This window comes from Saccharothrix sp. DSM 118769 (assembly GCF_052936295.1).
On record NZ_CP193627.1, the window covers coordinates 7214042 to 7271712 of the forward strand.

Annotated in this window: 50 protein-coding genes (1 of these 50 cut by a window edge); 15 read left to right on the forward strand and 35 right to left on the reverse strand. The window is 74.9% G+C overall.

Translation table 11 applies throughout. The features are described from left to right. From ACRAKJ_RS30005 to ACRAKJ_RS30015, 3 genes are all read left to right on the forward strand, one after another. Positions 1–441 carry the 3' portion of an 8-oxoguanine deaminase gene (locus ACRAKJ_RS30005; protein ID WP_438920905.1) on the forward strand. Its footprint begins 915 nt before the window's first position, so the window shows 441 of its 1356 coding nt (coding positions 916–1356); its start codon lies beyond the left edge, outside the window; it ends in the stop codon at positions 439–441. After that, on the forward strand, positions 438–2663 hold the full coding sequence (locus tag ACRAKJ_RS30010) for a molybdopterin cofactor-binding domain-containing protein (RefSeq protein ID WP_438920904.1): 2226 nt from the start codon (positions 438–440) through the stop codon (positions 2661–2663). Before ACRAKJ_RS30005 ends, ACRAKJ_RS30010 begins: the two co-directional genes overlap by 4 nt. A gap of 96 nt (positions 2664–2759) precedes the next feature. Then, on the forward strand, positions 2760–3242 hold the full coding sequence (locus tag ACRAKJ_RS30015; RefSeq protein WP_438920903.1) for a deaminase: 483 nt from the start codon (positions 2760–2762) through the stop codon (positions 3240–3242). 302 nt (positions 3243–3544) lie between these two features. Here the strand turns inward: ACRAKJ_RS30015 and ACRAKJ_RS30020 are convergent, their stop codons facing one another. From ACRAKJ_RS30020 to ACRAKJ_RS30045, 6 genes are all read right to left on the reverse strand, one after another. Continuing rightward, positions 3545–4162 (reverse strand): response regulator, encoded by a 618-nt coding sequence (locus tag ACRAKJ_RS30020; RefSeq protein ID WP_438920902.1) that lies wholly within the window; start codon positions 4160–4162, stop codon positions 3545–3547. After that, positions 4159–5358, reverse strand: a complete 1200-nt coding sequence (locus tag ACRAKJ_RS30025) for a histidine kinase (protein WP_438920901.1) — start codon at positions 5356–5358, stop codon at positions 4159–4161. Before ACRAKJ_RS30025 ends, ACRAKJ_RS30020 begins: the two co-directional genes overlap by 4 nt. A 2-nt stretch (positions 5359–5360) precedes the next feature. After that, complete coding sequence (locus ACRAKJ_RS30030) at positions 5361–6086, reverse strand: ABC transporter permease (RefSeq protein WP_438920900.1); 726 nt, start codon at positions 6084–6086, stop codon at positions 5361–5363. A 6-nt stretch (positions 6087–6092) separates the two neighbouring features. Further along, complete coding sequence (locus tag ACRAKJ_RS30035; RefSeq protein WP_438920899.1) at positions 6093–7001, reverse strand: ATP-binding cassette domain-containing protein; 909 nt, start codon at positions 6999–7001, stop codon at positions 6093–6095. A 135-nt stretch (positions 7002–7136) separates the two neighbouring features. After that, the gene (locus ACRAKJ_RS30040; protein WP_438920898.1) at positions 7137–7499 is read right to left on the reverse strand and encodes a S4 domain-containing protein; all 363 of its coding nucleotides are present in this window, start codon (positions 7497–7499) and stop codon (positions 7137–7139) included. Continuing rightward, positions 7499–8080, reverse strand: coding sequence for a TetR family transcriptional regulator (locus ACRAKJ_RS30045; protein WP_438920897.1), 582 nt, complete (start codon positions 8078–8080; stop codon positions 7499–7501). Before ACRAKJ_RS30045 ends, ACRAKJ_RS30040 begins: the two co-directional genes overlap by 1 nt. A gap of 72 nt (positions 8081–8152) precedes the next feature. Here ACRAKJ_RS30045 and ACRAKJ_RS30050 point away from each other — a divergent pair, with 72 nt between their 5' ends. Beyond that, positions 8153–8476, forward strand: coding sequence for an antibiotic biosynthesis monooxygenase (locus ACRAKJ_RS30050; RefSeq protein ID WP_438920896.1), 324 nt, complete (start codon positions 8153–8155; stop codon positions 8474–8476). Here the strand turns inward: ACRAKJ_RS30050 and ACRAKJ_RS30055 are convergent. Next, the gene (locus ACRAKJ_RS30055) at positions 8463–9086 is read right to left on the reverse strand and encodes a DUF305 domain-containing protein (protein ID WP_438920895.1); all 624 of its coding nucleotides are present in this window, start codon (positions 9084–9086) and stop codon (positions 8463–8465) included. The two genes, ACRAKJ_RS30050 and ACRAKJ_RS30055, sit on opposite strands and share 14 nt — an antisense overlap. Positions 9087–9326: 240 nt before the next feature. On the opposite strand from ACRAKJ_RS30055, the gene ACRAKJ_RS30060 reads away from it, so the two are divergent. Next, entirely contained in the window at positions 9327–10745 is a 1419-nt protein-coding gene (locus tag ACRAKJ_RS30060) for an LVIVD repeat-containing protein (protein ID WP_438920928.1), read from the forward strand. A gap of 193 nt (positions 10746–10938) precedes the next feature. Further along, the gene (locus ACRAKJ_RS30065) at positions 10939–11535 is read left to right on the forward strand and encodes a hypothetical protein (RefSeq protein ID WP_438920894.1); all 597 of its coding nucleotides are present in this window, start codon (positions 10939–10941) and stop codon (positions 11533–11535) included. Between the two features lie 6 nt (positions 11536–11541). On the opposite strand, the gene ACRAKJ_RS30070 is transcribed toward ACRAKJ_RS30065, so the two are convergent. Genes ACRAKJ_RS30070 through ACRAKJ_RS30085 form a run of 4 tightly spaced genes read right to left on the reverse strand, consistent with a single transcriptional unit; the run spans position 11542 to position 15426 of the window. Then, positions 11542–12594, reverse strand: a complete 1053-nt coding sequence (locus tag ACRAKJ_RS30070; protein WP_438920893.1) for an ATP-binding cassette domain-containing protein — start codon at positions 12592–12594, stop codon at positions 11542–11544. Between the two features lies 1 nt (position 12595). Next, positions 12596–13390 (reverse strand): ABC transporter permease subunit, encoded by a 795-nt coding sequence (locus ACRAKJ_RS30075; protein ID WP_438920892.1) that lies wholly within the window; start codon positions 13388–13390, stop codon positions 12596–12598. Continuing rightward, the gene (locus ACRAKJ_RS30080) at positions 13381–14280 is read right to left on the reverse strand and encodes an ABC transporter permease (RefSeq protein WP_438920891.1); all 900 of its coding nucleotides are present in this window, start codon (positions 14278–14280) and stop codon (positions 13381–13383) included. Before ACRAKJ_RS30080 ends, ACRAKJ_RS30075 begins: the two co-directional genes overlap by 10 nt. 15 nt (positions 14281–14295) lie before the next feature. Then, on the reverse strand, positions 14296–15426 hold the full coding sequence (locus tag ACRAKJ_RS30085; RefSeq protein WP_438920890.1) for an ABC transporter substrate-binding protein: 1131 nt from the start codon (positions 15424–15426) through the stop codon (positions 14296–14298). A gap of 481 nt (positions 15427–15907) precedes the next feature. On the opposite strand from ACRAKJ_RS30085, the gene ACRAKJ_RS30090 reads away from it, so the two are divergent. From ACRAKJ_RS30090 to ACRAKJ_RS30100, 3 genes are read left to right on the forward strand one after another with little or no spacing between them, the layout of a single operon-like run. Next, positions 15908–18130, forward strand: coding sequence for a hypothetical protein (locus ACRAKJ_RS30090; RefSeq protein WP_438920889.1), 2223 nt, complete (start codon positions 15908–15910; stop codon positions 18128–18130). Positions 18131–18190: 60 nt separating this feature from the next. Further along, positions 18191–18844, forward strand: a complete 654-nt coding sequence (locus ACRAKJ_RS30095) for a hypothetical protein (protein WP_438920888.1) — start codon at positions 18191–18193, stop codon at positions 18842–18844. Beyond that, a complete protein-coding gene (locus ACRAKJ_RS30100; RefSeq protein WP_438920887.1) occupies positions 18841–19404 on the forward strand; it encodes a superoxide dismutase in 564 nt (187 codons plus the stop codon). The genes ACRAKJ_RS30095 and ACRAKJ_RS30100 overlap by 4 nt, the downstream gene beginning before the upstream one ends. 34 nt (positions 19405–19438) lie before the next feature. Here the strand turns inward: ACRAKJ_RS30100 and ACRAKJ_RS30105 are convergent, their stop codons facing one another. The 13 genes from ACRAKJ_RS30105 to ACRAKJ_RS30165 all read right to left on the reverse strand — a co-directional run bounded on the left by ACRAKJ_RS30105 (position 19439) and on the right by ACRAKJ_RS30165 (position 41600). Further along, on the reverse strand, positions 19439–20446 hold the full coding sequence (locus tag ACRAKJ_RS30105) for a 3-deoxy-7-phosphoheptulonate synthase (protein ID WP_438920886.1): 1008 nt from the start codon (positions 20444–20446) through the stop codon (positions 19439–19441). Next, on the reverse strand, positions 20439–21845 hold the full coding sequence (locus tag ACRAKJ_RS30110) for a DHA2 family efflux MFS transporter permease subunit (protein ID WP_438920885.1): 1407 nt from the start codon (positions 21843–21845) through the stop codon (positions 20439–20441). The genes ACRAKJ_RS30105 and ACRAKJ_RS30110 overlap by 8 nt, the downstream gene beginning before the upstream one ends. Then, positions 21842–32191, reverse strand: a complete 10350-nt coding sequence (locus ACRAKJ_RS30115) for an amino acid adenylation domain-containing protein (protein WP_438920884.1) — start codon at positions 32189–32191, stop codon at positions 21842–21844. The genes ACRAKJ_RS30110 and ACRAKJ_RS30115 overlap by 4 nt, the downstream gene beginning before the upstream one ends. 32 nt (positions 32192–32223) lie before the next feature. Beyond that, positions 32224–33000, reverse strand: coding sequence for an ATP-binding cassette domain-containing protein (locus ACRAKJ_RS30120; protein ID WP_438920883.1), 777 nt, complete (start codon positions 32998–33000; stop codon positions 32224–32226). Beyond that, entirely contained in the window at positions 32997–34019 is a 1023-nt protein-coding gene (locus ACRAKJ_RS30125) for an iron chelate uptake ABC transporter family permease subunit (protein ID WP_438920882.1), read from the reverse strand. The genes ACRAKJ_RS30120 and ACRAKJ_RS30125 overlap by 4 nt, the downstream gene beginning before the upstream one ends. Continuing rightward, a complete protein-coding gene (locus ACRAKJ_RS30130) occupies positions 34016–35014 on the reverse strand; it encodes an iron chelate uptake ABC transporter family permease subunit (protein ID WP_438920881.1) in 999 nt (332 codons plus the stop codon). The genes ACRAKJ_RS30125 and ACRAKJ_RS30130 overlap by 4 nt, the downstream gene beginning before the upstream one ends. Then, positions 35011–36018: an ABC transporter substrate-binding protein gene (locus tag ACRAKJ_RS30135; protein ID WP_438920880.1), complete on the reverse strand. Its 1008-nt coding sequence runs from the start codon at positions 36016–36018 to the stop codon at positions 35011–35013. Before ACRAKJ_RS30135 ends, ACRAKJ_RS30130 begins: the two co-directional genes overlap by 4 nt. Positions 36019–36065: 47 nt before the next feature. Further along, on the reverse strand, positions 36066–36932 hold the full coding sequence (locus ACRAKJ_RS30140; protein ID WP_438920879.1) for an SIP domain-containing protein: 867 nt from the start codon (positions 36930–36932) through the stop codon (positions 36066–36068). Next, the gene (locus ACRAKJ_RS30145; RefSeq protein ID WP_438920878.1) at positions 36929–37171 is read right to left on the reverse strand and encodes a phosphopantetheine-binding protein; all 243 of its coding nucleotides are present in this window, start codon (positions 37169–37171) and stop codon (positions 36929–36931) included. Before ACRAKJ_RS30145 ends, ACRAKJ_RS30140 begins: the two co-directional genes overlap by 4 nt. Continuing rightward, positions 37168–37842: an isochorismatase family protein gene (locus tag ACRAKJ_RS30150; protein ID WP_438920877.1), complete on the reverse strand. Its 675-nt coding sequence runs from the start codon at positions 37840–37842 to the stop codon at positions 37168–37170. The genes ACRAKJ_RS30145 and ACRAKJ_RS30150 overlap by 4 nt, the downstream gene beginning before the upstream one ends. Positions 37843–37847: 5 nt before the next feature. After that, a complete protein-coding gene (locus ACRAKJ_RS30155) occupies positions 37848–39491 on the reverse strand; it encodes an AMP-binding protein (protein ID WP_438920876.1) in 1644 nt (547 codons plus the stop codon). Continuing rightward, the gene (locus tag ACRAKJ_RS30160; protein WP_438920875.1) at positions 39488–40687 is read right to left on the reverse strand and encodes an isochorismate synthase; all 1200 of its coding nucleotides are present in this window, start codon (positions 40685–40687) and stop codon (positions 39488–39490) included. The genes ACRAKJ_RS30155 and ACRAKJ_RS30160 overlap by 4 nt, the downstream gene beginning before the upstream one ends. Before the next feature lie 139 nt (positions 40688–40826). Next, on the reverse strand, positions 40827–41600 hold the full coding sequence (locus ACRAKJ_RS30165) for a 2,3-dihydro-2,3-dihydroxybenzoate dehydrogenase (protein WP_438920874.1): 774 nt from the start codon (positions 41598–41600) through the stop codon (positions 40827–40829). 232 nt (positions 41601–41832) lie between these two features. Here ACRAKJ_RS30165 and ACRAKJ_RS30170 point away from each other — a divergent pair, with 232 nt between their 5' ends. From ACRAKJ_RS30170 to bla, 4 genes are read left to right on the forward strand one after another with little or no spacing between them, the layout of a single operon-like run. Further along, on the forward strand, positions 41833–42480 hold the full coding sequence (locus ACRAKJ_RS30170) for a PAS domain-containing protein (RefSeq protein ID WP_438920873.1): 648 nt from the start codon (positions 41833–41835) through the stop codon (positions 42478–42480). Positions 42481–42509: 29 nt separating this feature from the next. Further along, positions 42510–43649, forward strand: coding sequence for an alanine racemase (locus ACRAKJ_RS30175; protein ID WP_438920872.1), 1140 nt, complete (start codon positions 42510–42512; stop codon positions 43647–43649). A gap of 3 nt (positions 43650–43652) precedes the next feature. Continuing rightward, positions 43653–44573 (forward strand): ornithine cyclodeaminase family protein, encoded by a 921-nt coding sequence (locus ACRAKJ_RS30180; protein ID WP_438920871.1) that lies wholly within the window; start codon positions 43653–43655, stop codon positions 44571–44573. Continuing rightward, a complete protein-coding gene (gene bla, locus ACRAKJ_RS30185; protein WP_438920870.1) occupies positions 44570–45505 on the forward strand; it encodes a class A beta-lactamase in 936 nt (311 codons plus the stop codon). Before ACRAKJ_RS30180 ends, bla begins: the two co-directional genes overlap by 4 nt. 7 nt (positions 45506–45512) lie before the next feature. On the opposite strand, the gene ACRAKJ_RS30190 is transcribed toward bla, so the two are convergent. From ACRAKJ_RS30190 to ACRAKJ_RS30205, 4 genes are all read right to left on the reverse strand, one after another. After that, the gene (locus ACRAKJ_RS30190; protein ID WP_438920869.1) at positions 45513–46295 is read right to left on the reverse strand and encodes a DUF899 family protein; all 783 of its coding nucleotides are present in this window, start codon (positions 46293–46295) and stop codon (positions 45513–45515) included. An 81-nt stretch (positions 46296–46376) separates the two neighbouring features. Then, complete coding sequence (locus tag ACRAKJ_RS30195; RefSeq protein WP_438920868.1) at positions 46377–47816, reverse strand: amidohydrolase family protein; 1440 nt, start codon at positions 47814–47816, stop codon at positions 46377–46379. Between the two features lie 328 nt (positions 47817–48144). Beyond that, complete coding sequence (locus tag ACRAKJ_RS30200) at positions 48145–48540, reverse strand: bacteriophage spanin2 family protein (RefSeq protein ID WP_438920867.1); 396 nt, start codon at positions 48538–48540, stop codon at positions 48145–48147. A gap of 264 nt (positions 48541–48804) precedes the next feature. Next, positions 48805–50253, reverse strand: coding sequence for a DHA2 family efflux MFS transporter permease subunit (locus ACRAKJ_RS30205; RefSeq protein ID WP_438920866.1), 1449 nt, complete (start codon positions 50251–50253; stop codon positions 48805–48807). Positions 50254–50441: 188 nt separating this feature from the next. Here ACRAKJ_RS30205 and ACRAKJ_RS30210 point away from each other — a divergent pair, with 188 nt between their 5' ends. Continuing rightward, positions 50442–50999, forward strand: a complete 558-nt coding sequence (locus ACRAKJ_RS30210) for a GNAT family N-acetyltransferase (RefSeq protein ID WP_438920865.1) — start codon at positions 50442–50444, stop codon at positions 50997–50999. A 251-nt stretch (positions 51000–51250) separates the two neighbouring features. Here ACRAKJ_RS30210 and ACRAKJ_RS30215 read toward each other — a convergent pair whose 3' ends face one another. Next, entirely contained in the window at positions 51251–52876 is a 1626-nt protein-coding gene (locus tag ACRAKJ_RS30215) for a glucuronyl esterase domain-containing protein (RefSeq protein WP_438926434.1), read from the reverse strand. A gap of 218 nt (positions 52877–53094) precedes the next feature. Beyond that, positions 53095–53388: a hypothetical protein gene (locus ACRAKJ_RS30220; RefSeq protein ID WP_438926435.1), complete on the reverse strand. Its 294-nt coding sequence runs from the start codon at positions 53386–53388 to the stop codon at positions 53095–53097. Between the two features lie 80 nt (positions 53389–53468). On the opposite strand from ACRAKJ_RS30220, the gene ACRAKJ_RS30225 reads away from it, so the two are divergent. Next, the gene (locus ACRAKJ_RS30225; RefSeq protein ID WP_438926436.1) at positions 53469–53975 is read left to right on the forward strand and encodes an RDD family protein; all 507 of its coding nucleotides are present in this window, start codon (positions 53469–53471) and stop codon (positions 53973–53975) included. On the opposite strand, the gene ACRAKJ_RS30230 is transcribed toward ACRAKJ_RS30225, so the two are convergent. The 5 genes from ACRAKJ_RS30230 to ACRAKJ_RS30250 form a co-directional block, all read right to left on the reverse strand. Next, entirely contained in the window at positions 53968–54612 is a 645-nt protein-coding gene (locus ACRAKJ_RS30230) for a response regulator (RefSeq protein ID WP_438926437.1), read from the reverse strand. The genes ACRAKJ_RS30225 and ACRAKJ_RS30230 overlap by 8 nt on opposite strands. Then, positions 54612–55799, reverse strand: a complete 1188-nt coding sequence (locus ACRAKJ_RS30235; protein WP_438926438.1) for a histidine kinase — start codon at positions 55797–55799, stop codon at positions 54612–54614. The genes ACRAKJ_RS30230 and ACRAKJ_RS30235 overlap by 1 nt, the downstream gene beginning before the upstream one ends. Before the next feature lie 32 nt (positions 55800–55831). Beyond that, positions 55832–56278 carry a hypothetical protein gene (locus tag ACRAKJ_RS30240; protein WP_438926439.1) on the reverse strand — a complete coding sequence of 149 codons (447 nt, stop codon included), beginning with the start codon at positions 56276–56278 and terminating at the stop codon, positions 55832–55834. A gap of 258 nt (positions 56279–56536) precedes the next feature. After that, positions 56537–56857 (reverse strand): hypothetical protein, encoded by a 321-nt coding sequence (locus ACRAKJ_RS30245; protein ID WP_438926440.1) that lies wholly within the window; start codon positions 56855–56857, stop codon positions 56537–56539. Between the two features lie 99 nt (positions 56858–56956). Then, complete coding sequence (locus tag ACRAKJ_RS30250; RefSeq protein WP_438926441.1) at positions 56957–57490, reverse strand: hypothetical protein; 534 nt, start codon at positions 57488–57490, stop codon at positions 56957–56959. Positions 57491–57671 lie beyond the last annotated feature (181 nt).

Consider the following 57671-nt stretch of genomic DNA (forward strand, 5'->3'; position numbering starts at 1 on the left):
CGCGACCTGCTCGACGCGGGCGCCCCGGTCGGCCTCGGCGTGGACGGCGCGGCGTCCAACGAGTCCTGCGGCATGGTCGAGGAGCTGCACCAGGCCGTGCTCCAGGCCCGCCAGCGCGGCGGCCCCAAGGCGCTCGACGCCCGCCAGGCGCTGTGGCTGGGCACGATGGGCGGCGCGCGCTGCCTCGGCCGCGACGCCGAGATCGGCTCGGTCGAGCCCGGCAAGCTCGCCGACCTCGCCGTGTGGCGGCTCGACGGCCTCGACCACGCCGGCATCGACGACCCGGTCGCCGCGCTCGTCCTCGGCCCCCTGCCGAGGGTGCGGCTGCTGCTGGTCGGCGGCCGGACCGTCGTCGAGGACGGCGAGCTGCGCACCGCCTCGGAGACCGACCTCGCGCGCGAGCTGCGCGCCGCCGCCACGCGACTGAAGGGGACGCGATGAGCCTGACCCCCACTGGACTGACCTCCTCGGTGACGGGCGGGATCGGCTCCAGCCCGCAGCGGCCCGACGGCAACCTCAAGGTGCGCGGCGAGTTCGCCTACGCCTCGGACCTGTGGCACGAGGACATGATCTGGGGCGCGACGCTGCGCAGCCCGCACCCGTACGCGCGGATCGTGTCGGTCGACCTCACCGAGGCGCTGAAGGTGCCCGGGGTGTACGCCGTGCTCACCCACCGGGACGTCACGGGGCTCAACCGCTACGGCCTGGAGCACAAGGACCAGCCGGTGCTCGCCGAGGACGTCGTGCGCTACCAGGGCGAGCCCGTCGCCCTGGTCGGCGCGGACCACCCCGAGACGGCCACCCGCGCCATGAAGCGCATCAAGGTCGAGTACGAGGTGCTCACCCCGGTCGTGGACATGGAGACCGCGGCCGACGACACCCCGCTGCACCCCGGCGGGAACCTCGTGCGGCACGTGCCGGTCCGGCACGGCGACCAGGACGCCACCGCCGAGGTCGTCGTCACCGGTCGGTACGAGGTCGGCATGCAGGACCAGGCGTTCCTGGGCCCCGAGTCCGGGCTGGCCGTGCCGGCCGAGGACGGCGGCGTCGACCTCTACGTCGCCACCCAGTGGCTGCACGTCGACCAGGCCCAGGTGGCCTCGGCGCTGGGCCTGCCGCTCGACCGGGTGCGGCTGACCCTCTCCGGGGTCGGCGGGGCGTTCGGCGGGCGCGAGGACCTGTCGATGCAGGTGCACGCCTGCCTGCTCGCGCTGCACACCGGCAAGCCCACGAAGATGGTCTACAACCGCGAGGAGTCGTTCTACGGGCACGTGCACCGCCACCCCGCGGTGCTGCACTACGAGCACGGCGCGGACCGCGCGGGCAGGCTCGTCTACGTCAAGGCGCGGATCTACCTCGACGGGGGCGCGTACGCCTCCAGCACGGGCGCGGTGGTGGCGAACGCGGCCACCCTCGGCATCGGCCCCTACGACGTGCCCAACGCGACCGTCGACTGCTGGGGCGTCTACACCAACAACCCGCCGTGCGGCGCGATGCGCGGGTTCGGCGCGGTGCAGGCCGCGTTCGCCTACGAGTCGCAGATGGACAAGCTCGCCGCCGCCCTGGGCGTGGACCCGGTGGACGTGCGGATCACCAACGCCATGGCCGAGGGCTCGGTGATGCCGACCGGCCAGGTCGTCGACTCGGCCGCGCCCGTCGCGCGGCTGCTGGAGCTGGTCAGGGACAAGCCGATGCCGCCGGTGCCCACCGAGGTGGACCTGCGGGACATGCCCGGCGGCGTCTCCAACACCACCCGCGGCGAGGGCGTCGTGCGCGGCGTCGGCTACGCGGTGGGCATCAAGAACATCTGCTTCTCCGAGGGCTATGACGACTACTCCACCGCCCGCGTGCGGTTGCAGGTCGTCAACGGCGAGGCGGTCGCGCTGGCGCACACCGCCGCGGCGGAGGTCGGCCAGGGCCTGGTGACGATCATGCAGCAGATCGTGCGCACCGAGCTGGGCGTGCGGCAGGTGACGGTCCTGCCGATGGACACCAGCATCGGCAACGGCGGCTCCACCTCGGCGTCCCGGCAGACCTACGTCACCGGCGGCGCGGTCAAGGCGGCGTGCGCGGCGGTGCGGGAGCGGCTGACCCGGCTCGCGGGCGGCCGGGACCCGGCCGGGCTCGACCTCGCCGACCTGCTCGGCGAGGAGGTCGTCGACGAGACCGCCGAGTGGCGGCACCGGGCCACCGAGCCGCTCGACCCCCGGACCGGGCAGGGCAACGCCCACGTGCAGTACGGGTTCGCCGCGCACCGGGCCGTGGTCGACGTGGACACCGAGCTGGGCCTGGTGAAGGTCGTCGAGCTGGACTGCGCGCAGGACGTCGGCAGGGCGCTCAACCCCCAGGCGGTGATCGGCCAGATCCAGGGCGGGTCGGCGCAGGGGCTGGGTCTCGCGGTGATGGAGGAGATCCAGGTCGAGGGCGGGGTGGTGCGCAACCCGTCGTTCACCGACTACCTGATCCCGACCGTGCTGGACATGCCGCCCATGAGCATCGACGTGCTGGAGCTGGCCGACCCGAACGCGCCCTACGGCGTGCGCGGCGTGGGCGAGCCGCCCACCATCTCCTCGACGCCCGCCATCGTGGCGGCCATCCGCGACGCGACGGGGCGCGCGCTGACCCGCGTGCCCGTCAGGCCCGAGCACATCACCGGCACCTGACCCGGACGGCCCTCGTCCTCGCCGCGGCCGACGCGGCGCGGACGAGCACGCCCGGAGGAGCTTCCCGACGACCCACCACCCGAAGGAGAACACCCCGTGACCACTTCCGCCCTGCCCGAGCACGCGTGGCTGCGCGAGTCCGTCGAGCTGGCCACGCGCAACGTCGCCGAGGGCGGCGGGCCGTTCGGGGCGGTGGTCGTCCGGGGCGGGGAGGTCGTGGCCACCGGCACCAACCAGGTCACCTCCTCGCTCGACCCGACCGCGCACGCCGAGGTCGTGGCGATCCGCGCGGCCTGCCGGGCGCTGGGCGACTTCCGGCTCGCCGGGTGCGTGCTCGTGTCGTCGTGCGAGCCGTGCCCGCTGTGCCTCGCGGCGGCGCTGTGGGCGCGGGTGGACCGGGTCGTCTACGCGGCCGACCGGCACGACGCCGCCGCCGCGGGGTTCGACGACCGCGAGTTCCACGAGCTGTTCGGCCGGCCGCGCGACACGTGGGGCCTGCCGGTGCACCGGGTCTCGACCGGCCACGACGACGCGCCGTTCACCGCCTGGCTGTCGCGGGTGGACCGCGTCGACTACTGAGCCCGCGCGGGCCCGGTGGACGCCGGGTCGGCGGGGTTGCCCGCCCCGGGCCGCGGGATCGCCCCGGCCCTGCGCCGGACGGGGTTGCGCGCCCGGGTCGGCGGAGGTGGGGAGGAGGCACGGGGTGGCGGTGCTGTCGTCGCTCATGGGACCAGGGTGCGCGCACTCCCCCGGACGGCGCGCCACCTCACCCGCCGCCTGTGGACAACTCCCCGGCACCACACTGAAAAGCACCGGAGCGCGGCCGGCGACCAGGGCGATCGCCCGCGCCACTGTGGACAACTCCCCCGGACGGCGCGGGGTTAAGCGCCCAGCAGCCCGCGTTCGTAGGCCACGGCGACGGCCGCGGCGCGGTCCTTCACGCCCAGCTTGGCGTAGACGTGCACCAGGTGCGTCTTCACCGTCGCCTCGCTGATGAACAGCTTCGCCGCCGCCTCGCGGTTCGTGCAGCCGCGGGCGATGAGCCCCAGGACCTCCACCTCGCGGTCGCTCAGCGGCTCGGTCGCGGGGTGCCGGACCTGGCCCACCAGCCGGGTCGCCACCGACGGCGACAGCACCGCCTCGCCCCTGGCCGCCGAGCGCACCGCGCGGAACAGCTCGTCGCGCGGCGTGTCCTTGAGCAGGTAGCCGGTGGCGCCCGCCTTGATCGCGGGCAGCACGTCGCTGTCGGTGTCGTAGGTGGTCAGGACGAGGACGCGGGTCGGCAGGTCGCGCAGCCTCCCGATGGCGGTGACGCCGTCGACGCCGGGCATCCGCAGGTCCATGAGCACCACGTCGGGCGACACGGCCCGCACCACGGCCTCCGCCTCGGCCCCGTCGGCGGCCTCCCCCACGACCTCCACGTCACCGGCGGAGGAGAGCATGCCGCGCAGGCCGTCGCGGACCACCGGGTGGTCGTCCACGATCACCACCCGGATCACCGCGCCACCTCCGCCGGGATCGCGGGCACCGAGGCGGACACGGCCGTGCCGCCGCCCGGCTCGGACTCCACGACCAGGGCGCCCGCCAGGCGCGACACCCGCTGGCGCATCGCGACCAGGCCGAACCCGCCGGTCGCCGCGCACGGGTCGAACCCCGCGCCGTCGTCGCGCACGTCCAGCGTCACCACGTCCTCCATGTACGACAGGGTCAGGCCCACCCGGGACGCCGCCGCGTGCTTGGCCACGTTGGACAGCGCCTCCTGCGCGGCCCGCAGCAGCGCCACCTCCACCTCGGGGTGCAGGGCCCGCGCCGCGCCGGTGGTGGCGACCGACGCGGGCACGCCCGTGTGGTCGGTCCACCCGGCGGCCACCTCGGACAGCGCGTCCGGCAGGTTCGCGCCGTCCAGCGCCGGCGGGCGCAGGGCGTGCACGGAGCGGCGCGCCTCGGCCAGGTTCTCCCGGGCCAGCCGCAACGCGGTCTCGACGTGCCGGGGCGGGTCGTCGTCGACCTGGAGCTGGGTGATGATGCCGGTGAACCCCTGGGCGAGGGTGTCGTGGATCTCGCGCGCCATCCGCTGGCGCTCGTCCAGCACGCCCGCCTCGCGGGCCTGGATGAGCAGCTGGGCGTGCAGGCCCGCGTTCTCCTCGATCATCGCGGCCATCTCGGTCACCATCTCCTTGCGGCGCAGGGACTGCTCGCGGGTGTAGTGCCCGAGGAAGGTGAACGTGGAGGCCACCACCACGACGATGAACACCATGGCCGCGTACAGGCCGATCGCCGCCGGTTCGGGCGCGGGCAGGCCGCCGTGCATCGAGGTGGCGGCCAGCACGGCGGTGGCGGCCACACCCGCGAACTTCCAGCGCCCCGGCAGGTACTCGGTCGCGTAGATGTACCCGGCGAACGAGTAGAACCCGAACATGGGGTGCCGCAGCCCCAGCACGCCGTACACCACCAGCACGCCGACGAAGAACACCGCCATCAGGCCGGTCCGGTCGTGCCACCGGGGGTGCAGGGTGACCCACCAGAGCATCCACAGCCCCGCGGCGACCGCGATGCCGAGGTTGACCCACCTCACCGGCCACGGTTCCTCGGTGATGAGGAGGTAGACCGCGGTGGGCACGACGAGCACCAGGTACGGGATGGCGTGCCCCGCCACGTTCAGCCGGTGCTCCCAGACGTCGAACCTGTCGGTCATGCCTACTCCCAGCGGAAGGATTTCGCCGCGACGGTACCCGCCACCACCGTGACGACGGCGAGGACGCCCAGGTGCACCGGGTCGGGAGCGGCGCCGAGCCACGACTCCTGGAGGGCGCCGACGCCCGGCGGCAGGTGGTCGCCGATGGTGTTGAGGACGTCCGGCAGCAGCACCCGCGGCAGGTAGGCCCCGCCGAAGAACATGATGAGCATGAACACCACCGTCGCCCAGCCGCCGGCGGCACGCGCGTTCGGCGCCCACGCCGCCACCAGCAGTCCCAGCGCGGACAGCGACAGCATGCCGAGCAGGCAGGTCAGCAGGAACCCGAACGGGTGGTGGGGCAGGTCGATGCCGAACGCGAGCCGGCACACGACCAGGAGCAGCACGACCGAGATCGCGCCCGCGACCAGGTTGACCACGACCTGCGCGACGAGCAGCCGGGCCGGGTGCACCGGCGTGGTGGAGAACCGGCGCAGCACGCCCTTCTCGCGGTAGGTGGCGACGGTCTGGGGCAGCTTGTTCAACCCGAGGAACGCGAACGCGATCACCACGAGCGTGCCCACGTAGTGGTCGATGAACCGCAGGTCGCCGAACTTGGGGTCGGGGGTGCGCAGCGCCGGGATCGCGCCGAGCACCAGGAGCAGGACGGTCGGGAACAGGACGCCGAACGCGACCATGACGGGCTCGCGCAGGAACAGCTTCCACTCGATGCGGATGATCTTCAACATGTCAGGTCACTCCGAGAGCGCGCGGCCGGTGAGGTGGATGAAGGCGTCGTCCAGGCCGGCCTGCTCGATGCGCAGGTCGGCGGCGACCACGTGGTTGCGGGCGAGGAGCGCGGTGACGGCGTGCAGCAGGTTGCCCTTGCCGGTCACGACGACCTGCGGCCCGTGCCGCTCGACGGACGCGACCTCCGGCAGGTCCGCCAGCAGGGCGAGGTCGAGCGGCGCGGTGGGCCGGAACCGGACCCGCTGCTCACCGTCCAACCGGGAGACCAGGCCGGCCGGGCTGTCGAGGGCGACCAGCTTCCCGGCGTCGATCAGGGCGAGCCGGTCGCACAGCCGCTCGGCCTCCTCCATGAAGTGGGTGACCAGCACGACCGTGACGCCGGAGTCGCGGACCTGCTCGACCAGCGCCCACGTGTCGCGGCGCGCCTGCGGGTCCAGGCCGGTCGTCAGCTCGTCCAGCACCGCGATCCTGGGCTTGCCGACGAGGGCCAGCGCGACGGACACGCGCTGCTTCTGGCCGCCGGACAGCTTGCGGTACGGGGTCTTGACCCGGTCGCCCAGGCCGAGCCGGTCGAGCAGCTCCCGCCAGTCTGCCGGGTCGCGGTAGAACGACGCGTACAGGTCCAGGGCCTCGCCGACGCGGATGTGGTCGGGCAGTTCGCTCTGCTGGAGCTGCGCTCCCAGCCGGGAGCGCAGCGCGACGCGGTCGCGGCGCGGGTCGAGCCCGTCCACCCGGATCGTGCCGCCGTCCGCCGCGCGCAACCCCTCGACGCACTCGACGGTCGTGGTCTTCCCGGCCCCGTTGGGGCCGAGGATGCCGAAGATCTCCCCCTCGTCGACGGTGAACGAGACCCCGTCCACCGCGACCTTCCCGTCGTACCTCTTCACGAGGTCGACCACTTCGATGATCGCCATGCCCCAAGACTCGTCGGCGGCGCGGCGGAAGTGATCACCCGCGCGGCCACACCCGCGGTCAACCGATCGGTTGACTCCCCCTGGACCGCCTCCGGGTGGTCCCCGAGGCGCGGTCGGGTGGGACCCGGGGGTCGCTCAGAGCTGCCCGGTGCGGAACTTGTCGAGCACGCGGCGCTCGCGCTTGGTGGGACGGCCGGCGCCGCGCTCGCGGCGGGCGACGGGGACGGCCTCCAGCGGGGGCGGCGGCGGGGTGCGGTCGATGAGGCACGTGGCGGCGTCGGCCGCGCCCACCCGCTTCTGGATCACCCGGACGACCTCGACGACCCGCACCACGTCGCCCACGCGGGCGCGCACCTCGTCACCGGGGACGATGACGGTCGAGGGCTTGGCCGGCTTGTCGTTGACCCGCACGTGCCCGGCGCGGCACGCCGCCGCGGCGTCGGGCCTGGTCTTGGTCAGCCGCACGGCCCACAGCCAGCTGTCGATCCGGTTGGCCATCAGCGCGCCAGCCCGTGCAGGACCTGGGCCACGAGGGCGCTCAGCACCGACTCGTTGTGCTCGGCGTCGCCGGGGCGCAGGGTGCGCGCGGCGGCCTCGACGGCGCCGTGGACGAGCAGCGCGCGCAGGCCGGGCTTGGGCACGCCGGCCTCCAGCAGCACGCCGACCAGCGGCGCGAGCAGCTTCTCGTGCTCGGCGCGGATGCGGGTGCGGGCGGCCTCGGGCAGGGCGTGGGCGGACAGCGCGACGACCGCGCCGTGGCTGCCGTCGGCGATGATGCCCAGCTCGGTGCGCAGGTACGCCTCGACCTTCGCGGGCACGCCCTCGGCCGAGTGGACCGCGTCGGCGAGCCGGCGAGCCCAGTCGGGCAGCTCGTCGGACACGATCGCGGCGACCAGCTCCTCGCGGGACCGGAAGTACTCGTACAGGCTCGGGCGGGACAGCCCGACGCGGCGTGCCAGGGACGCGAGGGTCAGCGCGTCGGCGCCCTCCTCGGCGACGATGTCGCGCCCCGCGTCGAGCAGGGCGCGGAGCCGGTTCGCGCGGTGCTGCGCGAGGGTGTCGGCGCTGATCCTGGGCACGCGACGATCCTAGACCTTGCTTTCCCGACGCGCCGTTGGAATAGTTCCCTACACCCCGTCGGGAACCCGGAGGTGCACGTGTTCGTCGCCACCAACCGCCTGTTCGTGCCCGAGGACCGGGCGGAGGAGTTCGAGGCGCGCTTCAGGGAGAACATGCGCGCCCACCTGCCCGGGGTGCCCGGCCTGCGCCGCAGCACGCTGCTGCGGCCCACCCGCCCGGATCAGCCGTACGTGTCGGTCAACGAGTTCGACAGCGAGGACGACTTCCGCGCGTGGGTCGCCTCCGACTCGTTCAGAGAGGCCCACCGGCGCGGCGCGGGCGTCGCCCGCCACGTGACGGGCAACGCCGTGGAGACCTTCCAGCCCTCGGAGGACCTGGTGCTCACGGAATCGTGATCGCCTTCATCCGGGCGATCTCGTCGCTCTGCGAGGCGACCACGTCGTTGGCCATCTCCTCGACCCGCACGTCGGACCCGGTGGACAGCAGGTCGACGGCCATCTGGAGCGCGCCCTCGTGGTGGGCGATCATGAGCTGGAGGAAGAGGCGGTCGAAGTCCGCGCCGGTGGCCGCCGCCAGGGCCGCCAGCTGCGCGTCGGTGGCCATGCCGGGCATCGACGCGTGGTCGACCTCGGGCAGCGAGCCGCCGTGGCCGTGCGCGGGCGCGTTCTCGGCGTACTGGTCCCGCCACTGCTCCATGGCGCCGATCTCGGGGCCCTGGGTGTCGTGGATGCGCGAGGCCAGGCCCTTGACGGTCTCGTCCCGCGCGCGTCCCGGGGCGAGCGCCGCCATGTCCAGCGCCTGGCGGTGGTGCACGATCATCTTCGCCACGTAGGCCAGGTCGGCCTCACCGGGCGCGACCCAGCGGTCGGTGCCGACCTCGTCGGGCGCGAGGGTCTCGGCCTGCTCACCCGGCCCCTTGGGCGCGAGGATCGGCGCCTCGTCCTGTGGCTGCGACGTGCAGCCGACCAGGACGGCCAGCAGCACCGCGACGAACCCGACTCGCATCCGAACCCCCTCATACACCAGGTCGGCGCCAACGTACCCGGCGATCCCGGTAACCGGAAAGTCATCGTTTCCCGACGAACGGGTCTGGTACTTAGCCTTGCGAACGGGCGATACTGCGATCCCTGCACTGTAGGGTTGGAAGGGGAACCTGAAGTGGAAGCACGCGTTTCTACCCGAGGTCGGCGCAGAGCGCCGATCGCGGTCCTGGGGGCGTTCGCGCTGAGCCTGTCGGCCGTGGTCATGGGCCCGCAGGCGATCGCGGCTCCGGACGACGCCGATCTGGCCGGCCTGTCCGAGACCCAGCTGTCCAGCCAGGAACAGCCGGCCACCGGCATTCCCGGCGTGGACGAGATCCGCAACTCGCGCAACGTCAAGCACGTGGCGAACCTGCCGAAGCCGGCGCCGTTCACCTCGTCGTCGACCTGGTCCGACCTGGCCTTCCAGGGCGGCTACGCGTTCAACGGCAACTACGACGGCTTCGTGATCTACGACGTGCGGAACCCGCACAAGCCGAAGATCGTGAGCTCCGTGCTGTGCCCGGGGTCGCAGAACGACATCTCGGTCAAGGGCGACCTGCTCTTCCTGTCGACCGACTCGTCGCGCAGCGACAACTCGTGCGCCAGCACCCCGCTCCCCGCGACCAACAAGGACGCGTGGGAGGGCATCAAGATCTTCGACATCAGCGACAAGAAGAACCCGAAGTACATCAAGTCGGTCGAGACCAAGTGCGGCTCGCACACGCACACCCTGGTCCCGGACAAGCGCGGCAAGGACGTCTACCTGTACGTCTCGTCGTACAGCCCGAACGCGGCCTTCCCGGACTGCCAGCCGCCGCACGACCTGATCTCGATCGTCAAGGTCCCGCTGAAGGACCCGACGTCGGCGTCGCTGCTCTCGGAGACCGTCCTGTTCCCGGACGGCGGCAACGTCGGCCGGCCGGGCACCGTCCCGACCGGCTACGTGACGGCCACCTCCGGCTGCCACGACATCACCGTGTACCCGTCGAAGGACCTCGCGGCCGGCGCCTGCATGGGTGACGGCGTGCTGTGGGACATCTCCGACCGCGAGAAGCCCCGCGAGATCAGCCGCGTGCAGGACGACGTGAACTTCGCGTTCTGGCACTCGGCCACCTTCAACAACGCCGGCACCAAGGTGGTCTTCACCGACGAGCTCGGCGGCGGCGGCGCGGCGACGTGCAACGAGACCATCGGCAAGACCCGCGGCGCGGACGGCATCTACGACATCACCGGGCGCGGTGACGGTCGGGAGCTGGAGTTCCGCTCCTACTACAAGATCTCCCGCACCCAGGCCGACACCGAGAACTGCGTGGCCCACAACGGCTCGCTGATCCCGGTGCAGGGTCGGGACATCATGGTCCAGTCCTGGTACCAGGGCGGCATCTCGATCTGGGACTTCACCGACTCCGGCAACCCCAAGGAGATCGGCTGGTTCGAGCGCGGCCCGCTGCCCAACGGCGCCGGCGGCGGCACGTGGTCGGCGTACTACTACAACGGCTACATCTACTCGTCCGACATGGCCAAGGGCTTCGACGTGCTGGACATCCGCGACCCGCGGACCGTCACCGGCAAGCTCGTGCGCGTGGACGAGCTGAACGTGCAGTCGCAGGGCTCCTACCGGGACCTGTTCCCGCGTCGGTGACCCCATCGATGTGAGCACGGCCCGGGGAAGGGCCCGTCGCACCCGCGGCGGGCCCTTCCCCCTTTTGTGACCGCATTTTCGCGGTGCGGTACTCCTTCGCGGTGACAACACCGGCGAAAGGGCCGGCCACGAGTAGGCTACCCACTGGTATCTCCCTCCCGAATTCCTCGCGAGGAGTATTCCGGTGCCCGACATGACCCTTTACCGCGGCGAGCGGCACACCGCCTGGCCGGCCCCCGCAGTGCGGCTCATCTGGGGCGGCCTGACCATCAGCGACCCCTGGCCGGGCGCGCGGCTGCCCAACCGGGCGGCCACCGCGGCGTGGTGCGCGCTGTCCCGGGCGATCAGCGCGGCGGGCGGCCCGGCGGCGTTCTCCCCGGTCGTGCGCGGTGCGAACGGCTCGTGCGGCCTCACGTTCGCCCGCACGTGCACCGGCGGGGACGCCGACCACAACTACGTGGTGACCATCCACCGCGCCCGCACCTTCCTGCTCCGCTACGCCGGCCTCGGCGGCTGGGCGCCGGGCGACGAGGTGCCCTGGGCGACCGATCCGGAACTGCCCACCGAGGATTACGTGGTGCTGAACGGACCCACCGTCGCCCGGTCGACGGTATTGGGTTTCGGGCATTTCACCGGAACACCGGAGGTGACGTTGTTCACCGATGTGCCGACCGGGTGGGTGACGTCCGTGAACGGTCAGCCGATCGGCGGGAACGGCGTGCGGGTGCTCACGGATTCGGAGTTGTCGGACGACGAACGGGCGCGGTTGGCGAAACTGCGGCGGCCGTGACCGCCCTCACGCCTCGACGACCATCAGCCGCGCCGCGTCGAAGTCCAGCGCGACGGCGGTGCCGGGCGGGAAGTCGCCCGCGCGGCCGGAGGGCTGGTCGACCCGCACGACCTGGTCGCCGCCGCCGAGGCGCACCGACAGGCGCGTCACGGGACCGAGGAAGCTCTGCGCCAGCACGTCGCCCACCAGCACGTCCGCCGTCGGGGCGCCGTCCTCGCGGTGCCGGGTGACGGTGATGTCCTCCGGCCGGACGATCACCTTCACCTCGCCGTGCAGCCCGTCGGCCGCGTCCGTCGCCAACCGGAACGCCCCCAGCCGCACCCCGCCGGGCTCGGCCGTGCCGAACACGGCGTTGGTGACGCCGACGAACTGCGCCACGAACGCCGACGCGGGCTCCCGGTACACGCGGGCCGGGGTGTCCAGCTGCTCCAGCCGGCCGTTCGACATCACGCCCACCCGGTCGGAGACGGCCAGCGCCTCCTCCTGGTCGTGCGTGACGAACAGCGTGGTCGTGCCCAGCTCGGTCTGGATGCGCCGGATCTCGTCGCGCAGGGCCACGCGCACCTTGGCGTCCAGCGCGGACAGCGGCTCGTCGAGCAGCAGCACGCGCGGCCGGATCGCCAGCGCCCGCGCCAGGGCCACCCGCTGCTGCTGACCGCCGGACAGCTGGTGCGGGTAGCGCCCGGCCAGGTGGGAGAGGCCCACCAGCTCCAGCAGCTCGCCGACCCGCGCGCCGCGGTCGGGCGCCTTGCGCAGCCTCAGGCCGAACGCGATGTTCTCCGCCGCGGTCATGTTCGGGAACAGGCTGTACGCCTGGAACACCATGCCCATGTCCCGCTTGTTGGCGGGCACGCCCGTGACGTCCTTGCCGGCCACGGTGACGCGGCCGGAGTCGGCGGTCTCGAAGCCGGCCACGATCCGCAGCGCGGTGGTCTTGCCGCAGCCGCTGGGCCCGAGCAGGCTGACCAGCTCGCCCTCGGCCAGCTCCAGGTCGAGGCCGGCGAGCGCCGGCCGGCCGCCGAACGACTTGCGCAGCCCGTCGAGACGCAGGTGACCCATCTCAGCCTTCCTCCGGGGGGTTCTCCGCCGGGGCGGTGTCCCGCCTCCTGCCGACGAACGAGAGCAGGAACAGCAGCGCGAACGCGAACAGCAGGCTCAGCAGCGACACGGCGATGGACACGCCCGCGTTGCGCTTGCCCAGCAGGTTGACCTGCACCTGCACCGTGTCGAAGTTCAGCAGCGAGGCGATGGTGAACTCGCCGAGCACCAGCGCCACCGACAGCAGCGACGCGCCGATCAGGGCGGTGCGGATGTTCGGCACCACGACCCGCAGCAGCACCGTGCCCCAGGACGCGCCGAGGCCGCGGGCCGCCTCGGCGAGCGTCTTCAGGTCGATCGAGGACAGCCCCGCGTCGATGGCCCGGTAGGCGAAGGGCAGGACCAGCACCGCGTAGGCGAACGTGAGCGTCAACGGCGAGTCGCCGAGGAAGTAGTCCACCCACGCGTAGAGCGGGGCCATGCCGACGACCAGCACGATCGCCGGGATCGCCACCGGCAGCAGGCACAGGAACTCCACCGGCCGCCGCAGCGCCGGCAGCCGCAGCCTGATCCACGCCATGGTCGGCACGAGCAGCGCCAGCACGAGCAGCGAGCTGGTCGCGGCCAGCTGCACGGACACCAGGATCGCCTCGACCAGGTCGGGGTCGTCGACGATGCCCGACCACGACTCCAGGCTGCGCGTGCCGTTCGCGCCGCGCGTGGAGAACTCGGCCATGGCGACCAGCGGCAGCAGGAAGTACGCGCCGAGCACCAGCAGGACCGCGACCCGCGCGGCACCCCGTCCCCTCACCGCCACCGGTCGGCCCTCCGCTGGAGCAGGGCGTAGAGGCCCATCGCGACGGCGACGACCACGACCATGCCGAGGCCGAGCGCCTTGCCCAGGTTCTCCTGCCCCAGCAGCACCTCGCCGGTCAGCGCGCCCCTGATCCGGAGCGGCACGATGGGGCTGCCCTGCGACACCAGCGCCGCGGCGGTGGCGTAGGCGGAGAACGCGTTGGCGAACAGCAGCAGCAGCGAGCCGAGGAACGCGGGCAGCAGGACCGGCCCGCCGACGTGCCGCCAGTAGCTCCACGACGAGCCGCCGAGGCTGTCCACCGCCTCCCGCCACTGCGGGCGCAGGCCGTCGAGGGCGGGCAGGAACACGATGACCATCAACGGGACCTGGAAGAACGTGTAGACCAGGGTGAGGCCGGGCAGCTCGAACAGCCACGCGCCGGTGGCGAAGAGGTCCACGCCGAACGCGTCGCGCAGGAACCGCGTGACGAAGCCCTGGAAGCCGACCGTGGCGAGGAACGCGAACGCCAGCGGCACGCCGCCGAACTGGGCCAGCACGCCCGCCGCGGCGACCACGACGCGGCGCAGCGGCCCTTCGGGGCGGCCGGTGGCGACGGCCCAGGACAGCAGCGCGCCGAACACCGCGCCCAGCAGGGCGGTGAGCGCGGACAGCTCGATGCTGAGCAGGAACGCCCGCAGGTGCGCGCCCCCGGTCAGCTCGGCCAGGTTGGCCAGGGTGAACGCGCCGTGCTCGTCCTGGAACGCCCCCGCCAGCACGAGGACGGTCGGGTAGAGCAGGAACGTGCCCACGTAGGCCAGGAACGGCACGACGACCAGCCACGCCGCCCAGGACCCGCGCGCCGGGCCGCGGCCGGGTGACGGCGCGGGACCGTCCCCGACCGCGGTCGTCACGGGTGCGACCACCGGTCAGCCCACCGCCTGGGCCCACGTCGAGGACAGCACCCGCTTGGCCTCGTCCGACTGCTGCTGGGTGAGGAACACCTGCTCGCCGCCGGTCTCGGGCAGCTTGGCCGCCGCGGCGGCGTCGAGGGTGCCCGCCTTCTCCATCGCGTCCATGCGCACCGGCCGCGACAGGCCCTTCAGGAACAGGTTCTGGCCCTCGTCGGAGTACAGGAACTCCTGCCACAGGCGGGCGGCGGCCGGGTGCGGCGCGTCCTTGTTGACGGCCTGGTTGTAGTACGCGCCGACCTGGGCGTCCCGCGGGACGACGACCCGCCAGTCGGCCTTGCCCGCGAGCTTCGCGGTCTGCGCGGCGTTGGTGTAGTCCCAGTCGACGACGACCGGCGTCTGGCCGGACTCGATGGTCGCGGGCGACGGGTCGACCGGCAGGAAGTTGCCCGCGGCCTTGAGCTGCTTGAAGAACTCGACGCCGGGCGCGATGTCGTCGGCCGAGCCGCCGTTGCCGAGCGAGGCCATGACGACGCCGGAGAACGCGGCGCCGGCCTGCGTCGGGTCGCCGTTGAGCGCGACCTTGCCCTGGTACTCGGGCTTGAGCAGGTCCTTCACCGAGGTCGGCGCGGGCACCTTCGAGGCGTCGTAGCCGATCGACATGAAGCCGCCGTAGTCGCCGTAGTACAGGCCCGAGGGCTCCTTGAGCTCGTCGGGGATGTCCGCCCAGGTCTCCACCCGGTAGGGCGCGAACACGCCGGTGTTGGCGAGGGCGACGTTCAGGCCGAGGTCGAACACGTCGGGGGCGCGGTCACCGCCCTTGAGCTGCTCGGCCGCGTTGATCTCGTCCTGGCTGGAGGCGTCGGGCTGCGCGGAGTCGACCTCGATGCCGTACTCCGCCTCGAACGCGGAGATGATCTCGCCGTAGTTGGCCCAGTCCGGGGGCAGCGCGATGACGTTGAGCCTGCCCTCCGCCTTCGCCGCCTCGACGAGCTTGTCGAGCCCGCCGAACTCGGCGGCGGACTGCGCGGTGGCCGCGGGCGCGCCGTCCGCCGCGCCGTCCTTCGGCGGGGGCGTGCCGCAGGCCGCGACGAGCGCCAGCGCCGCGGCGCCGGTGCCGACCAGCCGCAGGACTCGGGTGTGGGTCACGGGTCGAACCTCCCTGGAGGTGGCAAAGGGCCTGTCAGCGTGATCGCGTCCGGGACGTGCGGAGGATTCGCGAATTGCGCGCGTCTTGTCAAGCAGGGTGTTGTGCCAGGTCTCGATTCAGCCCGTCGGACGAATTCCCCGGAGCGTTCCGGTGGACGGCGGGTTAACCGAGCGTCTTCCGGTCACACGGTCGTGACCAGGGCGAAATCCCCGGATCGGCCCAGCGCTGTGGGCTGGACGTCGTCGTCGCCGAACCCGCGCGGTCACCCGCTGGAATGCGCGTTGGGCCACCGGAACGATCCACCGCCGGCAAAGGGGTGACCTGTGCGCCCCATTTCTGCCGAAAGCCCACCGACCTTTCCCGGGCGCGGTAACGCGCTTCGCGGGGGGCTCGACTCCGTGGTGTCACGTGACGGGAATGCCCGGTTCTCCCCCCTCCCAGAAGGGCAGATCCATGCGTCATCCACGAAGATCAGTCGCCGTGGCGGCCGTCGGGGCGCTGCTGCTCCCGGTCGGCCTGCCCGCGACGGCGTCGGCGGCCCCGGTCGCCGGCGAGGACGTGCTCTACACGCTCGACGCCGACTTCGACCAGGGCGTGCTCCAGGACGTCAACCACGACGCGCCGAACGGCGACCAGCTCCAGCTCGACCGGCGCACCACGTTCTTCCCCTACGTCAACGTCGCCGCCTCCGCGCGCGGCACCATGGTGCGCATCGACGTGGACACCGGCGAGATCCTCGGCGAGTGGCTGTCCGCGCCGGACGGCCAGGGCCGCAACCCCTCCCGCACCACCGTCGACAAGCTCGGCAACACCTGGCTGTCCAACCGGAACGAGGCGGGCGGCGGCCAGGGCTCGGTGACCCGCGTCGGCGTCATCCGGGGCGGCACGCGCGTGGACGGCGACGGCACGCCGAACCCGACCGGCGACCACCTGGTCGGCCCGTTCTCGTACAACACCTGCGAGGACCGCGACCAGGACGGCCTGTTCGCCACCTCGCGGGGCCTGGGCGACATCAGGCCGTGGACCAACGCGGGCGGGGTCGACAGCGACGGCGGGGTCCAGACCGCCGCCGACGAGTGCCTGATCACCTACAGCCGGGTCGCGGGCACCAACACCCGCACGGTCGCCGTGGACGCCGACAACAACCTGTGGACCGGCGGGTCCAACACGCAGCACCAGCTGATCTCCGGCGCGGACGGCAGCCCGCTGACCGCGCCGGTCAGCCTGGGCTGCGGCGGGTACGGCGGCCTGGTGGACCAGGCGGGCACCCTGTGGTCGGCCCGCTTCGGGGCCAACCTGCTGCGCTACGAGCCCGGCACCGGGACCGGCGCGTGCCTGGACACCACGCACGGCGACTACGGCCTGGGCATGGACCCGAACACCGGCGAGATCTGGCACACCGGTGTCAGCACCGGCCGCACGGTCAAGATGGACGCGGCGGGCACCGTCCTCGGCTCGTTCCCGCACGGCCACCCGCGCGCCCAGGGCGTCGCGGTCGACGTGGACGGCAACGTGTGGGTCGCCCACGCGCTGGACAACGGCACGAACACGGTCGGGCACCTGCGCACCGACGGCACGTTCGTCGGCAACGTCGTGCTGCCCGGCGGCAACGGGCCCACCGGCGTCGCGGTGGACAGCAACGGCAAGGTGTGGGTCACCAACATCAACTCCAACAACGCGCAGCGCATCGACCCGGACGCCGGTCCGGTGGGCGGCGGCGGGTTCCCGGTGGGCGCGGTGGACCTGACGGTGGACCTCGGCGCGGGCGCCGGGCCGTACAACTACAGCGACATGACCGGCTCGGTGCTGGGCGAGATCACCGCGCCGATCGGCACGTGGTCGGTGGTGCAGGACGGCGGGGTCGCTGGCCAGACCTGGGGCACGGTCACCTGGAACACCGAGGCGCAGGGCAGCGTGCCGCCGGGCACCTCGATCACGGTGGAGGCGCGCGCGTCCGACACCGAGGCCGGGTTGGCGGGCGAGGCGTTCGCGCCGGTGGCCAACGGGGTGGAGTTCGCCCTGGTCGGGCGGTACGTCGAGGTGCGGGCGACGTTGACCGCGTCCCCGTCGGGCGCGAGCCCGGTGCTGTCGGACCTGCGGATCACCACGTCCGAGCGGACCGGCGTGTTCTCCTGCCAGGCCACCGCGCTGAACCTCGCCGGGGTGGTCGTGGCGCGGGCGAACCCGCCGGACGTGCCGTGCGCGGACGACGCCGTGACGGTGGCGAACGTGAACCTGCCCGCGGGTGTCCTGAACGTCCGGGCGACCGCGTTGAGCGCGCGCACCGACCAGACGCCGGACGACCTGCTCGCGCTGCCGCCGGCACCCGGTGACGGCGCGGTGTCCTCGGCGCGGGTGGAGACCACCCGGATCACGAGCCTGCTGGTGACCATCGAGGTGGGCGTGATCCGGGCGGACGCCTCGGTGACGTGCGACGCGGGGCTGAACCCGGTGTTCACCGGTTCCTCGCAGGTCGCGAGCCTGCGGATCAACGGGGTGTCGGTCGCGGTGGGCAGCGCGCCGCTGACGATCCCGCTGGTCATCGGCTCGCTGCGGCTCAACGGCACGACGACGACCTCGTCGAGCCTGGTGCAGCAGGCGTTCGCGCTCGACACCGCGCTGACCGACGTGGTGCTCGGCGAGGCGCGGGTGAACCTGGAGGCGTTGCCGGGCGAGCCGGGCGGCAGCCCCTGCCGGGTCTGACGCACCCACCCCACTAGTAGCCGTACTATATGTAGGACGGCTACTAGTGGGGGTTCGCCGATGAGTCGGAAACTGCTGGTCTGGGCGCACGTCGTGGCGTCCACCGGCTGGATGTTCATGGCGCTGGCGTTGTTCGTGGTGGTCGACTACGCCCTGTCCGGGCCCGGTCGGCTCGCGGCGTTCGACGCGGCGCTGCTGCTCGACGTCGAGGTGCTCCAGTTCATGGCCACCACGTCGGCGTTCACCGGGCTGATGCTGTCCGGCCTCACCCCGTGGGGCTACTCCCGGCACTGGTGGGTGCTGCTGAAGACGGTCGTCACGTTCACGCAGCTCTACGTCGGGATCTTCGTGCTCAGCCCGAACCTGCACCCCGGCGGGTCGCCGCTGATGATGCGGGTCGGGTCGCTGCTGATGGCCTCGGCGCTGGCGTGCCAGGTGTGGCTGTCGGTGGCCAAGCCGTTCGGGCGCACGCCGTGGGTCGCGCCGGTCAAGCCCAGGACGGCGTCCGGCCGGGCGTTCGCGCTGTGCCTGGCCGTGCCGGCGGCGGACTACGCGCTCGGCGAGTTCGTGCTGGGGCGGTCGACCCCGGTGCTCGCCCTGGCGGTCGTGGTGGTCTTCCCGGTCGTGCGCGCCGTGCGCCGACCGGCGCGTAGTCGAGTGGTAACTTCGGGTGACCACCGACGGCCGCCAAGACCCGGAAGGCACGAGACGTGAACCGTCCTGTCGCCCTGCTCGTCGCCGCCCTCGCGGCACCCCTCGCGACCACCCCCGCGGCCGACGCCGCGCCCGTCGCCGGCGGGGTCGCCGTGACCGTGGCCCGCTTCGCCGCACCCGCGACCGCCACCCGCGCCTACACCTACGACCCGGCCCTGGTCGCGCCCGGCGCGGCCGTCATGGTCGTCGCCACCCCGACGCGGCACGGCACGCGGACGCTGCTCAGCGTCTACGGCCTGGCGCCGGACCGCACCTACGGCGCGCACGCGCACCAGCGGCCGTGCGGCGCGCTGCCGACCGACGCGGGAGCCCACCACCAGCACGAGGTGGACCCCGTCCAACCGTCGGTCGACCCGGCCTACGCCAACCCGGCCAACGAGATCTGGCTGGACCTCACCACCGACCACCGGGGTCGCGCGACCGTCACCACGACCGTCGACTGGCGCTTCGCGGACCGCCGCGCGGGGTCGGTCGTGCTGCACGCCCAGCGCACCGCCACCGAACCCGGCAAGGCCGGCACGGCGGGTGCGCGCCTGGCGTGCGCGACGGTGGACTTCTAGGTCGGCACGCCGTCGCCGGGCGGCGGGACGGCGCCTACCTCCGGGCGCGGGACGCGCGGGCCAGGGCGTGCAGCAGGGGCAGGGTGTTGTCCCAGCCCAGGCAGGAGTCGGTGACGCTCAGGTCCGGGCGCAGCCGGTTCGACGCCGGGTCCTGCCTGCCGTCCGACAGGTAGGACTCGATCATCACGCCCACCAGCCCCCGGTTGCCGTCCTCGACCTGCGCGGCCAGGTCGGCGACCACGGCCGGTTGGCGGCGGTGGTCCTTGCCGCTGTTGCCGTGCGAGGCGTCGACCACCACGCGGGGCGGCACGCCTGCTGCGGACAGGGCGGCCAGGGCCCCGGCCACGTGCGCGGCGCCGTAGTTGGGCGTCGGGCCGCCCCGCAGGACCAGGTGGGCGTCGGGGTTGCCGGTGCTGCGCAGGGTGGTGAGCCTGCCGTCGGCGGCCACGCCGGGGAACGCGTGGGGCAGGCCGGCGGCGCGGATCGCGTCCACGGCGGTGTCCAGGCGGCCGGAGACGCAGTTCTTCATGCCGATCGGCAGGGGCAGCCACGACGCCAGGTGCCGGTGCGGCTGGCTGGCGACGGTGCGCGCGCCCACCGCGCCCCACGTGACGACGTCGGCCACGTAGTGGGCCAGCACCGGGTCGACGAACTCGTAGGCCAGGGGCAGCCCGGTGGCCGCCGCCTCGGCCAGGAACGCCCGGCCCAGCCGGACGCCGGCCGCGATGTCGCCCTTGCCGTCGAGCGTCGGGTCGGGCAGCAGGCCGGTCCACCCGGAGACGGTGCGCGGCTTCTCCAGGTAGGCGCGCATGACCACGACGAGGTCGTCGGCGAAGCGGTCGGCGGCGCCCTTCAGCAGGTGCGCGTAGTCCAGCGCCGCGACCGGGTCGTGCACGGAGCAGGGGCCGACCACGACGAGCAGCCTGGGGTCGCGCCCGGCGAGCACGTCGGTGACGGTCTCCCGGTGCCGGGCCACCGCCCCGGCCACCGAGTGGGCCGAGGCGACCTCGCCGGGTGTGGGCAGGGTGTCCTGGTCAGGCATCTGAGTGGCCCTTCTCGTGAACGGGGCGGGGCAACCTCGTCGCCCCGAGTGCTGCCACCAGGGCGAAGCCGAGCACCCACCAGAAGGTGTCGGCGAACGCCGCGGGCGTGTCCGGTCCGCGCGCCGCCAGCCGGCTGCCGAGGACGACGGCGAGGACGGCGGTGCCGACGGAGCCACCGACCGTGTTGAGCAGGTTGAGCGCCCCGGCGGCCCGGGGCAGCCGGGCCGGTTCGATCCGGCTGTAGACGATGTTCATCACCGGTGCGCCGATCATGGCCGCGCCGGCGCCGCGGACGAGCAGCGACAGCACGATGACGGCGTCCGGCAGGGCGTGGTGGAGCTGCGTGAACGGGGCGGTGCCCGCGGCCACGAGCGCGATGCCGGTCAGCACGAGGGTGCGCGGGGCGACGGTGTCGACCGCGCGGGTGACGAGGACCGACCCGACCGCCGCGCCCAGGCCCTGCGGCGCGAGCAGCAGCCCGGTCTCCCAGGCGGACAGTCCGCCGCCGGTCTGGAGGTACAGCGGCAGCAGGAACATGGTGCCGAAGACGGAGGCGCCGAGGACGGCCAGCGCGAGCGCCGCCACGCCGAACGGCGGCCGGGTGAACAGGCGCGGGTCGATCAGCGGCGTGCCCCGGGTGCGCAGGCCGTGCACGACGAACCCGACGAGCATCGCCGCGCCCACCGCGACGGCGGAGGCGGACACCGCGGCCGGGACGGCCTGGTCGACGGAGGTGAGGCCGAAGACCAGCACGGCCAGGCCGGGCGACAGCAGCAGCGCGCCGCGCACGTCGAAGGGCGTGCGCCCCTCGGCGGGCGGCACGGCGGGCACGGTGCGGCGGGCGAGCAGGATCGCCGCCGCGCCGATCGGCAGGTTGACGTAGAACAGCCACGGCCAGTCCGCGACGGCCAGGACCGACCCGCCGGCCAGCGGCCCGAGGACCGGGGACAGCAGCGGCACCACGGAGACGACGCCGAGCACGCGGCCGATCCGCTCGCGGCCGGCGGCGCGCGCGAGCAGGGCCTGGCCGGTCGGCGGGAGCAGCCCGCCGGCCAGGCCCTGGAGCACCCGGAACGCCACCAGGCTCGGCAGCGACCAGGCCAGCGCGCACAGCAGCGAGGCCAGCAGGAACACCGCCACCGCGGTGATCCACACCCGTCGGCCGCCGAACCGGTCCGCGAGCCACCCCGAGGCGGGCACGGCGGTGACCACCGCGAGCAGGTAGGCCGTGGTGACCCACTGGATGTCGGTGACCCGCGCGCCGAACCGGTCGGCCAGCGCGTCGATGCCGACGGAGACGATCGTGCTGTCCAACGTGGCCATGAACGTGCCGAGGACCAGGGTGAACGCCGTGCGCCACAGCGCCGCGTCCACCTTGGCCGCCGTCGGCCCGCTCACGGCGTCGGCTCCCCGACGAGGGCGGACAGGTCCGCGTCCAGGTGGGCGGGCAGGTCGTGCAGCACGCGCAGCAGCTCGGCCGCCAGCGCCTCGACCTCGGTGCGCCCGAACAGCCCGGCCTGGTGGCCGAGGACGCCCGTCCAGGCGCCCCCCTCCGGCACGACGGTCAGCGTCACGGGGTGGTGCGTGCGCTCGCGGAACCGGGTGCCGGTGACGGTCAGGCCGGGGGCGGGTTCGCGCAGCCGCGCCGGGTCCACCGGGTAGTTCTCGAACACCACCAGGCTGTCGAACAGGCGGTCGCGGCCGGTCAGCCGCTCCAGCTCGGGCAGCCCGACGTGGTCGTGCTCCGCCATGGCCCGCCGGCGCGCCTGGGCGTCCGCCAGCGCGTCGGACACGGTGCCGGTGAACCGGACGCGCACCGGCACCGTGCCCGCGACCAAGCCGATGATCTCCTCGACGCCCTCGACGTCGGCGGTCCGGTTGGCCACCATCGCGCCGAAGCACACGTCCCGCCGCCCGGAGCGGGCCGCGAGCACCGCCGCCCACGCCCCCTGGAGGAGCGCGTTCGGGGTCAGGCCGCGCCGCGCCGCCTCCCGCGTCAACTCCGCCACCAGGGGCGCGTCGACCCGGAACAGCACGGGGTCGGCCGCGCCCACGACCACGTCGCGGCCCCGGGTCAGGTAGTCGCCCTCGGGCAGGTCCGCCAGTTCCGCCCGCCACGCCCGCAGGTGCTCCGCCCGGTCCAGCGTGGACAGGTGGCGCAGGTAGCGGCTGAACGGCACGGGCTCGGGCAGCGCGCCACCGGCGTAGAGCGCGAACAGCTCGGTGAGGATGCGCGGGGCCGACCACCCGTCGGACAGCACGTGGTGGCTGGTCAGCACGAGCACCTGCCGCCCCGGGCCGGACCGCAGCACGGTCAGCCGGAGGGGCGGGCCGACGGCCAGGTCGAACGGCTCGGCCAGGTCGGCGTCCAGCGCGCGGTCCACGTCGTCCACGTCGAGCACGCGGAACGCCGGGCGCGGGTCGCGCGGGACCACCTGCACCGCGGGCGACGGCGGGAACACCGCGCCGAGGTTCGGGTGCCGCCGCAGCAGGGCGTCGCCCGCCGCGCGCAGGGCCTCGACGTCGAGCGCGCCGGACAGCGTGAACGCCGCCTGCACGGTGTACGGGTCGTCGGCGTGCGCCCGCGCGTGGCGCAGCACGACCTGCTGCAACGGGGTCAGCGGCAGCACGTCGGCCACCGGGTACCCGGCCTCCAGCGCGTCGATCGTGGCCTGGTCGAACGGGACCAGGGGCAGGTCGGACGGCGTGAGGCCGGCGCCCGCCACGGCCGCCGGGTCCTCGGCGATCCGGGTCAGCGCGGCGGTCAGGGACCGGGCCAGCGCCCCGATCCCCGCCTCGGTGAACAGCGCGGCGGGCCAGGTGAACCGGATGCCGAGCGCCTCGCCGGCGCCGTCGTCGCGGGCCAGGGCGTTGATCATCAGCGAGTGCGGCAGCGGCAGGTCGTCACCGCCGCCCGAGCCGAGCGGGTCGGCGTCCGCCGGGGCCTGCCACGGGACGTCCCCGGCGGGGCGGGCGGGGAAGCGGCCGAGGTAGTTCCAGCTGATCTCCGGGGCGCAGGCGGGCGCCTCGTCGCCGAGGACGCCGTAGCCGAGGCCGTCGCCCGCGGCGTGCAGCTGCTCCTTGACCGCCTTCAGCGCCGCGGCGACGCCCCCGTCCGGCACCTCCACCCGGGCGGGGTGCACGGCGGTGAACCAGCCGACGGTCTGGGACAGCTCGACCGGGCCGGAGCGGTCGGGCGCGTGCGGCGGGCGGCCGTGGCTCTCCAGGGCCACCAGCAGGTCCGGGGCGGTGCCGCGCCACTCCGCCACGGCCAGCGCGAGCGCGGTGAGCAGCACGGTGTCCGGGGTGGTGCGGTAGGCGGCGGGCAGGGTGGTCAGCACGGTCCGCGTCGTGGCGGGGTCCAGGTGGACCACGTGGTGGACGGCGGTGGCCGCGGTGTCCCTGGTCGGGTCCGGGGTCGTCGCGGCCGGCGGCGCGGCGGCGACGTGCCGCCAGTGCGGCAGCTCCGCGCGGCGGTGCGGCCGGGCGTCGCGCAGCGCCGTCGCCCAGCCCAGGAAGGACTGGCCGTGCCGGGTCAGCGGCCGGCCGGTCCCGTGGACGTGGGCGATGTCGTCGAGCAGCACGCGCCAGGACACCGCGTCCACCGCGGCGTGGTGCGCGACCAGGACGAGCCTGCCGGGGCGCTGCCCGGCGTCGACCCAGGCGGCGCGCAGCAGCGGGCCGGTGCGCAGGTCCATCCGGGCGCGGGCGTCGGCGACGTGCGCGTCGGCGGCCGCGCGCGGGTCGTCGCCGGCGGCCACCCGGGTGAGCACGTCGGCCCCGGTCACCGCGCCGACGGCGGGGATGCGCAGCACGTCGCCGGCCAGGTGGGCGCGCAGCACGTCGTGCCTGGCCAGCACGGCGTCGAACACCGCGTGCCAGGTGGCGAGGTCGCCGCCCGCCGGGACGACCACCTCGACCCACTGGCAGAACCGGTCGGCGGACGCGCCGGAGCGCCGCAGCAGGTCCCGCAGGACCGGCGTCAGCGGGGCGTCGCCGGTCGCGGGGGCCTCCTCGGTCTGCTCCGCGCCGCCGCAGCGGGCGGCGATGCCGGCCACCGTGCGGCCCTCGAAGACGTCCCGCGCGGTCAGGGACAGGCCCTCGCGCCGGGCCCGGGAGACCACGCGCAGCGACACGATGCTGTCGCCGCCGACGTCGAGGAACGCGTCGTCCAGGTTGACCTCGTCGGTGCCCAGCACCTCGCGGAACACGGCCAGCAGCACGGTCTCGGCGTGCGTGGCCGGTTCCCGGGCCGCCGCGGAGGCGCCCGTGCCCGGCGCGGGCAGCGCGGCCCGGTCGAGCTTGCCGCTCGGCCCGAGCGGCAGCCGGTCGAGCAGCACGAACGCGGACGGCACCATGTGGTCGGGCAGCTCGGCCGACAGGTGCTCGCGCAGCGCGTCCGCGCCGGGTTCGGCGCCGTCGGCGGGGATCACGTAGCCGACGAGCCTGCGGTCGCCGGGCCGGTCCTCGCGGACGACCACCGCGCACGCCCGCACGTCGGGGTGCCGGGTCAGCACGGTCTCGATCTCGGACAGCTCGATGCGGAACCCGCGCACCTTGACCTGGTGGTCGGCGCGGCCGAGGAACACCAGCTGCCCGTCCGGCCGCCAGTGCACCAGGTCGCCGGTGCGGTACATGCGCTCGCCGGGCGGGCCGAACGGGTCGGCGACGAACCGCTCGGCGGTCAGTCCGGGGCGGTTGAGGTAGCCGCGGGCCAGCTTCGGCCCGGCCAGGTACAGCTCGCCGGTCACGCCGACGCCGACCGGCAGCAGGCCGCCGTCGAGCACGTAGGCGCGCACCTCCGGGTCGGGTCGCCCGATGGGCAGCGGCCCCTCGTCGTCCGGGTCGTAGTGCCAGGTCACCGAGTTGATCGTGACCTCGGTCGGGCCGTAGGCGTTGAACAGCGCGCGGCGCCCCGCGCCCCAGCGGCGGGCGAGCTCGGGGTCGAGGCGTTCCGCGCCGACGACGAAGAACACGTCCGGGTCGACCGTGCGGTCGTCGGGCACGGCGGCCAGGAACGACGGCAGCAGGTTCACGCCCGTGCAGCGCTGCTCGGCGATGTAGTCCACCAGCTCGTCACCGGGCACGCGCACCTCCTCCGGCGCGATGACCGACGTGCCGCCGGACAGCAGCGGCAGCATGAACTGCCAGAAGGCCACGTCGAAGCTCGTCGAGGCGAAGTGCAGGTACCGCTCCCCCTCGCCGATGCCGACCACGTCCTCCTGGAGGGAGATCAGGCTGGGCACGCCCCGGTGCGGCACGGCGACGCCCTTGGGCTTCCCGGTCGTGCCGGAGGTGTAGATGACGTAGGCCAGCGAGTCCTCGGTGAGGTCGCGGCGGGCGTCGACCGGGTCGGCGTCCCACTCCGCCGGACCGTCCAACGTGGACGGTCGGGCGAGGTCGAGCACGGGCAGCCCGGACAGCACGACCGGCGCGTCCCCCGCGGTCACGGCGGCGGTCGGCGCGGCGTCGCCCAGCATGTGCGCCAGCCGGTCCTTCGGGTAGTCCGGGTCCATCGGCACGTACACCGCGCCCGCCTTGAGCACGCCGAACAGCGCGACGACCATCTCCACGTCGCGGCCGAGCAGCACGGCCACGGCGTCCTGCGGTCGCACGCCCCGGTCGAGCAGGGCGTGCGCGAGCCGGTTGGCCCGCCGGTCCAGCTCCGCGTAGGTCAGCGACCGGTCGCGGCACACCACGGCCTCCGCGCCCGGCGTGCGGTCCACCCACGTGGCGAACTCGGCGAGGCAGCCGCCGCGCTCGCGGGTCGGCTCGGGGCCGCGGCCCATGGCCAGCACGCGGTCGCGCTCCTCCGCGTCGAGCGCGGCGAGCCGGGCCACCGGCCGGTCCGGGTCGTCGACGATCCCGTGCAGCAGGGTGCGCAGCCAGCGGCCGTAGCCGCGCACGGTCCCCTCGTCGAACGCGTGCGGCTGGTAGCCGAGGCCGACGACGATCTCGTCCTCGGGGATGACGATGACGGTGAGCGGGTAGTGCGTGGCGTCGGTGATGTCCACGCCCACCAGGTCCAGGCCGGGCGCGAGGGGCGTGCGCCGCCTGCTGGAGAGGGGGAAGTTCTCCATCACCAGCATCGTGTCGAACAGCTCGCCCACCCCGACGGCCCGCTGCACGTCCGGCAGGCCGACGTGGTGGTGCTCGCTGAGCGCCACGCTCTCCTCGTGCACGCGGTCCAGCAGCCGGGCGACGGTGTCGCCGGGCTCGTACCGGACGCGCACCGGGATGGTGCCGCCGAGCTGGCCGATCATCGCCTCGACGCCGTCGACCTCGGCGGGCCGGCCGGAGACCGGGCAGCCGAACACGACGTCGCGCCGGCCCGTGAGCCGGCCCAGCAGCACGCCCCACGCGACCTGGAGCACGGTGGTCGGCGTGATCCCCCGGTCGCGGGCGAACGCGCGCAGGCGGTCGCTGAACCCCTCGCCCAGGCCCACGGTCACCCGCTCGGGCCGGTCCACTGCGGACGCCGCGCCGGCGGGGGCGAGCCGGGTGCCCTCGTCGACACCGGCCAGCGCCCCCTTCCACGCGTCCAGGGCGGCGTCGTGGTCGCGGTCGGCGAGCCAGCGGTGGTACTCGGCGGGCGACGGCGCGACGGGCGCGGCCGGGCCGCCGCCCAGCTCGGCGTAGACCGCCAGCAGCGTGCGGCCGACCAGCGGCATGGACCAGCCGTCGAGCAGGGCGTGGTGGTTGGTGATGACCAGCCGGTGCTCGTCCGCGCCCAGCGAGCACAGCAGGAAGCGGATCAGCGGCGGCCTCGTCGTCGTGAACGGGCGCTCCAGCTCGGCGCGGCAGTGCTCGGTCAGCAGGTCGTCGCGCCGGGGCTCGGCGCGCAGGTCCACCTGCCGCCAGTCGAGCGTGACGTCCGCCGGGACCACCTGCACGACGTCGCCGGCGGCCGTGGTGTGCAGGTGGACGCGCAGCGCGGGGTGGCGGCGCAGCAGCTCGGCGGTCGCGGCCCGCATCCGGTCGGCGTCCAGCTCGCCGCGCAACAGGGTCATCGCCTGCACGACGTAGACGTCGGCGTCCTCGTCGCCGCGCACCAGGCTGTGGAAGGACAGCCCGACCTGCAACGGGGTCGCGGGTAGCACGTCCTCGACCCGGCCGTCGCGTTCGAGGGCGTCGATCGCGGCCTGGTCGAGCGGGACCAGCGGCAGGTCCGAGGGGGTGAGGCCGCCGCCGCCGGTGCCGATGCGCCCGGCGTGCGCGGCCAGCGCGCCCAGGGCGGTCGCCCACGCCTCCTGGAGCCCGGCCACGGCGGCGGGCGGCAGCACCAGGCCGGCGGCGGTCCACTCGACCGCGATGCGCGGCGCCCCGTCCCCGTGCGAGCCGTCCCCGCGGCCCCCGTCCCCGCGCGCCCCGGCCTCGTGCACGAAGCAGTTGAGCGCCAGCACCTGCTCCAGGGCCTTGCCCGCGGGCTCGACCACGGCGAACGGGTCGTGCTCGGGCAGCCGCCACCCGGTGCCGGGCAGCGGGGCGAACCGGCCGAGGTAGTTCAGCAGCAGGTCGGGCGGCGGGACGGCGGCGAACCCGTCCCGCGTCTCCGGGTCCAGGTGCCGCAGCACGCCGTACCCGACACCGCCGTCTGGCGCGGCGCGCTTGGCCTCCTTGGCCGCCCGCAGCAGCCGCCCGGCGGCGTCACCGCCCGCGAGCGCGTCGGCCAGGTCCGCGTCGGCGCGCACGGCGTCGGCGGGCACCCGCACCGGGTGCTCGGAGGTGAACCAGCCGACCGCGCGGGACAGGTCGGCACCGGGCGCGAGCTGCTCGCGGCCGTGGCCCTCGACGGTGACGGTCACCGCGTCGCGGGCCTCGCGCACCCACAGCCGCACGGCCAGCACGAGCGCGGCCAGCAGCACCTCGTCCACGCCGGCGCGGTAGGCGGCGGGCAGGGCGTCCAGCACGGCGGCGGTCACCTCGGGCGACGCCGTCGTGGTGCTCCGGTCCGCGGTGGCCACCACGTCGACGGCCTGGTCCAGTGGGCGGGCGCCGATGCCCTCGTACCCGGCGGCGCGCCGCCAGTGGTCCAGCTCGCCGCGCCGGGCGCCGGTCTCCCCCTGCTCGGCGAGCAGCAGCGCGTGGCCGCGCCACGACGTGCCGGCGGGCGCGAGCGGGCCGCCCGCGCAGGCCGTGCGCAGGTCCGGCAGCAGCACGCGCCAGGACACGCCGTCCACGACGAGGTGGTGCACGACCACGACGAGCCGGTCCGGCGCGTCGGCGGGGGTGCGCACGAGGGCCACCCGCACCAGGTCGCCCGTGCGCGGGTCGAGGGACGCGGCCAGCCGTTCGGCGAGCGCGGTCACCTCGTCCTCCCCGGCGGTGACCTCGTCCACCGCGGCGGTCACCGCGCCGCGCGGGCGCACCACCAGGCCGTCGCCGGTGACCAGCAGGCGCAGGGCGTCGTGCCGGTCGAGCACGGCGGCCACGCCCGCCACCAGGTCGTCCAGGGCGAGGGGGTCGTCCACCCGCACGGCGGTCCACTGCGCGTACCCGGCGACGTCGGCCACGTCGGGGTTCGCGTCGAGCAGGGCGCGCACGATCGGCGGCGCGGGCACGGGGCCCGTCGGGTCGTCGACCACCGGGGCGGGTCCGCCGTCGACCTCGCGGCCCGCCGCGGCGAGCGAGGCGAGGGAGCGGCGGGCCAGCAGGTCGCGCGGGCGCAGCTCCAGGCCGCGCGCCCGCAGCCGGCTGCTGACGCTGATCGCGGTGATGCTGTCGCCGCCCAGGGCGAAGAAGTCGTCGTCCACGCCGACCCGCTCGGCGCCCATCACCTCGGCGACGACCGCGCACAGCAGGCGTTCGCGCTCGGTGGACGGCGCGCGACCGCCGCCCGCGGCCCTCGGCGCGGGGAGCGCGGCGCGGTCCAGCTTGCCGTTGGCGGTGACCGGCAGCTCGTCCAGCACCACGACCGCGGCGGGCACGAGGTGGTCGGGCACCCGCTCGGCGAGGGCCTCCCGCACCGACTCGGGCGTCACGGTCGCCCCGGCGCCGGGCACGACGTAGCCGACCAGCCGGGCCGGGCCGCCGTCCGCGCGGACGGTCGCCGCGGCGGCGCTCACACCGGGCACCGCGCCGAGCGCGGCCTCGACCTCGCCGACCTCCACCCGGTGCCCGCGGACCTTGACCTGGCCGTCGCGCCGGCCCAGGTACTCCACGCCCCGGCCGGGCACCCAGCGGGCCAGGTCGCCGGTGCGGTACATCCGGTCGCCCGGCCCGCCGAACGGGTCGGCGACGAACCGCCCGGCGGTGAGGCCGGGGTCGCCCAGGTAGCCGCGGGCCAGGTGCGGCCCGGCCAGGTACAGCTCGCCGCGCTCGCCGTGCGGCACCGGCTGGAGCGCGTTGTCCAGCAGGTAGGCGCGGGTGCCGGACAGCGGGAAGCCGATGGTCGGCACGTCGCCGTCGAGGCGGGCGCTGGTGCTGTCCACCGCGGCCTCGGTGGGGCCGTACATGTTGCGCGCGGCGACGCCGGAGCGGACGACCCGCCGCCACAGCGCGGGCGGGGTGGCCTCGCCGCCGAGCACGAGCAGCGCGGGGCGGTGCTCGTGCTCGGCGAGCAGCAGGCCCGCGTCCACGAGGGGCGCGGCCATCGACGGCGTGGTGTCCACGACGTCGATCCGGTCGCGCCGGTAGGCGTCGAGCAGCGCGTCGGCGTCGCGGGCCGTCTCGGCGTCGTAGAGGTGCAGCTCGTGCCCGCACAGCAGCCACGACAGCTGGTCCAGCGCCGAGTCGAAGGCGAACGAGTAGGTGTGCGCGACGCGCAGCCGCCTGCCCGCGGCGCGCTCCGCCTCGGCGACGGTGGTCGACCGGTGGTGGTGCAGCAGCGCCAGCAGGCCGCCGACCCGGCCGAGCACGCCCTTGGGGCGGCCGGTCGAGCCGGAGGTGTGGATGACGTACGCCAGGTGCTCCGGGTCGCGGTCCACCGGGGACGGCCCGGAGACCGCTCCCCCGTCGTCGTCCGGGGACATCCGCGCCACGCCGTCCGGGACGGCGCCGGCCGTCGCCGGGGTGCACAGCACGAGCACCGCGCCGGTGTCGGCGACCAGGCCGCGCAGCCGCTCCACCGGGTGCTCGACATCCAGCGGCTGGAAGGCGGCCCCGGCGTCCAGCACCGCCAGCAGGGACACGACGAGGTCGACCGAGCGCGGCAGCGCGAGCGCCACCACGTCGTCCGGCCCGACGCCCCTCGCCCGCAGCGCGCACGCCAGGCGGCGCACCCGGGCCACGAGGTCGCGCCCGGTCAGCCGCTCCCCGCCGTGCACCAGCGCGGTCGCGTCGGTGTCCAGGTCGTCGAGCAGCGCGGTCACGTCGCGCGGCGCGCCCGGCAGCGGCGGCGTCGCCCACTCGCCCAGCAGCGCGGCCCGCTCCTCGTCGCCGACCAGCGGGACCCGGCCGATGGCGGGCGCGTCGGCGGAGGTGCAGGCGGTGAGCAGGGTGCGGAACGCGGTCAGCTTGCGCTCCACGGCCGCCTGGTCGTGGGTGCGCGCGTCGACCTCGAAGCCGAGCAGCAGGCCGCCGTCCCGGGTGGGCAGCACGCTGAGGCCCATGTCCTCCGGCGGGCCGCCCGCGACGTTGCGCATCACGCCGGTGGCGCCCGCGAAGTCGAGGGTCAGGTCGAACGCCTTGAGGTTGATGCCCCGGCCGTGCAGCAGCGCGCCCGCGCCGGGCACGGCCAGGTCGCGCGGCAGGTCCTCGCCGCGGTAGCGCTGGTGGGCGCGCATCCCGCGCATCACCCCGGCCACCCGCCTGCTCAGCTCGCCCAGGTCGTCGTCGCCGCGCGCCTCCACGCGCAGCGGCAGCACGTTGACCGCCATCGCCGGGGTGCGCAGGCCGACGCCGGTGCGGCACATCAGCGGCAGCGCGAACACGACGTCCGCGCGGCCCTGCACGCGGTGCAGGAACGCGGCGTAGCAGGCGATCAGCGCCTCGCCCCAGGTGACGCCCGCGCCGTCGGCGAACTCCCGCAGCCGGGCCACCTCGTCGGCGGGCACGACGGCGCGGGCGGTGACGGTGCGGTCGGGCGGACCCGAGGCCGCCGCGTCGTCCACGTCGAACTCGGGCAGCGGCGTGAGCCGGTCCAGCCAGTAGGCCCGGTCGCGCTCGAACTGCTCGCCCTCCCGGTAGGCGCGGTCGGCGGCGACCAGGTCGGCGAACCGGCCGAACGCCGGCTTCGGCGCGGGGGCGCCGGCGGCCAGCGCGGTGTGGTGCGCGGCCGTGCGGCGGGCGAGCATGGCCGCGGTGTAGCCGTCGAACACGAGGTGGTGGCCCAGCTGCGTGTACCAGACCTCGCGGTCGGACAGCCTGATGACGGTGCACGAGAACAGCGCCCGGTCGACCATGCCCCGGCACGCCTCGGCGACGCGCGCCCGTTCGGCGACCACGAACGCCTCGGCGGCGGCCCTCGGGTCGGCCTCGCCGCCCAGGTCCACGACCGCGGGCAGCGGCACCGGCTCGTCGGACACGACCTGGCGCGGCCCGGCCGGGGTGTCGAACACCCGCAGCCGCAGGCTCTCCGCCTCCTCGAACGCGGCCCGCACGGCGCGGGCGACCAGCCCGGGGTCCACCCGCTCCCCGCCGGGCGCGGCGGTGATCTCCACGACGTCGCCGACGACGTAGTAGGGCGAGTCCGGCTCCAGCCGCTGCGCGTTCCAGATGCCCAGTTGGGCGCCGGTGAGGTCGAGGACCGCGTCGACCGGTGTCACGTCCGCGGTCGTCGGGCGCTGGGCGTGGGCAGTGCTCAACTCGTGCTCCTGGGATCGGGGGTGCGCCGCGCTCAGAGCGACGGCACGACCATGGGTGTGCCGGTCACCGGGTCGGGCACGACGATGCTGGGCAGGTCGAAGACCTCCTTGACCAGCTCGGCGTCGACGATGTCGGCGGCGGCGCCCTGGGCGACGACCCGGCCGCCCTTCACGGCGACCAGGTGGTCGGCGTACCGGCACGCCTGGTTGATGTCGTGCAGCACCGCGATGACGGTGCGGCCCTCGTCGCGCAGCCGGGCCAGCAGGGCCAGCAGCTGGTACTGGTGGGCGATGTCGAGGAACGACGTGGGTTCGTCCAGCAGCAGGTAGGGCGTCCGCTGGGCCAGCACGACGGCGACCCACACGCGTTGCCGCTGCCCGCCGGACAGCTCCTGCACGGGCCGGTCGGCGAGCGCCGTGACGTCGGCGGCGGCCATCGCCTCGACGACGGCGGCCTCGTCCTCCTCGGACCACGTGGACAGCAGCGACTGGTGCGGGAACCGGCCCCGGGCGACGAGCTGCCGGACCCGGATGTCGTCGGGCGCCACCGGGTCCTGGGGCAGGAAGCCCAGTTCCCGGGCCAGCGCCTTGCTCGGGTACGAGCCCACCTCGCGGTCGTCGAAGAGCACGTGCCCGTCGGCCGGGCGCAGCAGCCGCACGAAGGCGCGCAGCAGGGTCGACTTGCCGCAGGCGTTGGGCCCGACGATCGCGGTGAACGCGCCGTCGGGCACGTCGAGGTCGAGCCGCGTGGAGACCACGCGGTCGCCGTAGCGCAGCGTCAGGTCCCTGGCGGTCAGGCGCGTGGTCACGCTCTCCGCACCTCCTTGGTGAGCAGCCAGATCAGGTAGCAGCCGCCGATGGCCGTGCTGACCACGCCGACGGGCAGGGCGACGGGCGCGAGCAGCACCTGGGCGACCAGGTCCGCGCCCTGGAGGAGCACCGCGCCGGTCAGCGCGGCGGGCAGCAGCGGCACGCCGGGCGCGCGGGCCAGCCGCCTGCCGATCTGCGGCGCGGCCAGCGCGATGAACGCGATGGGCCCCGCGACGGCGGTGACGGTGGCCGTGCAGCCGACGCCGATGAGCACGAGCAGCAGCCGCAGCCGGTCCACGCCGACACCGGTGGTGACGGCCATCTCCTTGCCCAGCGCGTCCTGGTGCACCGCGTGGGAGCGCAGCACCAGCACGGCCAGCAGCACGGCGATGACGGCGAACGGGATGCGCACGTCCTCCCAGTCGACGCCGTTGAGGGAGCCCGCGCTCCACCCCACGGCGGCGATGGCGACCTCCAGCTCCGCCCGCAGCACGATCCACGAGTTGACCGCGGTCAGGACCGCGTTGACCGCGATGCCGATGACGACGAGCCGCAGCCCGGACAGCCCGCCGCCCGAGGACAGCAGGTAGACGGCCGCCGCGGCGAGCACGCCGCCCACCACCGAGGCGGTGGTCAGCTGCGCGGACGTGCCGGACAGCACGGTGATCGCGACCAGCGCGCCGGTGTAGGCGCCCGCGTCCAGGCCGATGACGTCCGGGCTGCCCATGGGGTTGCGGGTGATGTTCTGGAAGATCGCCCCGGCCACGCCGAGCGCCGCGCCGAACACCAGGCAGGCGAGCACGCGCGGCAGCCGCCACTCGCGGATCACCACGCTCGACCCGCCGCTCGACCCGGTGAGCGCGGCGAACACCTTCGCCGGGTTCGCCCACGTGGCGCCGTAGGACAGGCCGAGGAACCCGAGGCCCAGGACGACCACGGTCATCGCCGCGACCAGCACCAGCGTCCGCCGCTCGACCCGGACCGAGACCGGGCCGCGGCGCAGCACGACCGCGCTCACAGCGCCGCCGCCCCGTACCGCCGGACCGCCCAGATCAGCACCGGGCCGCCGAGGAACGCGGTCACGACCGCGACCGGCACCTCGCCGGTCGGCAGCAGCACCCGCGACCCGATGTCGGCCAGCAGCAGCAGGACGGGGCCGAGGACGGTCGCGTAGACCACCAGCCACGGCACCGAGCTGCCCGCCATCCGCCGCGCCAGGTGCGGCACGATCAGGCCGACGAACAGGATCGGGCCAGCCACCGCGGTCGCCGCGCCGGCCAGCACGGTGGTCAGCACCAGCGTGGTGACCCGGACGCGGGCGACGTTCGCGCCCAGCGTGTGCGCCACGGTGTCGCCGAGCGCGACCGCGTTGAGCTGCCTGCTCAGCAGCAGCGCGCCCGCCACCGCGACGGCGATGGCGAGCAGCGGCAGCGTCGTCGGGGCCTGCTCGCGGCCCGCGAGGGACCCGACCGACCAGAAGCGGTACTCGTCGAACACGTCCGGCAGCACCAACCTCAACCCCAGGGACACGCCCGCCAGCACGGAGCTGAGGGCGACGCCGGTGAGCACCAGCCGCAGCGGCGACCGGCGGCCCACCGAGTACACGAGCACGGCGGCGACCACCGCGCCGAGCACGGCGAGGACCAGTTCCCCCGCCGCCGACGCGGTGGCGCCCAGCGCCGAGCCCACGGTGATCGCGAACCCGGCCCCCGCCGTGACGCCGAGGACGCCGGGCTCCGCCAGCGGGTTCCTCGACAGGACCTGCACGAGCACGCCCGCGACGGCGAGCGCGGCGCCCGCGCCGACGGCCAGGACGGCGCGGGGCAGCCGGATGTCGCGGACCACGACGTGGTCGCTCGACCCGTCGTGGTCCAGCAGTGCCCGCACGACCTCGGCCGGGGCGACGGCGTGGGCGCCGATGCCGACGCTGATCACCGCCACCCCGATCAGCACGGCCAGTGCGGCGACCAGCAGCACGACCCGTGCGCCCGGCAGCCGGCGCGTGGCGGTCACTTGGTCAGCAGCGGCGCGAACGCCTCGTCGACCGCGTCCAGCGTCTTCATCGCGGAGCGGTAGGTGGCCGCCTCGGTGTAGCGGAACGGGAACGTCTTGCCGGCCTTGACGGCGGGCAGTTCCTTCCACAGCGGGGAGTCCATGACGTACTGGACCGGGGCGGGGACCTTGCCGTCGGCGGCGACCGAGTAGGTGATGGCGTCGGCCTCGCTGAACGCCGCGGTCAGCTCCTCGATGGACGGGTACTCGCTGACGTCCTTCGAGCCGCCGCCCTTGACCTTGACCTGGCCGTAGTAGGTCGCGCCGGCGTCCTGGGCGACGTTGGTGCCCCAGGAGCCGTTGAACTCGCGCTGGAAGTTGCCCTTGGCGACCTCGCCGTACGCGCCGACGTGGCCGAGCTTCAGGGTCGGCAGCACGGCGGCGTACTTGTCCTTGAGGCCCTTGGCCTTCTCCTCGTACTCGGACTTCACCGCGTCGAACGCGGACAGCGCGCCCGCCGCGTCGGCCTGCTTGCGGGACAGGTCGCGCCACGCCGACGGCACCGACGGGCCGATGGCGACGACCGGCGCGATGGCCTCCAGGCGCTTGAGGTCGATGTCGGCGAGCACCGGCTTGGGCACGCCGATGACGATCAGGTCCGGCTCGGCCTGCGCGATGGCCTCGTAGTTGGTCTCGGCCGCCGACTCGCCCGCGACCTTGGCCAGCTCCTGGTACTTCTTGAGGTCCTCCGCGCTCATCAGCGGCTCGCCGCGCTTCCACGAGGAGATCCCGACGAGGGGCGCGTCCGCCTCCAGCAGGGCGGGCACGGCGTACCCGGTGGCCACCACCCGCTTGGGCGAGACCGGGATCGTGATGTCGCCGTTGTCGGCGGTGAAGACCCGGGTCGTGGGCTCGGCGGAGGCCGGCGCACCGGTGCCGGCGTCGTCGGCGGAGCCGCAGCCGACGGCGGCGACGAGGGTGAACGCCAGCGCGGCGGCGAGGCGGGGGGTTCTGGCGATGGACATCGGGGTTTCCTCGGGATTCGGTGGTGCGGGGGTCGGTGGTGCGGGGGTCAGTGGTCGTGGTCGTCGTCGAAGTCGGCGACGCCGCGCTTCCAGTAGCCGGTGACGTCGTGGTCGGCCTTGGCCAGGCCCAGCTCGTCGCGGACCCAGCGGCGCAGCGGCTTGATCGAGCCCGCCTCGCCCGCGACCCACGCGTAGAGGCGTTCGCCGTCGGGCACCTCGACCGCGCGCACGGCGTCCGCCAGGAGGGTCGTGGTGCCGGCCGGGGCGTCGCCGCGGTGCAGCCAGCGCACCTCGACGTCCTCGGGCGCGGACAGCTCGATCTCCTCGCCGGCGTCCGCGACCTCGATGAACGCCCAGCCGGCCGCGGTGCGCGGCAGCTCCTCCAGCCACCGGGCGATGGCGGGCAGGGCGGTGAGGTCGCCCGCGAGCAGGTAGCGGTCGTAGTCGTGCGGCACGATCAGCCCGCCGGGCGGGCCGGCGACGTGCACGACCGCGCCGGGCTCGACCGAGCGCGCCCAGTCCGAGCCGAGGCCGCCGCCGTGCAGCGCCACGTCGATGTCCAGCTCGCCGGTGGCCGGGTCGTAGCGGCGCACGGTGTACTCGCGCGACGTCGGCGAGGGCCGCGGCCAGCGCAGCACGTTCCCGTTCTGCTCGGGCAGGCGCAGGGTGCCGTCCGGTTCGGGGAAGAGCAGCTTCACGTGCTCGTCGGGCGCGTGCGCCTCGAAGCCCTCGGTGCCCGGACCGCCCAGCGTCACGCGCAGCAGCCCGGAGCCGACCGCGGTGGTGCGCACGACCTCGGCCGCGCGGACGCGGATGGGGTAGCCCACCTTCTCCGCGCCCCGCCCCTCGCCGCCGCCCGCGCGCACCTCGGCGATGCGCTCCAGGTGCCGGTCGCGGTGGTCGACGCGGCTCACGCGGACGCCCCGGTGACCAGCTCGGTCCAGCGCTCCAGGCGCGGTTCCTCGGCGAGGTCGGCGAACTCCAGGTCGGTGGCCCCGGCGGCGCGCCAGCGCTCGACGAGGCTCATGATCCGCATCGAGTCCAGCCCGAGGTCGAGCAGGTCGGCGTCCTGGTCGACCTCGGCGGGCTCGACGCCGAGCAGGTCGGCGACGTCGGCGCGGAGGCGGTCGGCGGTCAGGGGCGTGGTGGTCATCGCGGTGCTCCTGCGGGGATCTGCGCCGGGGCGGCCAGCGCGGCCAGCACGTCGGCGGTGGTGGTGACGACGCCGCAGCGCTGCGCGACGTACTCGCACGCCTGGTCGTGCCGCTCCCGGGAGAAGTCGGCGACGGCGTCGTTGACCAGGAACGGCCGCACGTCGCGCATGAACGCCTCGACGGCGGTGGCCTGGCAGCCGATGTGCGCGTAGACGCCGGTGATCAGCAGCTGGTCGCGGCCCGCCTCGGCGAGCTGGTCGGCGAACGCGCTGCGCTGGAACGCGCTGTAGCGCCACTTGGTCAGCACGGTGTCGCCCGGCGCGGGGGCCAGCTCGGGGATGATGTCGGCGGCGCGCGGGTCGTCGTCGATGACCGCGCCGATGCCCGCACCCCAGAACTCGGTGAGCAGGCCGCGGTCGGCGGCGTCCTGCCGGCCGGGCTGCGCGGTGTAGAACACCGGCACGCCCCGCTCGCGCGCGGACGCGACCAGCGCGGCGATGTTGGCCGTCATCTCCGGGACCGGCGCGCCCTCGTAGGGGGCCAGGAAGTAGCGCTGCACGTCGTGCACGAGCAGCGCCGCGCGGGACGCGTCGGGCCGCCAGGACACCCGGCCGGCCGGGACCTCGTCCGCCGTGGGCAGCGGGTAGGGCTGGATCTTGGGCAGGGACACGGGTGTCACCCCTTCTTCTCGGCCAGGGCGGCCAGGGCCGCCCGCAGTTCGCGCTTGCTGGTCTTGCCGACCCCGGTCACCGGGAACTCCCCGACGACCTGGACCAGGTCGGGCACCTTGAACGCCGCGACGCCGCGGTCGCGCACGAAGCGGCGCAGCTCGGCGCCGGTGGGCGAGGCGCCCGCGGCGGGCACGACGTAGGCGCACGTCCGCTCGCCCAGGTAGGCGTCGGGCACCGCGACGACGGCGGCGTCCAGCACGTCCGGGTGGGCCATCAGGTGGTTCTCGACCTCTTCGGCGGCGACCTTCTCCCCGCCCCGGTTGATCTGCTCCTTGGCCCGGCCGACGACCTCCAGGTGGCCGGTGGGCGTGCGCCGCACCAGGTCGCCGGTCCGGTAGAAGCCGTCCTGGGTGAACGCGGTCGCGTTGTGCTCCCCGGCCCGGAAGTAGCCGCGGATCGTGTACGGGCCGCGGGTCAGCAGCGCGCCGACCTCCCCGTCCGGCACGACGGCGTCCGAGGGCGCGGCCGGGTCGTCCGGGTCCACGACGCGGACCTCGTCGTCGAGGGAGATCGGGCGGCCCTGCGTGCTCAGCACGACCTCGTCCGGGTCGTCGAGCCGGGTGTAGCAGACCAGGCCCTCGGCCATGCCGAACACCTGCTGCAACCGGCAGCCCAGCGCGGGGCCGATCCGCTCGGCCAGCTCGCGACCGCACTTGGCGCCGCCGACCAGCAGGACCTCCAGCGAGGACAGGTCGTGCCCGGTGCGCGCGGCGGCCTGCACCCAGGCGGCGGCGAGCGGCGGCACGACACCGCTGATCGTCACCCGCTCGGACTCGATGAGCCGGAACGCGGTGTCCGCGTCGGGGCGCGGGGCCAGCACGGTCGCCGCGCCCGCGTGCAGCGCGCCGAGGACGCCGGGCGAGCTGAGCGGGTAGTTGTGCGCGACGGGCAGCGCGGCCAGGTAGACGCTGTCCGGGCGCAGCGCGCAGATGCGGGCGCTCTCCCGGACGCTGTAGAGGTAGTCGTCGTGGGTGCGCGGGATCAGCTTCGGCAACCCGGTGCTGCCGCCGGAGAGCTGGAGGAACGCCACGCCCGCCGGGTCGGGGTCCGCCAGGTCGCGGGGCGCGGTGGCGGCGAGGTCGGCGAACTCCGGCGACCCCACCACGAGGACGTCGCGCACGGACGCCACGTCGTCGGCGACGGCGCGCGCGGTGCCCGCGTGGTCGTGCCGCTCGTGCCGGTCCACGGTGATGATCGCGACGGCCTCGCTCTGCTCGGCGAAGTGCCGCAGCTCGCTGTGCCGGTGGGCGGGCAGCGCGAACACCGGCCACGCGCCGACGCGCCACAGCCCGAACACGACCGGCACGAACTCCGGCACGTTCGGCAGCTGCACCACGACCCGGTCGCCCGGCCGCACGCCCGACTCGACCAGCCCGGCGGCGATCCGGTGCGCCCGCTCGTCCAGCTCGGCGAACGTCCAGCGCGACGCGACGCCGTCGCGCTCACCCACCACGGCGGTCCGACCGGAGTGGGCGGCGGCCAACGCGGTGAGCCACGTGCCGAACGTCTGCCCGCGCCAGTGCCCGGACGCGCGGTAGCGGGCCGCGACGTCGGCGGGCCAGGCGACGTGGTCGACGTTCGCGCTCACGCCGCGCCCTCCAGGCCCAGCGCGCGCAGCAGCGTGCGGAACTTGGCGCTGGTCTCGGCCAGCTCGGCGGCCGGGTCGGAACCGGCGACGATCCCGGCCCCGGCGAACAGCCGCACCGTCCGGTCGCACACCTCGGCGCTGCGGATCGTGACGACCCACTCGCCGTCGCCCTCCAGGCCGGTCCAGCCGACCAGGCCCGAGTAGTAGCCGCGGTCCTCGGGCTCCAGCTCGGCGATGGCGGAGCGGGCGCGCCCGACCGGCACCCCGCACACGGCGGGGGTCGGGTGCAGCGCCTCGGCCAGCGCCAGCGAGGAGGAGCCGGGGTCGGTCGGGTCGGCGAGCCGGCCGGTGATCCGGGTCGACAGGTGCCACATCGTGGGCGTGCCGATGACCACGGGGTCGGCGGGCGCGTCCAGCTCGGCGCAGAAACCGCCCAGCACCCCGGCGACCTGCGCGGCGACGTGCGCGTGCTCGTGGCGGTCCTTCTCCGAGGCCAGCAGCTCCGCGATCCGCCTGCGGTTCTCCGCCTCGTCCGCGACGCGCGGCCGGGACCCGGCCAGCGGGTTGGCCGTCACCACGTCGCCGCGCCGCGACACCAGCAGCTCGGGGCTCGCGCCGACCAGCGTGCGGGGGGCGGGATCGCCGGGGGCGCTGACGTCGACGGCGAAGGCGTGCGCGGCCGGGTCGGCGCGCACCAGGCGGGCCAGCAGCGACGGCACGGCGACCGGGTCGGCGGCGACGAGTTCGAGGCAGCGGGCCAGCACGACCTTGTCCAGCTCGCCCCGGTCGATCAGCTCCAGCGCGGCGCGGACGCCGTCGGCGTAGCCCTCCGGCTCGGGCCGCGGCGTGATGGACCACCGGGTCGAGCCGAACGGCGTGACCGGCACGTCGGCCGCGGAGTTGGCGCCCGACCGGCGCACCAGGGCGGGCACGACCAGGCTGGCCTCGGCGTCGGGCCGGAACCCGATCGCGCCGACGACCACGGGTTCGTCCACGCCGCCCACCGCCGCCGCGTCGAGGGCCTCGGCCGCCGCGCGCGCCCGCGCGCCGTGGCCGGCGCGGACGGTCGTGTGCACGCCGTCGGCGAGCAGCGAACCGCGCGCCGAGGAGAAGTAGAACGACCCCGGCAGGTAGGCGGCCAGCAGGTCGGCCGCCCGGTGCACGGGCCGGGGGCGGACCAGAGCAGGTGGGGACACGTCGTGGTTCCCTTTCGGTGACAGCGCGGAGCGCTCGACAGCCACTGGTGGAGACGAGGTGGGCAGGGGTTCGCCGACGCCCACAGGGCATCCGTGTTGGTTAGCCTAACCTAACTTTAATGCTCGCGAAAGGCGCTCGTCACGCGCGCAGGGTCGCCCCGCCGTCGACGAACAGGTTCTGCATGGTGATGTGGCGCGCGCGGTCGGAGGCCAGGAAGAGGACCGCGTCGGCGATGTCGGCGGGGTCCGCGATGCGGCCCAGCGGGATGCCGACCCGGAACTGCTCCGGGGACCCCGCCACGACCGCGTCGGCACCGTTCTCGTCCGTCCACAACAGACGTTGCATGTCCGTGTCGGTCGACCCGGGCGACACCACGTTGCACCGGATGCCGGAACCGGCCAGCTCCAACCCCAGGCAGCGGGTGAGCATGGTGGCCGCGGCCTTGGACGCCGCGTAGGCACCCATGCCGGTGCGGGGCACGCCGGAGGCGTTCGACCCGACGGTGACCAGCACCCCGTCCCGGCGGGGCACCATCCGGCGCGACACCTCCCGCAGCACGTGGAACACGCCGGTCGCGTTGACCGCGAAGGTGGCCGCCCAGTCCTCGTCGGTGGTGTCGCACACGGCCGCCGGCCGCAGCACCCCCGCCACGGACACCGCGATGCCGATCGGCCCGAGGGTCCGCTCCACCTCGTCCACGACGCCGGCGACCGCCGCGGCGTCGGCGACGTCGGCGACGAAGGGCGTGACCCGGTCGTCCCGGAGGAGGCGCACACCGGGGTCGACGTCGAGCGCGGCGACCGAGGCCCCCGCGCGGACCAGGCCGTCCACCACCGCCGCGCCGATACCGCGAGCCGCGCCGGTCACCAGCGCGACCCTGCCTCCGATGCCCGCACCCCAGTGCTCAGACACGACAACCCCTCCACGACGAGAACTTCGCTTAGGCTTACCTAAGCGCGCCGTCGTGTCCAGTCCCCCGAACAGCCCACCGGCGTGATCTGGATCTCCAGTCGACCGATCAGTCCACTGTGGACAACCTCTCGCCACGCCTGTCGCCGTGCTGTCGCACGGCTGTTGACCTTTGGACTTTTCATCCAAGAGTTGGACGTATAGTCTGAGTCAACCGCCGGGAGAGGGAGGTTCCGTGCCGAACGGGTCCGGGGACGCGGTGCTGGCCGCGCTGCTGCCGGTCGTGGAGGGGTTGGCCGCGACCTTCGGCCCGGCGTGCGAGGTCGTCCTGCACGACTACCGCCGGGGCGAGAACTCCGTGGTCGCGGTGGCCGGGGACGTGACCGGCCGGCAGGTCGGCGGCGCGCTCAGCGAGATCGGCCTGTCCGTGCTGTCCCGGGGCGCCGACGCGGTCAACGACCTGAACTACGTCACGCACGCGCCCAACGGCCGCGTCGTCAAGTCCTCGACGATGCCGCTGCGGGACGCCGACGGGACGCTGATCGGCGCACTGTGCGTCAACCTCGACGTCACCGCGCTGCGCCAGGCGGGCGACCTGCTCGCCGCGATGGGCGGCACGGCGCCGGCGGCGCTGCCGACCACCACCTTCACCAACGACTTCGACGAGGTCGTCGACGCCGTGGTGCGCGCCGAGGAGCTGGCGCGCGGCAAGCCGGTCGACGGCCTGAACCGCGCCGAGCGGCTCGTCCTGCTGCGCGCGCTCGACGAGCGGGGCGTGTTCGCCGTGCGCAATGCGGTGACCCGCGTCGCGACCAGGCTGGGCGTGTCCCGCTCCGGCCTGTACGCCGACCTCGCCGACAGCCGCGGGCGGGCGGACCGATGAGACCGGGCGGACCGACGAGAGGGGCAAGCATGGGGCACGACACCCTGGACCGGGTGGCGACACCGTTCCTGGCACTGGACCGACCGGTGGTCGAGGCGAACGTCGCCCGGCTGCGGCGGCACCTGGACGGGCGGGGCGCGGTGCTGCGACCGCACGTGAAGACGGCCAAGTCCGTCGAGGTGGCGCGACTGGCGTTCGACGGCGGGACCGGTCCGATCACGGTCTCCACGCTGGCCGAGGCCGAGGCGTTCGCCGACGCGGGGTTCACCGACGTGGTCTACGCGGTGGGCATCGCGCCGGACAAGCTCGACCGCGTGGTCGCCCTGCGCCGGCGCGGCGTGGACCTCGTCGTGCTGCTGGACAGCGCGGCGCAGGCGGTCGCGGTCGCCGACGCGTCGCGGGAGCACGGCGCGCCGGTCCCGGCGCTGGTCGAGGTGGACTGCGACGGCCACCGCGGCGGCGTGCGCCCCGGCGACCCGGTCGTGCTCGACATCGCCGAGGCCCTGGTCGGGGGCGGCGCGGAACTGCGCGGCGTGCTGACCCACGCGGGCGAGTCGTACTTCGCGCGCACCCCGGAGGAGCTGGCCGCCGCCGCGGAGGGCGAGCGGCTCGCCGCGGTGCGCGTCGCGGAGGACCTGCGGGCGGCGGGCCACGCGGTCCCGGTGGTGAGCGTCGGCTCGACGCCGACCGCGCACGCCGCGCTCGACCTCACCGGCGTCACCGAGGTCCGGGCGGGCAACTTCGTGTTCTTCGACCTCGTCATGGCGGGCATCGGCGTGTGCTCGGTGGACGACCTGGCCCTGTCGGTGGTCGTCACCGTCATCGGGCACCGACCGGACAAGGGCTGGATCATGACCGACGGCGGGTGGATGGCGACCTCGCGCGACCGCGGCACGGCCCGCCAGACCGTGGACCAGGGCTACGGCCTCGTCGCGGACCTCGACGGGAAGCTCCACCACGACCTGCTGATGACCGACGCGAGCCAGGAGCACGGCACGCTGTCCCTGCGGCCGGGCAGCGCCGCCGCCCTGCCGGACCTGCCGGTGGGCACGCGGGTGCGGGTGCTGCCCAACCACGCGTGCGCGACCGCCGCGCAGCACGACCGCTACCACGTGACCCCCGGGTCGCGGGACGTCCTGGCCGTGTGGCCGCGCGTGCGGGGCTGGTGAACCGTGCGCTTCCTCTCCGAGGCCCGGTCCGCGGCCCTGATCGACGAGCGGATCGCCTACGACGCCGTCCGCGCCGCGTTCCTCGCCGCCGCCGACTCCGCGTCCTTCCCCACCGTGCACGGCCACGGGTCCGACCCGGCCAACCGCTTCACGGTCAAGTCCGCCTCGTCCGCCGACCTGGCGGGCGTCAAGGTCGGCAGCTACTGGCCCGGCAACGACGCCGCGGGCCTGCCGCGCCACAACTCGACCGTGCTGCTGGTCGACCAGTCCACGGGCCGGATCGGCGCGGTCGTCGAGGCGGGCGTGGTGAACGCCTACCGCACCGCCGCGGCCGACGCCGTGGCCGCCGACGTCCTGGCCCGGCCCGACGCGAGCACGCTGGCCGTCTTCGGCACCGGGCACCAGGCGCTGTACGAGTGCGTCGCGCTGGCCCGCGTCCGTCCACTGGAGACGGTCCACGTCGTGGCCCGCTCGGCGGAGCGCGGCGAGCGCTTCGTCGCCGCCCTGGTCGACCGCGGCCTGCCCGCCCGGCTCACGCCCGCCCGCGAGGCGTGCCGCGCCGACCTCGTCGTCACCGCGACCACCGCCACCGCGCCGCTGTTCGACGCGGACTGGATCGAGCCCGGCACCCACGTGGCGAGCATGGGCTCCGACGCGCGCGGCAAGCAGGAGCTGCCACCGGCGCTGCTGGAGCGGGCGCGGCTGTTCTGCGACCTGCCCGCCCAGTCGGTCGCCATCGGCGAGTTCCAGCACGTGGCCGACCGGGTCGCGGACGGCTCGCTGACCCTGACCGCGGTGGGCGATGTGCTGGCCGGGCGCGCCGAGGGGCGGCGTTCCCCGGACGACACCACGGTCTTCGACAGCTCCGGCCTGGCACTCCAGGACCTGCACGTGGCCGCGGCGCTGCTGGCGGCGTCGACGTGAGGCGGTCCGCCGCCGCGGTCCTCGCGCTCGCCGTGCTCACCGGGTGCGCGGCCCGGCCGGCCCCGCCGTCACCCGGCACCGCCGCATCGTCCGGCACCGCGTCATCCGGCACCGCGTCACCCGGCACGGCCTCGGCGAGCGCCACCCCGGCCGCGGACGGCGAGTTCGCCCGGTTGGAGGCGGAGTTCGGCGCCGCGCTCGGCGTGTACGCGCTGGACACCGGCACCGGCCGCGAGATCGCCTACTGCGCCGACCGGAGGTTCGCGTACGCCTCGACGGTCAAGGCGCTCGCCGTGGGCGCGCTGCTGCGGCAGCGGACGATCCCCGAGCTGGACGAGGTGGTGACCTACGCGCAGGCCGACGTGGTCGCCCACTCCCCCGTCACCGCGGGCCGCGTCGCCACCGGCGTCACGCTGCGCGAGGCGGCCGACGCGGCGATCCGGCTGAGCGACAACACGGCGGCGAACCTGCTGTTCCGCGCCCTGGGCGGTCCCGCGGGCCTGGGCGCGGAGCTGCGCGGGGTCGGGGACACCACCACGCACGTGGACCGGGTGGAGACGCAGCTGAACGAGGCCGCGCCCGGCGACGTCCGCGACACCAGCACCCCCCGCGCGCTGGCGGGCAGCCTGCGCGCCTTCACCCTCGGCGACGCGCTCCCCGGGGACGAGCGGGAGTTCCTGGTCGGCCTGCTGCGCGCGAACACCACGGGCGACGACCTGATCCGCGCCGGCCTGCCCGCCGACTGGGTCGTCGGGGACAAGACGGGCGCGGGCGGCCACGGGACGCGCAACGACATCGCCGTGGCCTGGCCACCCGGCGGCGCGGCCCCGGTCGTGCTCGCGGTCATGTCGACCCGCGGCACGCCGGGCGCCGGGCACGACGACGCGCTGATCGCCCGCGCCGCCGGGGTGGTGGCCGACCACCTGCGGTGACCCCGGGTCAGTGGCAGTGACCGGCGCGGCCGAGGGTGTCCTCCGCGGTCGCGCCGGGACGGGTCCACTGCGGCGCGGGACGGCCGGTCGCGCCCCAGGTGGGGTTCCCGTCCGCGTCCACGCGCCAGTACCAGCACGGGTGCTGCCCCTCGGGCCAGCCCTCGGGGGTGTCCTGCCACGCCTCGCGGCGGCCGTAGGGCGTCATGTCGAGCAGGGCGAAGGCCGGGTTGAGCGGCTCGTTGCCGCGCCCCGTCGTGGAGTAGGTGAGGAACACGCGGTCGCCGTCGCGCAGGAAGCAGGCGATGTGCCCCATGTCCCCGCCCACCGGGGCCTCCGCGTCGCGCGCCGAGTACCAGGGCTGGGTGTAGCCCATGAACTCGACGTAGGGGGCCACCTCCTCCCACCGCCCCTCGGTCAGGACGGCGAACGAGACGCCGCGGGCGTTGAGGTAGACGGCGTCCCGCAGGCCCCAGGCCGCGGTGGTGCAGCCCTCGCACTGCCCCTGGTGCGGCGCGCCGTCGTGCCACATGTGCTTGTAGACCACGAGTTCGTCGCGGCCCTGGAACAGGTCGAGGAACGGGACCGGGCCGTCGGGTCCGACCACCTCGACCGTCCCGTCGAACTCCACCATCGGCAGCCGGCGGCGGGCCGCGGCGAGCGCGTCGCCCTCGCGGGTGTGGGCCTTCTCGCGGACCAGGAGCTCGTCGCGGGCGGCCTGCCAGGTGGCCAGGTCGACGACGGGTGGCCGGCCCGGTGACGTGGTGGTCGGGTGGCTCGGCGTGGTCGTCATGGTGTCCTCCGCGGTGGTGCCCGGTCGGTGTCCTACGACGTCCTACCAGAGCGGTCCGACATCGCCGGACGTGTCCGGACGTCAGGGCCGGTTCCGGGTGGTGCCGCGGTAGTCCGTGTAGGTGTACGGGTTGTCCCGCACCTCGGGCTCGGGGACGTCCGGGTTCATGCCCTTCGCCCACGCCTCCTCGCCGAGCCGCGAGCGCAGGTGCTCGACCGTCCGCTCGACGCCCGCGCGCACCGCGGCGAGGTCGACGCCGACGAGCCGGTGGTCCCGCTTGACCACGCGGCCGTCCACGACCACCGCCTCCACGTCGCCGCGCTGCGCCTGGAACACCACGTGCCCGTGCGGGTTGAGCAGCGGGAACATCACCGGCGAGCGCTCGTTGCGGATCAGCACCAGGTCGGCCTTCCTGCCGACCTCGACGCTGCCCAGGTCGGCCTCGCGCCCCAGCGCCCGCGCGCCGCCCAGGGTGGCCCACTCCACGACCTGCTCGGCGCGCAGCGACGAGTGCGTGACCGTGCCGCCCTCGGCGTGCGCGGCCAGGTGCTCGCGGGCGCGGTCGGCGCCCAGGGTGGCGCGCATCGCGGAGAACAGGTCGCCGCTCCACCACACCGAGGTGTCCGACGACAGCGACACCGGGATGCCGTGCGCGCGGATCGCCCACGTGGGCGGGTAGCCCTGGCCGGCGCTCTGCTCGCTCTCGGTCGACACGGACACCGAGCCGCCGGTCGCCGCGATGCGCCGGTAGGAGTCCGCGGACAGCGACGCGGCGTGCACGTACACCGTGCCGGGCGTGGCGAAGCCGTGCTCGTGCATGAGCCGCACGCCGTCGTCGCCGGTCGCGCCCCAGACCCCGGCGTGGGTGGTGACCGCGACGCCCAGCTCGCGGGCCACCTCGAACGCGGGCCGCTCCGGGAACGCCGGGTCGCCGGTGACGTCGAAGGCCAGCTGGAGGCCGAGCAGGTCGCCGTCCCCGCCCCGGCGGGCGACGAAGTCCCGGAACGCCGGGTCGGCGCTCCACACCGCCGGTGCCTCGTGGATGTTGCCGTACGCCAGCACGAACCGGCCGGGCACCGCCTCCAGGGCGTCGACGGCGGCGTCGGCGTGCTCGGTGGTGCGCAGGCCGTGCGACCAGTCGACGGTCGTGGTGACGCCGGCGTCCAGCGCCTCGACCGCGCCCAGCAGGTTGCCCGCGTGCACGTCCTCGGGGCGGAAGTGCCTGCCCCACTCCAGGTAGTACCAGGCGAAGTACTGGGTGAGGGTCCAGTCCGCGCCGTAGCCGCGCATCGCGGTCTGCCACAGGTGGCGGTGGGTGTCGACCATGCCGGGCAGGACGATGCCTCCGGTCGCGTCGATCTCGTCCGTGCCGGGCGGCACGTCCAGCCGGGGCCCGACGGCGGCGATCCGGTCGCCGACCACCAGGACGTCGTGGTCGGCGAGCACGCGGTGCCGGGCGTCGACGGTGAGGACGGTGCCGCCGCGCAGGACGAGGGGGCGGCGGTCGCCGGGCACGCTCATCGGCCGCTCCCGGGCATCCTCGCCTGACCGCCGTGCGGACAGCCGTCCGCAGGAGCGCAGTCTTCAACCCCGGCTCGGACCCGTCAACCCCGCGTCTCAGGAGGCCGCACGCGGGGCGGTCTGAGGACGACGCCCGTGCGCGCGGACCACGGCAGGCTCACGACCGCCCGCCCCGCACCGCACCGCCCGCCGGACCCGGGCGCCGGCGTCGACCGGCAGGTGCAGGTCGACGACGAGCACCCGGCGGCCACCGCCACCACCGACCCCGGAGCGCGCATCACGCGGGGGTGGTTGCCGTTCCCTCGGACGGCACCCCCGCGCGGGCGGGTCAGGGGGCGCAGGCGGAGGTGAGCGCGGCCACCTGCGTGGCCTTCGTCTCCAGCCACGCGGCCGGCCGCGTGACCAGGTCGTCCAGGGTCACGCTGCTCAACGTGCCCGCCAGGGCGGTGATGGCCTCGGTGACGGTGGTGTCGGCGGCGCGGGTCGCCAGGTCGCCCAGGGACGCGGCGGTCTCGTGCGCCTGGTCCACCGCCTGCTGCGGCGAGGACGTGTCGAACGAGGTGGTGGCCCGCGTCAGCGCGTCGGCGCAGACCTGGACGGCATTCGCGGTGTTCGCGACGGCGTTGGCGGTGTCGGCCGCGTCCTGCACCGCGCCGCAGGCGCTGAGGGCGGCGACGGCGGCGAGACCGGTGATGGCGGTGGCGAGGCGTGCGGAGGTGCGCATGGTCCGTCCTTCCGGGACGTGAGGGGGCTGCTGCGGTGGACACCGGCGAACACGCGGGTCCTAGCTGCGAACGACCATGAACACACCTCCGGTTCTCGAACGAACCAGAGGTCTCCCCGACCACCGCGAGCGGTGGCGCCGTGACCGAACCGCCACGGGGCGGTCGTAATGACGATCACGGGCTGGGTGGGTACTCCCCTCCGCACCTCCAGGATGGCGAAACACCGCCGCCCTGTCAAACGGCCCCGGCGCCCCCCGCGGGCGTCACGCGTGGGAGTCGGCCTTGCCCCCCTTGATCGCGAGGGAACCGGCCACCGCCACCAGCGAGAGGACCGCCGAGAGCAGGAACGCCGTGTGCATGCCGCCCATCTCGGCGCCGATCGCGGGCTCGCCGGACGCGGCCAGGTCGGCGGCGCGCGCGCTCATCACGCTCACCAGCAGCGCCACCCCGGCCGCGGCGGCCAACTGCTGGGTGGTGCTGAAGACGGCGCTGCCGTGCGAGTAGAGCCGGGACGGCAGCGCGCCCAGGCCGGCGGAGAACAGCGGGGTGAACGAGAACGCCAACCCGAAGCTCAGCGCGAGGTGGAACACCAGGACCAGCGCGGGCGCCGTGGCGGCGTCGAAGCCGGTCGCGAACCACAGGGACCCGCTGGTCGCGATGGTGCCGACGATCAGCAGCAGGCGCGGGCCCACGCGGTCGTAGAGCCGGCCGACGAACGGCGACAGCAGGCCCATCAGCAGACCGCCGGGCAGCAGCAGGAGGCCCGTGGTGAGCGGCTCCAGGCGCAGCACGTTCTGCATGTAGATCGGCAGGATGGTGGCGACGCCGAGCAGCAGGCCCATCATCACCATCATCAGGGCGCTGCTGACGGTGAACGTGCGGAAGGCGAACGTGCGCAGGTCCAGCAGGGCGCGTTCACGGCGCTGGAGCGAGACCTGGCGCAGCACGAACGCGGCGACGCCGAGCACGCCCACGGTGAGCGACGTCCACAGCACGGTGGAGGCGCCCTCGCCGGAGTGGCCGATGCTGGACAGGCCGTAGACCAGGCCACCGAACCCGACCACGGACAGCACGACCGACAGCACGTCCATCGGCGCGTCGCTCGACTCGCCGACCGGCGTCACCCGGCGCAGGCCCAGCACGAGGGTCGCCAGCGAGATCGGGAGCACCACCCAGAACATCGCGCGCCAGCCGGACAGGTCGAGCACCACGCCGCCCACGGTGGGGCCGATGGCGGGCGCGACGGAGATGACGATCGAGATGTTGCCCATCACGGCGCCCCGGCGCGCGGCCGGCACGAGCGTCATGACGGTCGTCATCAGCAGCGGCAGCATGATCGCGGTGCCGAACGCCTGCACGACGCGCGCCGCCATCAGCACCTCGAAGCCGGGCGCGAGCGCCGCGATCAGCGTGCCCGCGCTGAACAGGCTCATCGCCACGCCGAACAGCACGCGCGTGGGCACCCGCTGGATCAGGTAGCCGGTGACCGGGATGACCACCGCCATGGTGAGCAGGAACCCGGCGGTGAGCCACTGGCCGACCGCCGCGGTCACGTCCAGCTCGACCAGCAGCACGGGCAGGGCCACGCCCATGATCGTCTCGTTGAGGATGACGACGAACGTGGCGACGAGCAGCACGGCGATCACGACGCGATCGCCGCGGCCGAGCGCGGGCGGCGACGCGACGGCGTCGGACACACCTGCGGAAGTCATGCAGATCCCCCAGAACGGATGACGGGCGCGGAAAAGGGCGACAGCGCCCCGAACAAGGACAACCCTACCGCCGCGTGCGGTATTCCAGCCGCGCATTTACGCCGCCGGCGGAACACCTCGTGACGTGCCGCGGGCGCGGAGCGGAAATCCGCGTGCCCGCCGGCGGTGTTCCGCGACACCATGGCCGGGTGCCCGCTCCGGTCCCGGTCGACCCCGCCCACCCCGACCCCGACCCCGACCCCGTCCCGGTCGACGCGGCGGGCGGGCGGTCCACGCCCCGGCTGCGCCTGCGGCGCGTGGTGGCGGACGACCTGGACGCGTTCGTCGCGCTCGAAGCGGCCCTGCGGTCCCGGGAGGCACCCCCGCGCGACCCGCCGGACCGCGCGGAGTCCGCCCGCTACCTCGACGCGTTCACGGCGGTGTGGGAGCGCGGGGAGCTGGGCTACTGGGCGATGGTGTTCCGGGGCCGCGTCGCCGGCTTCGGCGGTGTGCAGCCGAAGCCGTGGCGGGGCCGGCGCTGCTGGAACCTGTACTACCGGGTGCACCCCGACCTGTGGGGCCTGGGCCTGGCGACCGAGACGGCGCGCGAGGCGGTCGCCGCCGCCCGGGGGGCGCACCCGTCGTGGCCGGTCCTGGTGGAGACCCGCCCGGACAACGCCGCGGCCGTCGCGGTGGCCGAGCGGGTCGGGTTGACCAGGCGGGAACCGGAGGACGGCTGGGCCGTGCTGCTGCTGGACCCGGCCTGAGCGGGCGCACCCGCGGCCGTCACACCGGTGCCGTCACACCCGCGACGTCACACCCGCGACGCGGTGGCGACCACGGCGGCGCCGCCCTGCGCGACGCAGCCCTGCGCGCCGCCGGGTCGTGACGGGCGTCCTGGCCGGTGCCGCGCGACGCGTGACCGGCCAGGACCATCCACACCGGACGTCCACACGGGAATCGGGCGTCCGGCGCGGTCCGGTGCGGGGGCCTGCCCGCCCCCGCACCGGAACCGCTCCTACCTGGCCGAGCAGGTGGGCGTCATGCCCGCGCCGGAACCGGTGGCCTGGTAGCCGAACTCGGTCGACTGCCCCGCGGCGACGGAGCCGTTGAAGCCGACGTTGGTGAACTCGACCGCGCCGCTGTTCCCGCTGCGGTTGCTGTTCCACGAGTTCGTGACGGTCGCCCCCGCCGGCAGGGTCATCGCGACCGACCACCCGGTGATCGGCGAGGAGCCCGCGGTGACCTTGACCGTGGCGACGAACCCGCCCGTCCACTGGTTGAGCGACACCGACGCCGTGCAGCCGGCACCGCCCGGCGTCGTCGTGGTCGTCGTGGTCGTCGTGGTGGTGCCGGTCGTCGTGGTGGTGGTGCCGGTCGTGGTCGTGGTGGTGGTGGTGGTGGTCGTGGTGGTGTCGCCGGGTCCGTCGGTGAGGGTGGGGGTGGTCCAGTCGCGCCACTGGGCGAGGTTGCCGGTGGCCTTGCTGTGCATCTGGATGCCGCCGGTGAAGGTGCCGGTGTTGCGGAGGAACTTGCCGATGGCCTGCTGGAGGGGGGTGCGCCATTCGGAGCGGTTGGCGCAGTGGGTGCCGTCGGAGACGTTGGAGTGGTAGAGCAGGTTGCTGCCGGCGCCGAGCGCCTTGTAGACCTCGGCGCCGCCGAGGGCGGCGACGGAGGCGGAGCGGGGGCCGAGGTTGGCGATGTGGGGGTTGTCCATCACGAACAGGCCGCGGGGGGCGACCATGGCGACGAGGGAGTGGGTGTCGATGGGGAGGCCGTTGGGGTTTCCGGTGTAGGAGCCGAAGGCGTCGCCGAACCAGGGCTGCTCGCCGTAGGCGCTGGAGAGGGTCTGGCCGCCTTCGGCGTTGACGCCGCGGTAGATCGGCAGGCCGGCGGTGCCGGACTCGATGGGCATGGTCAGGGCGACGCGTTGGTCGAGCACGCCGATGGAGAAGGCGGCTTTGCCGTAGCGGGAGCAGCCGGTGACGCCGAAGGCGTCGGGGCGCAGCACGGTGCCGCCGACCTGTTCGACGACGTCGATGACGCGGGAGGCGCCCCAGGCCCAGGCGGCGAGCAGGCCGGTGGTGCTGGTGTTGCCGTAGAGGGTGTAGAAGGCGCCTTGTTTGTTGGCGCGTCCGGTGCCCTCGCGGCCGACCGCGATGGGGTCGTAGCTGATCACGGCGGCGCCGGCGGCGCGGATGGCGGCGGTGTCCGCGCCGAAGCCGCCCACGACGAGCACGGCGGGGAACGGGCCGGTGCCCGAGGGCAGTTGCACGCCCGCGGAGAAGCTCGCGGAGCGCCCGTTGTGCGCGACGTTGACCGTGATGTTCGTGCCGGACACGGTGCCGGTGACCGTGGCGGGTTTGGCGGGCTTGTCCCCGTAGACGTAGCGCTCGGCGGTCTCGCGGATCTCCGCGCGCCGGCAGCGCCAGTCCGCCTTCGAGGTGATGCGGGTGCCGTTGACCCTGGTGAACGGGTCCGGCAACCGCGAGTTCGACGGCGACGAGCCCGGCAGCGACACCGCGCAGTCCGCCCCGTCGTCCTCCACCGCCGCGGCCACCACCTCACCCGCCGCCCGCGCCGGCGCGGTTTTCGCTATCAGGGTGGCCGATCCGACGACCGTGAGCGCCGCTACCGCTGACATGACGACCGCCGAACGTATCTTCGCGCGGCCCGAACCGATGATCACCCTTGATCTCCTTCCGGGCGGTGGGGGGGGCGACGGCAGCGGCCGATGGCCCCGCGTGCCGACGGCCTAAAGTTTCGATGAGGTTCTCGAAACATGTCAATGCGCCATTCCCCCACCGGTCTCACATGGCCATCACGCCACGTGAAGCCCCCGGCGCGTCTCACGTGGACGGATCACGGGCGGGGCCGCACCCGCGTCCACCGGCGACCGCCCCGCTCGGACCTCGGGGTGGTGGCCGCGACGCAGCGCGGGCACAGCGCGACGACCTGGTCCGCGGTCTGCGCCAGCCACACCGCGTCCGACCACGGGACGTGCCGGAACCGGCCGAGCCGGCTGCGGCTGAGCGCCAGCCCGCACAGCGTCTGGTTGGTGCCCGGCTCCCAGGCGTGCACGTCGCCCGACGGCTGCCGGACACCGTCCTCGTCGACCCACTGGCTGGACGCGGCGACGCACGGTTGAGGACTCACCCCGGCGGTGTACCCGCCGCGGCGCGGACGACACGGACCCCGTCCCGCCGCGCGGAACGACCGGGCGGCACACTACCGACGTGACGAAGCCCGCCGTCGACCCCGCCGGCGCGCGGTCGACCGTCCTGCGCCGCTACTGGCAGCACGTCATCGAGTTCGCCCTGCTGCTGCTCGCCACCCTGCTCGCCCTGGTCCCGGGCGTCCTGGTCGCGGTGGCGGTGATCCGGCTCGGCGGGCCGCCGGGGGCGTTCACCGTGCTGCCCATGGCCGCGATGGTGGTGGTCGCGTTCCTCGGCACGCTGTGGATCGAGGTCTGGTACCCGCACCGGCACGGCGGTTCGACACCCGCGATGCGGTGGCTGGGCCTGCGGATCACCACCCTGCGCGGCGGCGTGCCGTCCCTGCGGGACTACTCCGTGCGCTGGGTGCTGATGGCGGTGGACGGCATGCTGCTGGGGCTGGTCGGCGCGGTGCTGATCGCGGTGACGCCCCGGCACCAGCGGCTCGGGGACCTGGTGGCGCGCACGGTCGTGGTGCGCGTGGTCACCCGACCGGGCGCGGTCACCCGACCGGGCGCGGTCACCTGACCAGGTCGTTGCGCCAGGCCCACACGGCGATCTCGGTGCGGTTGCGGGCCTCGATCTTGCCCTGCACGTTGGCCAGGTGCGACTTCACCGTGGACAGCGAGATCCGCAGCCCGCTCGCGATCTCCGCGTTCGTCCGACCGCGCGCCACGGCCAGCACGACGTCCAGCTCCCGCGCGGTCAGCGGCACGTCCGGCGCGGCGCGCCCCGTCCCGGCGGTGAAGTGCCGCAGCAGCCGCACCGTCACCGACGGCGAGACCATCGCCTCGCCCCGGGCGGCGGCGTGCACCGCCTCCACGAGCAGCCGCGGCCGGATGTCCTTGAGCAGGAACCCGCAGGCGCCGGCCAGGAGCGCCGCGTACACGTTCTCGTCCACGTCGTAGGTCGTCACGACCACCACGCGCAGCGGGTCCTCGACGCCCGGCCCGGCCAGCAGCTCGGTCGCCCGCAGCCCGTCGAGCCGGGGCATCCGGATGTCCATCAGGACCACGTCGGGGCGCAGCCGCCGCGCCAGCCGCACCGCCGCCTCGCCGTCGGCGGCCTCGCTGATCACCTCGATGCCCGGGTCGGCGTCGAGGATGAGCCGGAACCCGGTGCGGACGAGGGTCTGGTCGTCGGCGACGAGCACGCGGATCGGCATCAGGTCCCCCTCGGCAGGTGCTCGAACGGGTCGTCGTCCGGTCCCAGGGGCACCCGCGCGGTGACCAGCCACCGGCCGCCGGGCCGGGGACCGGCGGCCAGCGCGCCGCCCAGGGCCTCGACGCGCTCGGCCATGCCGGTGAGGCCGTAGCCGACGCCGACGGGTCCGGCGGGCACGCCGTCGTTGGCCACCTCCACCACCAGCTCGCCGTCCTCGACGCGGGCGGCGACCCCCACGCCGGTGGCGCGCGGCGCGTGGCGGCGGGCGTTGGTCACCGCCTCCAGCACCACCCGGTGCAGGGCGTCGGACACCTGCGGCGGGAGCGCCAGCGCCTCGACGTCGTCGGCGACCTCCGCGGGCGCGGCGCCGGCCGCCGTGCGCAGCACGTCCCCCGCCCCGCCGCCCGGCGCGGGCAGCGGGTCGTCGCTGCTGCGCAGCAGGCCGACCAGGCGGCGCGTCGCGGTCAGCGCCTCCGCCGCCGCCTCCTCGATCTCGCCGTAGACCTCCTGCGGGTCCTGCACGGGGGCGAGGGGGTTGCCCGCCAGGACCTGCGCCGCGCGGGTCCGCACCACGATCCCGGTGACGTGGTGCGCCACCAGGTCGTGCAGTTCACGGGCCAGTCGCAGCCGGTCGTCGGCGCGGACCCGCTCCAGCTCGCGGCGGTGGCGCGCGTCGGCGTCGCGCAGGACCAGGCCGAGCGCGAGCGCCGCGCCCCAGGCCAGCGCGGCGGCCACGGAGAACAGCGTCGCCGGCGCGTCCGGGCCGTGGCGCGCGACCGGGGCGAGCACGACGGCCGCGCCGGCCGCGACCGCGACGACCGCCGCCCGCACCGGGGGCAGCCGGCGGCACCCGGCGCCGACCAGCAGCACGGCGGCCACGACCTCGGTCACCACCGGGTGCGCTGCGGGCGGCCCGACGAGCAGGGCGCCGAGCGTGCTCAGCAGCGAGAACCCGACGACCGCGCCGGCCAGCGGCCCGACCCGCCGCGGGAACCTGCGGCGCAGCACCGCGAGGACGGCCACCGCGGCGCCCGCGGACGGCAGGACCGCGGTGAGCAGCGGGGCGAGCGGCCCGCTCGGCACGTCCGCGCGGGCCGCGAGCACGCTGTCCGCGACCGTCGCCGCGAGCAGCACGACGACCTCGGCCACGAACACGCTGCGCCGTGCCGGCGGTCCCACGGCGGTCATGCGGGCATTCTCCCGCTCCCGGGGGCCGCCGCCTACCGGGTCCGCCCGACGGCGGCGAAGTAGGCGTTCGACGCGGGCAGGTAGGCCAGCACCAGCGCCGTGACGGCGACCACGCCGCTCCCGTAGCCCGCGGCGTTGCCCTCGCCGGTCACCAGCGACACGACCTGGACCAGCGTGAGCACCGCCAGCACGACGCGCGCCCGGTTGCGGCCCGCCCTGAGCTTGAACGCCAGCCAGAGCTGGACGAGCGCCACCAGCAGCGCGATCCCGGCCGCGAGGCCCAGCGCGACGGTGGCGGCGCCCTGGACCTGCTCGTCGGGCATCGACGGCGCGCCGGACCGCACGGCGTCGACGACCTGTTCGCGCGAGCCGATCAGGAGCGCGATGGTGGCCGGCGCGGTGACGGCGGAGACGAGGAAGCCGAGGAACGCGGCGACGACGGTGGTCGGCGGGGTGGCCCTGTTCGTTGTGGTGGTCATGATCGGCAGCGTAGGGCGGCCCGGAAAGCCTTGCAGCGCAACGGGATTCCGCCTAGTACTTTCGGCCGGGGCGGCACCCCGCGACCCCGGCCTGAAGGACCAGGCGCGGGACCGCCGCGCGCCCGGTCCACATCGGACTCCGCGGGCCGGGGCACGTCGAGCTGGTCACGAGGTCACGCCCGGCCGCGGTGGTCCGCACCGCTCCCCCGGGTCTGCGCCGCGACCTCGACGTGTCCCCGACGGGGGTGATCGGCGGGCTCAGCCGAAGATCGCCCGGACCCGCTCGGCCTCCGCGCCGTCCAGCCAGTGCACGTCGAGCCGCTCCCCGTACCAGTCGAGCACCGCCGCGGAGAGTTCCGCCCACGCGTCCTCGACACCGGGGTCGGCGCGGTCCTCGTACCGCCACCCCGAGGACTCCTCCGCGTCCGGGCGCACGAGGGCCATGTCCACGTAGGTGATCGGGTGCGGCGACGGCCTCATCGCCGGCACGGTGACGAGCAGGTACCCCTCGAACCGGCCGTCGCGCCGGACGGCCGCGACCCGGTCGGCGAACGGGAAGACCTGGCCCGCGCGTTCCACGCGCACGAGCCTAGGCGGCGCGCGGCGGGCCGTCGACGGGCACGGGTCCCCCGCCCGCGCCCGGTCAGCGCGACCGGGCCACAGCCCGCTGCCGCCCGGTCAGGCCCGAACGGGGTCCCCCGTCCACACGACCGGGTCGCGGGTCGCCCGCGCTCCGCCGTCGGCCCACGACCGGCCGACCGCGACCCGGGCGGGGCGCGCCCTCCCCGCCGGCCGGGGCACGCGGTGCACGGCGCGGGCGGCGGCTTCGAGCCGCAGCGACACCTCCTGCTCCTGCCACACCACGACGTCGAACGTGCCCAGGTCCCGCAACGCGGTGAACCCGTGGTCGGCCGAGGCGACCACGAACGAGCGGCAGCCGCGGGCGTGGACGTACCGGGCGTGGGCTAACAGCACCTTCTCCGCCGCGTCGGCGCCGGGCGGCACGACCCAGGTGCAGACGCCCATCTCGGCGAGCACGCTCACCACGCGGTCGGCGGCCGGGTCGTCGCGGCTGTAGCCGGCCATCGCGTGGTGCACCGGGCCGGCCGCGTCCAGCAGGGCGCCGATGCGGGTGCGCACCAGCCCCGGGCTCGGGTTGACCGGCCCCAGCACGTTCTCCACGTCGATCAGCAGCACTTTCGTCTCGCTCACCCGACGATCTTCGACCGGGCGCGGCGCGCGCGGTGGGACCACAACCCCATCAGGTGACCGGGACGCGGCGGGATCGGCGCGCGGCCGGGCCCGGTTCCCCGCCGTGAACCCGCTGGACGGGCGCGGCCCGCTCGGCCACGCTGTGGTGCGCCGACCCCCGACGGGTGATCCGGCCGGGGGA

Bases quoted from the DNA above. Each gene is read 5' to 3' on its own strand.
- ACRAKJ_RS30035 (WP_438920899.1), bottom strand. From the start codon at position 7,001: ATGGCGATCATCGAAGTGGTCGACCTCGTGAAGAGGTACGACGGGAAG.
- ACRAKJ_RS30190 (WP_438920869.1), bottom strand. From the start codon at position 46,295: ATGACGACCACGCCGAGCCACCCGACCACCACGTCACCGGGCCGGCCA.
- ACRAKJ_RS30055 (WP_438920895.1), bottom strand. From the start codon at position 9,086: ATGCGAGTCGGGTTCGTCGCGGTGCTGCTGGCCGTCCTGGTCGGCTGC.
- ACRAKJ_RS30060 (WP_438920928.1), top strand. From the start codon at position 9,327: ATGGGCCCGCAGGCGATCGCGGCTCCGGACGACGCCGATCTGGCCGGC.
- ACRAKJ_RS30010 (WP_438920904.1), top strand. From the start codon at position 438: ATGAGCCTGACCCCCACTGGACTGACCTCCTCGGTGACGGGCGGGATC.
- ACRAKJ_RS30235 (WP_438926438.1), bottom strand. From the start codon at position 55,799: ATGACCGCCGTGGGACCGCCGGCACGGCGCAGCGTGTTCGTGGCCGAG.
- ACRAKJ_RS30215 (WP_438926434.1), bottom strand. From the start codon at position 52,876: ATGTCAGCGGTAGCGGCGCTCACGGTCGTCGGATCGGCCACCCTGATA.
- ACRAKJ_RS30095 (WP_438920888.1), top strand. From the start codon at position 18,191: ATGAGTCGGAAACTGCTGGTCTGGGCGCACGTCGTGGCGTCCACCGGC.
- ACRAKJ_RS30040 (WP_438920898.1), bottom strand. From the start codon at position 7,499: ATGGCCAACCGGATCGACAGCTGGCTGTGGGCCGTGCGGCTGACCAAG.
- ACRAKJ_RS30030 (WP_438920900.1), bottom strand. From the start codon at position 6,086: ATGTTGAAGATCATCCGCATCGAGTGGAAGCTGTTCCTGCGCGAGCCC.
- ACRAKJ_RS30195 (WP_438920868.1), bottom strand. From the start codon at position 47,816: ATGAGCGTGCCCGGCGACCGCCGCCCCCTCGTCCTGCGCGGCGGCACC.
- ACRAKJ_RS30230 (WP_438926437.1), bottom strand. From the start codon at position 54,612: ATGCCGATCCGCGTGCTCGTCGCCGACGACCAGACCCTCGTCCGCACC.
- ACRAKJ_RS30070 (WP_438920893.1), bottom strand. From the start codon at position 12,594: ATGGGTCACCTGCGTCTCGACGGGCTGCGCAAGTCGTTCGGCGGCCGG.
- ACRAKJ_RS30205 (WP_438920866.1), bottom strand. From the start codon at position 50,253: ATGACTTCCGCAGGTGTGTCCGACGCCGTCGCGTCGCCGCCCGCGCTC.
- ACRAKJ_RS30025 (WP_438920901.1), bottom strand. From the start codon at position 5,358: ATGACCGACAGGTTCGACGTCTGGGAGCACCGGCTGAACGTGGCGGGG.
- ACRAKJ_RS30105 (WP_438920886.1), bottom strand. From the start codon at position 20,446: ATGCCTGACCAGGACACCCTGCCCACACCCGGCGAGGTCGCCTCGGCC.
- ACRAKJ_RS30175 (WP_438920872.1), top strand. From the start codon at position 42,510: ATGGGGCACGACACCCTGGACCGGGTGGCGACACCGTTCCTGGCACTG.
- ACRAKJ_RS30240 (WP_438926439.1), bottom strand. From the start codon at position 56,278: ATGACCACCACAACGAACAGGGCCACCCCGCCGACCACCGTCGTCGCC.
- ACRAKJ_RS30065 (WP_438920894.1), top strand. From the start codon at position 10,939: ATGACCCTTTACCGCGGCGAGCGGCACACCGCCTGGCCGGCCCCCGCA.
- ACRAKJ_RS30200 (WP_438920867.1), bottom strand. From the start codon at position 48,540: ATGCGCACCTCCGCACGCCTCGCCACCGCCATCACCGGTCTCGCCGCC.
- ACRAKJ_RS30135 (WP_438920880.1), bottom strand. From the start codon at position 36,018: ATGTCCATCGCCAGAACCCCCCGCCTCGCCGCCGCGCTGGCGTTCACC.
- ACRAKJ_RS30145 (WP_438920878.1), bottom strand. From the start codon at position 37,171: ATGACCACCACGCCCCTGACCGCCGACCGCCTCCGCGCCGACGTCGCC.